This is a genomic window from Mucilaginibacter sp. P5_A4 (assembly GCF_056400605.1).
Map to the genome: position 1 here is coordinate 1 of NZ_JBFUKX010000023.1, position 57,671 is coordinate 57,671.

Annotated in this window: 50 protein-coding genes, 1 tRNA gene and 1 riboswitch (1 of these 52 running past the window's edge); of the genes, 30 read left to right on the forward strand and 21 right to left on the reverse strand. The window is 42.1% G+C overall.

Going from position 1 to position 57,671, the window contains the following annotated elements; all coding sequences use genetic code 11:
* The 3 genes from AC1DQW_RS14980 to AC1DQW_RS14990 form a co-directional block, all read left to right on the forward strand.
* Nucleotides 1-2,771: hypothetical protein (locus AC1DQW_RS14980; RefSeq protein ID WP_477454821.1), on the forward strand; the 2,771-nt coding region annotated here is incomplete at its 5' end.
* Between the two features lie 70 nt (nucleotides 2,772-2,841).
* On the forward strand, nucleotides 2,842-3,684 hold the full coding sequence (locus tag AC1DQW_RS14985; RefSeq protein ID WP_477454822.1) for a thioredoxin domain-containing protein: 843 nt from the start codon (nucleotides 2,842-2,844) through the stop codon (nucleotides 3,682-3,684).
* 60 nt (nucleotides 3,685-3,744) lie between these two features.
* Entirely contained in the window at nucleotides 3,745-4,344 is a 600-nt protein-coding gene (locus tag AC1DQW_RS14990) for a hypothetical protein (RefSeq protein ID WP_477454823.1), read from the forward strand.
* A gap of 98 nt (nucleotides 4,345-4,442) precedes the next feature.
* Here AC1DQW_RS14990 and AC1DQW_RS14995 read toward each other — a convergent pair whose 3' ends face one another.
* On the reverse strand, nucleotides 4,443-4,652 hold the full coding sequence (locus tag AC1DQW_RS14995; protein ID WP_477454824.1) for a hypothetical protein: 210 nt from the start codon (nucleotides 4,650-4,652) through the stop codon (nucleotides 4,443-4,445).
* Between the two features lie 591 nt (nucleotides 4,653-5,243).
* Between AC1DQW_RS14995 and AC1DQW_RS15000 the strand changes: the two genes are divergently transcribed.
* From AC1DQW_RS15000 to AC1DQW_RS15010, 3 genes are all read left to right on the forward strand, one after another.
* Nucleotides 5,244-6,023: an alpha/beta fold hydrolase gene (locus tag AC1DQW_RS15000; RefSeq protein ID WP_477454825.1), complete on the forward strand. Its 780-nt coding sequence runs from the start codon at nucleotides 5,244-5,246 to the stop codon at nucleotides 6,021-6,023.
* Nucleotides 6,024-6,357: 334 nt separating this feature from the next.
* A complete protein-coding gene (locus tag AC1DQW_RS15005; protein WP_477454826.1) occupies nucleotides 6,358-6,924 on the forward strand; it encodes a C40 family peptidase in 567 nt (188 codons plus the stop codon).
* A gap of 494 nt (nucleotides 6,925-7,418) precedes the next feature.
* Nucleotides 7,419-8,093 (forward strand): hypothetical protein, encoded by a 675-nt coding sequence (locus tag AC1DQW_RS15010; protein WP_477454827.1) that lies wholly within the window; start codon nucleotides 7,419-7,421, stop codon nucleotides 8,091-8,093.
* Nucleotides 8,094-8,252: 159 nt separating this feature from the next.
* Here AC1DQW_RS15010 and AC1DQW_RS15015 read toward each other — a convergent pair whose 3' ends face one another.
* From AC1DQW_RS15015 to AC1DQW_RS15030, 4 genes are all read right to left on the reverse strand, one after another.
* Nucleotides 8,253-8,897 (reverse strand): START domain-containing protein, encoded by a 645-nt coding sequence (locus AC1DQW_RS15015; protein ID WP_477454828.1) that lies wholly within the window; start codon nucleotides 8,895-8,897, stop codon nucleotides 8,253-8,255.
* 188 nt (nucleotides 8,898-9,085) lie between these two features.
* Entirely contained in the window at nucleotides 9,086-11,743 is a 2,658-nt protein-coding gene (locus tag AC1DQW_RS15020; protein WP_477454829.1) for an alpha-L-rhamnosidase, read from the reverse strand.
* 197 nt (nucleotides 11,744-11,940) lie between these two features.
* Nucleotides 11,941-12,495: an arylesterase gene (locus AC1DQW_RS15025; protein ID WP_477454830.1), complete on the reverse strand. Its 555-nt coding sequence runs from the start codon at nucleotides 12,493-12,495 to the stop codon at nucleotides 11,941-11,943.
* An 80-nt stretch (nucleotides 12,496-12,575) separates the two neighbouring features.
* Nucleotides 12,576-12,785 (reverse strand): YtxH domain-containing protein, encoded by a 210-nt coding sequence (locus AC1DQW_RS15030; protein ID WP_477401426.1) that lies wholly within the window; start codon nucleotides 12,783-12,785, stop codon nucleotides 12,576-12,578.
* Nucleotides 12,786-12,905: 120 nt separating this feature from the next.
* On the opposite strand from AC1DQW_RS15030, the gene AC1DQW_RS15035 reads away from it, so the two are divergent.
* From AC1DQW_RS15035 to AC1DQW_RS15080, 10 genes are all read left to right on the forward strand, one after another.
* Nucleotides 12,906-13,661: a YdcF family protein gene (locus tag AC1DQW_RS15035; RefSeq protein ID WP_477454831.1), complete on the forward strand. Its 756-nt coding sequence runs from the start codon at nucleotides 12,906-12,908 to the stop codon at nucleotides 13,659-13,661.
* Between the two features lie 306 nt (nucleotides 13,662-13,967).
* Nucleotides 13,968-14,666: a response regulator transcription factor gene (locus tag AC1DQW_RS15040; protein ID WP_477454832.1), complete on the forward strand. Its 699-nt coding sequence runs from the start codon at nucleotides 13,968-13,970 to the stop codon at nucleotides 14,664-14,666.
* Entirely contained in the window at nucleotides 14,650-16,005 is a 1,356-nt protein-coding gene (locus AC1DQW_RS15045) for a HAMP domain-containing sensor histidine kinase (protein ID WP_477454833.1), read from the forward strand. The genes AC1DQW_RS15040 and AC1DQW_RS15045 overlap by 17 nt, the downstream gene beginning before the upstream one ends.
* 217 nt (nucleotides 16,006-16,222) lie before the next feature.
* Nucleotides 16,223-16,702 carry a hypothetical protein gene (locus AC1DQW_RS15050; protein ID WP_477454834.1) on the forward strand — a complete coding sequence of 160 codons (480 nt, stop codon included), beginning with the start codon at nucleotides 16,223-16,225 and terminating at the stop codon, nucleotides 16,700-16,702.
* A gap of 22 nt (nucleotides 16,703-16,724) precedes the next feature.
* Entirely contained in the window at nucleotides 16,725-17,657 is a 933-nt protein-coding gene (locus tag AC1DQW_RS15055) for a bestrophin family protein (protein WP_477401418.1), read from the forward strand.
* Nucleotides 17,658-17,950: 293 nt separating this feature from the next.
* Complete coding sequence (locus tag AC1DQW_RS15060) at nucleotides 17,951-18,688, forward strand: proteasome-type protease (protein WP_477401416.1); 738 nt, start codon at nucleotides 17,951-17,953, stop codon at nucleotides 18,686-18,688.
* Nucleotides 18,689-18,692: 4 nt separating this feature from the next.
* Nucleotides 18,693-19,544 carry a transglutaminase-like domain-containing protein gene (locus AC1DQW_RS15065; protein ID WP_477454835.1) on the forward strand — a complete coding sequence of 284 codons (852 nt, stop codon included), beginning with the start codon at nucleotides 18,693-18,695 and terminating at the stop codon, nucleotides 19,542-19,544.
* A gap of 70 nt (nucleotides 19,545-19,614) precedes the next feature.
* Nucleotides 19,615-20,097 (forward strand): type II RES/Xre toxin-antitoxin system antitoxin, encoded by a 483-nt coding sequence (gene parS / locus AC1DQW_RS15070; protein WP_477454836.1) that lies wholly within the window; start codon nucleotides 19,615-19,617, stop codon nucleotides 20,095-20,097.
* On the forward strand, nucleotides 20,094-20,567 hold the full coding sequence (locus tag AC1DQW_RS15075; protein WP_477454837.1) for an RES family NAD+ phosphorylase: 474 nt from the start codon (nucleotides 20,094-20,096) through the stop codon (nucleotides 20,565-20,567). Before parS ends, AC1DQW_RS15075 begins: the two co-directional genes overlap by 4 nt.
* A 97-nt stretch (nucleotides 20,568-20,664) precedes the next feature.
* Entirely contained in the window at nucleotides 20,665-22,107 is a 1,443-nt protein-coding gene (locus tag AC1DQW_RS15080) for a DUF3943 domain-containing protein (RefSeq protein ID WP_477454838.1), read from the forward strand.
* Between the two features lie 92 nt (nucleotides 22,108-22,199).
* Here the strand turns inward: AC1DQW_RS15080 and AC1DQW_RS15085 are convergent.
* Nucleotides 22,200-22,270 (reverse strand) — tRNA-Cys (locus AC1DQW_RS15085).
* Nucleotides 22,271-22,319: 49 nt separating this feature from the next.
* Nucleotides 22,320-22,430, reverse strand: a riboswitch (SAM riboswitch).
* Nucleotides 22,431-22,993: 563 nt separating this feature from the next.
* Between AC1DQW_RS15085 and AC1DQW_RS15090 the strand changes: the two genes are divergently transcribed.
* The 14 genes from AC1DQW_RS15090 (at nucleotide 22,994) to AC1DQW_RS15155 (ending at nucleotide 33,948) form a co-directional block, all read left to right on the forward strand.
* A complete protein-coding gene (locus AC1DQW_RS15090; protein ID WP_477454839.1) occupies nucleotides 22,994-23,731 on the forward strand; it encodes a (Fe-S)-binding protein in 738 nt (245 codons plus the stop codon).
* Nucleotides 23,731-25,116, forward strand: coding sequence for a lactate utilization protein B (locus AC1DQW_RS15095; protein WP_477454840.1), 1,386 nt, complete (start codon nucleotides 23,731-23,733; stop codon nucleotides 25,114-25,116). Before AC1DQW_RS15090 ends, AC1DQW_RS15095 begins: the two co-directional genes overlap by 1 nt.
* Complete coding sequence (locus tag AC1DQW_RS15100) at nucleotides 25,113-25,706, forward strand: LutC/YkgG family protein (RefSeq protein WP_477454841.1); 594 nt, start codon at nucleotides 25,113-25,115, stop codon at nucleotides 25,704-25,706. The genes AC1DQW_RS15095 and AC1DQW_RS15100 overlap by 4 nt, the downstream gene beginning before the upstream one ends.
* A 200-nt stretch (nucleotides 25,707-25,906) precedes the next feature.
* Nucleotides 25,907-26,524, forward strand: coding sequence for a class I SAM-dependent methyltransferase (locus AC1DQW_RS15105; protein WP_477454842.1), 618 nt, complete (start codon nucleotides 25,907-25,909; stop codon nucleotides 26,522-26,524).
* Between the two features lie 115 nt (nucleotides 26,525-26,639).
* Nucleotides 26,640-27,380 (forward strand): SDR family oxidoreductase, encoded by a 741-nt coding sequence (locus AC1DQW_RS15110; RefSeq protein WP_477454843.1) that lies wholly within the window; start codon nucleotides 26,640-26,642, stop codon nucleotides 27,378-27,380.
* A 68-nt stretch (nucleotides 27,381-27,448) separates the two neighbouring features.
* The gene (locus AC1DQW_RS15115; RefSeq protein ID WP_477454844.1) at nucleotides 27,449-28,990 is read left to right on the forward strand and encodes a DHA2 family efflux MFS transporter permease subunit; all 1,542 of its coding nucleotides are present in this window, start codon (nucleotides 27,449-27,451) and stop codon (nucleotides 28,988-28,990) included.
* 90 nt (nucleotides 28,991-29,080) lie between these two features.
* Entirely contained in the window at nucleotides 29,081-29,686 is a 606-nt protein-coding gene (locus tag AC1DQW_RS15120) for a TetR/AcrR family transcriptional regulator (protein ID WP_477454845.1), read from the forward strand.
* 90 nt (nucleotides 29,687-29,776) lie between these two features.
* Nucleotides 29,777-30,160, forward strand: coding sequence for a response regulator (locus AC1DQW_RS15125; RefSeq protein WP_477454846.1), 384 nt, complete (start codon nucleotides 29,777-29,779; stop codon nucleotides 30,158-30,160).
* A gap of 433 nt (nucleotides 30,161-30,593) precedes the next feature.
* A complete protein-coding gene (locus AC1DQW_RS15130; RefSeq protein ID WP_477454847.1) occupies nucleotides 30,594-31,253 on the forward strand; it encodes a hypothetical protein in 660 nt (219 codons plus the stop codon).
* Nucleotides 31,250-31,585 (forward strand): hypothetical protein, encoded by a 336-nt coding sequence (locus AC1DQW_RS15135; protein WP_477454848.1) that lies wholly within the window; start codon nucleotides 31,250-31,252, stop codon nucleotides 31,583-31,585. Before AC1DQW_RS15130 ends, AC1DQW_RS15135 begins: the two co-directional genes overlap by 4 nt.
* Nucleotides 31,586-31,593: 8 nt before the next feature.
* The gene (locus AC1DQW_RS15140) at nucleotides 31,594-31,950 is read left to right on the forward strand and encodes a DUF1801 domain-containing protein (RefSeq protein ID WP_477454849.1); all 357 of its coding nucleotides are present in this window, start codon (nucleotides 31,594-31,596) and stop codon (nucleotides 31,948-31,950) included.
* Nucleotides 31,951-31,953: 3 nt separating this feature from the next.
* A complete protein-coding gene (locus tag AC1DQW_RS15145; RefSeq protein WP_477454850.1) occupies nucleotides 31,954-32,322 on the forward strand; it encodes a DUF1801 domain-containing protein in 369 nt (122 codons plus the stop codon).
* Nucleotides 32,323-32,559: 237 nt separating this feature from the next.
* The gene (locus tag AC1DQW_RS15150) at nucleotides 32,560-33,150 is read left to right on the forward strand and encodes an SGNH/GDSL hydrolase family protein (RefSeq protein ID WP_477407779.1); all 591 of its coding nucleotides are present in this window, start codon (nucleotides 32,560-32,562) and stop codon (nucleotides 33,148-33,150) included.
* A 69-nt stretch (nucleotides 33,151-33,219) separates the two neighbouring features.
* Entirely contained in the window at nucleotides 33,220-33,948 is a 729-nt protein-coding gene (locus tag AC1DQW_RS15155; protein ID WP_477454851.1) for an esterase family protein, read from the forward strand.
* 64 nt (nucleotides 33,949-34,012) lie between these two features.
* Here AC1DQW_RS15155 and AC1DQW_RS15160 read toward each other — a convergent pair whose 3' ends face one another.
* The 15 genes from AC1DQW_RS15160 to AC1DQW_RS15230 all read right to left on the reverse strand — a co-directional run.
* On the reverse strand, nucleotides 34,013-36,166 hold the full coding sequence (locus AC1DQW_RS15160) for a glycoside hydrolase family 31 protein (RefSeq protein ID WP_477454852.1): 2,154 nt from the start codon (nucleotides 36,164-36,166) through the stop codon (nucleotides 34,013-34,015).
* Between the two features lies 1 nt (nucleotide 36,167).
* The gene (locus tag AC1DQW_RS15165) at nucleotides 36,168-38,747 is read right to left on the reverse strand and encodes a glycoside hydrolase family 95 protein (protein WP_477454853.1); all 2,580 of its coding nucleotides are present in this window, start codon (nucleotides 38,745-38,747) and stop codon (nucleotides 36,168-36,170) included.
* A gap of 1 nt (nucleotide 38,748) precedes the next feature.
* A complete protein-coding gene (locus tag AC1DQW_RS15170) occupies nucleotides 38,749-39,594 on the reverse strand; it encodes an SMP-30/gluconolactonase/LRE family protein (protein WP_477454854.1) in 846 nt (281 codons plus the stop codon).
* 28 nt (nucleotides 39,595-39,622) lie between these two features.
* Nucleotides 39,623-41,677, reverse strand: coding sequence for a hypothetical protein (locus tag AC1DQW_RS15175; protein ID WP_477454855.1), 2,055 nt, complete (start codon nucleotides 41,675-41,677; stop codon nucleotides 39,623-39,625).
* Between the two features lie 26 nt (nucleotides 41,678-41,703).
* Nucleotides 41,704-43,305: a glycoside hydrolase family 28 protein gene (locus AC1DQW_RS15180; RefSeq protein ID WP_477454856.1), complete on the reverse strand. Its 1,602-nt coding sequence runs from the start codon at nucleotides 43,303-43,305 to the stop codon at nucleotides 41,704-41,706.
* 2 nt (nucleotides 43,306-43,307) lie between these two features.
* Nucleotides 43,308-44,525 (reverse strand): glycoside hydrolase family 88/105 protein, encoded by a 1,218-nt coding sequence (locus AC1DQW_RS15185; RefSeq protein WP_477454857.1) that lies wholly within the window; start codon nucleotides 44,523-44,525, stop codon nucleotides 43,308-43,310.
* A 29-nt stretch (nucleotides 44,526-44,554) separates the two neighbouring features.
* The gene (locus tag AC1DQW_RS15190) at nucleotides 44,555-44,998 is read right to left on the reverse strand and encodes a c-type cytochrome (protein WP_477454858.1); all 444 of its coding nucleotides are present in this window, start codon (nucleotides 44,996-44,998) and stop codon (nucleotides 44,555-44,557) included.
* Between the two features lie 8 nt (nucleotides 44,999-45,006).
* Nucleotides 45,007-46,290, reverse strand: coding sequence for a PQQ-dependent sugar dehydrogenase (locus tag AC1DQW_RS15195; protein ID WP_477454859.1), 1,284 nt, complete (start codon nucleotides 46,288-46,290; stop codon nucleotides 45,007-45,009).
* Between the two features lie 16 nt (nucleotides 46,291-46,306).
* Nucleotides 46,307-47,863, reverse strand: coding sequence for a rhamnogalacturonidase (locus tag AC1DQW_RS15200; RefSeq protein ID WP_477454860.1), 1,557 nt, complete (start codon nucleotides 47,861-47,863; stop codon nucleotides 46,307-46,309).
* Between the two features lie 63 nt (nucleotides 47,864-47,926).
* On the reverse strand, nucleotides 47,927-49,636 hold the full coding sequence (locus AC1DQW_RS15205; RefSeq protein WP_477454861.1) for a RagB/SusD family nutrient uptake outer membrane protein: 1,710 nt from the start codon (nucleotides 49,634-49,636) through the stop codon (nucleotides 47,927-47,929).
* Nucleotides 49,637-49,647: 11 nt separating this feature from the next.
* On the reverse strand, nucleotides 49,648-53,013 hold the full coding sequence (locus tag AC1DQW_RS15210; RefSeq protein ID WP_477454862.1) for a SusC/RagA family TonB-linked outer membrane protein: 3,366 nt from the start codon (nucleotides 53,011-53,013) through the stop codon (nucleotides 49,648-49,650).
* 164 nt (nucleotides 53,014-53,177) lie between these two features.
* Complete coding sequence (locus AC1DQW_RS15215) at nucleotides 53,178-54,065, reverse strand: FecR family protein (RefSeq protein WP_477454863.1); 888 nt, start codon at nucleotides 54,063-54,065, stop codon at nucleotides 53,178-53,180.
* Nucleotides 54,066-54,162: 97 nt separating this feature from the next.
* Nucleotides 54,163-54,726 carry an RNA polymerase sigma factor gene (locus AC1DQW_RS15220; RefSeq protein ID WP_477454864.1) on the reverse strand — a complete coding sequence of 188 codons (564 nt, stop codon included), beginning with the start codon at nucleotides 54,724-54,726 and terminating at the stop codon, nucleotides 54,163-54,165.
* A 419-nt stretch (nucleotides 54,727-55,145) separates the two neighbouring features.
* Nucleotides 55,146-55,946 carry a DUF4350 domain-containing protein gene (locus AC1DQW_RS15225; protein WP_477454866.1) on the reverse strand — a complete coding sequence of 267 codons (801 nt, stop codon included), beginning with the start codon at nucleotides 55,944-55,946 and terminating at the stop codon, nucleotides 55,146-55,148.
* Between the two features lie 18 nt (nucleotides 55,947-55,964).
* Nucleotides 55,965-57,671 carry the 3' portion of an alpha-galactosidase gene (locus AC1DQW_RS15230; protein WP_477454867.1) on the reverse strand. It continues 465 nt past the right edge of the window, so the window shows 1,707 of its 2,172 coding nt (coding positions 466-2,172); its start codon lies off the right edge, out of view — the gene reads right to left on this strand; its stop codon occupies nucleotides 55,965-55,967.

The window sequence follows — 57,671 nt, forward strand, 5'->3', positions numbered from 1 at the left end:
TTGGTAAGGAGCATTTAGGCGAAATGAACGATATTTTTGAAAATTATTACGATAATTTAATAGCAAAACTACCTACCGCCGAAGATCAAAGAAGGGCCAGGATCTTTATTGAAGAGAAACTGATTTACGAAGAAGATAAAACCCGGTTAAGCATTTACGAAAAGCAGATATTGCGCGATTTTAATGTTAATAAAGCACTCCTGGCCGAGTTGGTGAACAGCCATTTAATAAGGGCCGAGCCAAATACCGCCGGATTATTATCTTATGAGCTAAGCCACGATACCTTGGTGGATCCAATTCTTAAAGCGAAGGCAAAAAGAGTGGAAAAAATACGAATTGAAGAAGAGGAAAAGAAAATATTAGCAGAAAGGGAGCTTGCTGAAAAACAACAGAAAAAATTACGTAATACCCAGCTTATATTGGTCTGTATCTCAATACTTGCGCTATTTTCTATTTTAGCGGGTAGTTATGGTTACAGTATGCAAAGGAAGGCAAAAAGTACCATGGACTCTGTAATAACTATTAATAATAAATTATTAAAAAGCACCGATAGTCTAAAAAACTACACCCGCGAACTTGAGGAACAAAATAAAAAAACCGAAAAACAAAGAGTCAGGGCTGATAGCTCAAAAGTTGCGGCCGACGTAGCAAGAAATGCGGCCGATATCGCAAAAAACAATGCCAATGCCGCATTGCTGCGAAACAGCCAATTAACAGAGAAGCTTAAAAAACAAATCACTTTCCGTAATAAAGAGTATCTGGCTAATAGCAGTTTTATGAACTCTCCCAGTATAGATTCGATCAGGCGAGACGAGATGAGCAAATTATTATACTCATATATGTTTGCTGACCAGATGAACAAATACTACCATACGATTAAAAAATTAGATACTTTGGCTACCGCCCTGGATTCAGTCGACGTAAGTCCCAATCATTCGGCTTATCTGATCAAAAGAGGATACCCGATTGGCAAGAGCGCAACCGTTCAGGAGCAAAATATTTATCAGGAATATGCTTTGCCCCTTTTCAATAAATTTATTTTTGAAAAACAAGAGATAAATCCCGATTATGATGCAGCTTTTTTACATACTACTTCAATTGCCATATCCCCCAACAAAAAAAAATTTGTTTATAACGTAGAAGAAAGAATTGCCGTTGGTGATATAATAGGCGATAGTTTGGTTTTATATAAAAGAGATTCTGCCTATTCCCATAGTCCCCACCTAACATCAATAGGTATAAATAATAAATACGATGTAATTGCTAAGGAAAAACATCATTTATTATATTGGAAAAATGGTAAAAGAAATACTATTGGTTTACCTGTTGACAGTAATTCGTATTGTAAACTGTCTGCCGATGGATCATTGTTATTAACTATATCAAAAGAAGTTCCCGCGTTGTGGCCAACATCTGACTTAATTAGTAATAACCCTATTTCGTATTCATTCGATAATCTTGATAAATATAACCTTGTTTATTCTTTTGCTTTTTCTGATGACAACAGCCTTATTGCCGTTGGACTCGCAAATGGATTTAACTTATATACTACAAAGGGTCATTTAATTAAAACCTATACCTTACCCGGAACTAAAATCGATGATATTCATGGCAACGAAAAAAATACTACTCCAATAATTTATGTAACTGCTGTTAGTTTTTCGCATGATTCAAAAAAAATCATTATTGGCACATCTAATCAAGATGTAATGCTTCAGGATATAAACAAAAACACCCCAGCGGACTTAATTTACCATTTTAAAAATGAGTTGACTTCGTTAACTAAAATAGCTATCTCAGAAGACGAAAATCATATTTTAGCCGGCGCAGTAGGTAATAAATTCAAGATTTTAAACGTTCCGGGAAATTATGTCAAAACTATACCTATCGATACCAATATAATTTCTGCTGAGTTTCTAAATAATCAGGTTATAATTTCTGCAAATTATTATGGTAAGATAACAAGTTTTAAAGTTGCGCCATTATTCAAGGATTTACCAACTGCCACATCAAGTATTACCATCTTGCAACCTTTACTTGCTAAAAGAAATAAAAATTTAGATAAAGATTTACCAACCGCTACCCCAGGAGTACCTGACAAAAAGAATCCGAATAAAAATTACGACTTTGCCTATTTAATGTCATCAAACGACCCCAAACTCCTGCATGACAAAGGATATGGTTTCCAACAGGGGTATGATAACAAAGACTCACTTATTAAAGCTAAGCAGCTTTTTACAAGGCTAAAAGCAATAACAAAAGAAAACCCGAGGTACGATTATCTTGAGCATCTGGTAATTGTAAATAAAGCTTTAAATGATTTAGATTCTACCAACTACTTTGCAAAAGTTGACAGACTAAATGAAAACATCGAACTCAGGGATGAAATATTAAAATTAGACATTGCGGACAGTTTAAAAACAAAAACCAGCAAAAACTTATCGTCTGACCTTGGTTCATTATCTTATAATCAGCTATTTATCAAAGAGTTTAAAGGTGCTGTCATTTCTGCACAAAAAGGCATCGAAATTGAAAAAAACAACGATTGGATATATACCAATCTGGCTCTGGGTTACCTTTTAAGCGGCGAGTTTGATAAAGCAAAGGCTATTTACTTACAATATAAGGACAAAAATTTTTACCAGTCGAAAAGTACATTTAAAAAGGCATTCCTTGATGACCTGGTTGATTTAGAAAGCGAAGGTATTATTACAATCGACAACACAGAACTTTACGCACATGTAAAGCAAATCAGGGACTTGCTGAAGTAAAGGAACATCTAAAAGGTTGGGCTATTTAGTAAACTGTAAACGATTATCCAAAAACTAAATAAAAGAAATCATGAAAACCAAATTACTTTTTATGTTTTGTTGCGCTTTGATACCTTACTGTATCAGCGCCCAGGGAATCAAATTTATTGATAATAAGGCCTGGAAAGATGTTTTGGCAATGGCTAAAGTTCAAAAGAAGCTCATTTTTTTAGATGCATATGCATCCTGGTGCGGGCCATGTAAGTATCTGCAAAAGAATGTTTTTACTACGGCGCAGGCAGGCAGCGAGTATAACAAAAACTTTATAAATGTAAAGATGGATATGGAAAAAGGTGAAGGGATAACGCTGGCAAAGAAGTATGAGGTTAAAGCTTATCCAACCTTATTTTTTATTAACGCAAATGGACAGTTGGTTCACTCAAGTGTTGGGGCGCTGGAGGTAGGGGACTTTGTTGCATTGGCCAAAGATGCCAGGAATCCCCAAAAGCAATTTTATACCGTTCGTAACAGGGCTATGGCCGGCGTTTTGTCGCCCGCAGCTTTTGGCGAATGGTTAACGACCGCCGAAAAAATGGAGTACAGTGGCGTTGATGAGGTTATGACTGGATATATAAAAAGTAACCAACACCCCTTGATGGAAAAGGACATGCTTAACATTGTTTTGGATTACGCTAAAGTTTTAAACGATGATCAGCTTGCTTTTTTAAAAACCAATCGCTCCCGTGTGATAGAACTGACAGGCAAAACGCCCAAGGAGTTTGATAATCTGTTTACTGAAAAAGTAGTGAGCAATGCAATCAAAAAGATGCCAGCTGATGGCGAAATGGATTTTGAAAAACTTAACTCACTAATCTCCGCCTATCTCCCTGCTGATGATGCTGCCAGCACAACGAAGAAACTGAAAACACGTTAGGGATTAAGTAATCAGACACTGGCATTCGAGGACCTGATAGCTTCTGACGATGAAGATGTTTTGACAGTTGGCGCTGAGTTTTATTATCGTAACAAAAAAGAATACCTTAATAAATCAAAACAGCTTTACGTTAAGCTTCTAAAAATAGGTAAGAAACAAAAGCCATCAGTTTGCATATTTCATATTGTTCAATTAAACAATGCATTGAATGAAGCCGATCCTGATAATTATTTTGGAAAGGTTGAGCGATTAAAAGAAAGCATATCCTTGGTTGAAAAAAATAGGCAGGATAGTACTTCAGCTGATTTCTATTCTAAAAGTAAGTTGTCTACCTTATATGGGGATTTAGCTTGGAATCAGCTTTTTATTAAAGATTTTAGTTCTACAGTCACTTCCGCAAAAAAAGGTATCGAGCTGTTTAAAGAGAATGATTGGATCTATACCAACCTGGCGCTTGGCTATCTCCTTAGCGGAGATGTTAACAGCGCAAAAATGCTTTATACAGATCTTAAAGGTAAAAGTTATGCTAACGGGGAAAAATCCTTTAAGGAAGCTTTCCTGAAAGACTTTGATGACCTCGAACGAGAGGGTATTATTACTTCTGCTGATGCAGATCAATACCGCAGTGTAAAAGAAATAAAAACTATGTTAATTCAATAAATATCACTGAAATATTTCGGCTGCGAGTGTGAAAATGTTTAGCAAGTAGATGATAGGGATATTAAAACATAATCCAATCATTGTTTTTTTATAATTAATCATATAATAAAATTGTGGGCTGTATGGCCCGAGCTACCGCAAGGTTTTTGATCGCTGCCGCAGGCCTCCTGGCCTGTGGTCCGCCGGCTAAGCATTGAATTTGCAAATCCCGGATGTTTGTTTTCATCCGGGATTTTGTTGTTAATAGGGAATTTTGCGTTAAAGGATTGGCGTATATACCGGGCAACAAAAAAGTTTTTTGCTAACATGTTATTGTAGGTGCAAAGGCTCTCCCTACCGCAAGCACTTTTTTTGCGACCACATGAGTGATACCCAATTCACATTAGCTGTACAAAATTTCCCACCTATGTTACAGTTTTACAATAGTTTATTAATTATCAAGTTGTTATCCTGATATTTAGCTAAACGATTAATAGTTAGGGTTGGGGAGGGTTGATTAAATGCGGCCTTCCCCATTATTTAAAGTCCTTATCTGGTCCCGGGTTTGTGTCCCCGCATGCAAATTACAGGTATACCGCAAGCACTTTTTCGTTGTCGCCCCAGGCTTATCCGCCCGCATGCAAATCCAATGCTTTTATAAACCACTAAGCTTACACCTTACCCCACAGTCCACGTTAGTGATGGCAGTGGATACCGGCCAATGCGCGCAAGGCCTGCAGGCGTATGAACGTACAGCACGGGCCCCAACTTCTACCGGTTGGGGTAACGCCATTATTAAGATTTGCTGGCGCAATTATTGCTCATCTTCGGAGGGTTAACATCTCTGCTGCCGATACTAAGTTTATGCTGAAATTTTCCTGCAAAAAATATTTTTAATACCTGTTTATTAAGACACCATTATGAATACTTTTAATCATACTGCCGGAAATGAGCATGTTATTGACGACGCGGTTATTTACTACCAAATAACCGGCAATAAGGACGGCCCTGTTATGCTGCTGCTGCATGGCGGTTTTGGGAGTATGGAAGATTTTAATCCAATTTTGCCTTTACTGCTCAACACTTATTGTGTAATTGGTGTTGATAGCCGGGGTCATGGTCAATCTACTTTGGGTAGCAAAAAGTTGAGTTACGGGCAGCTGCAAAAAGATGTCGAAAGTTTATTGCAGCACCTGGATATAAAACAGCTCAGCATTATGGGTTTTAGCGACGGAGGTATTGTAGCCTATCGGTTAGCGGCGTTCAGCACACTAAAAATTGTTAAGTTAATTACCATAGGATCAAGGTGGCATATTAATGATGCGCTGCAAACAAAGGACCTCTTTTTAAGAATTACTCCGCAAAGCTGGGAAAATAAATTTCCCGAAACAGTAGCGCTATACAAGCGCTTAAATGCTGAAGCTGATTTTAACCGTTTGTTCACTGCTGTTGTAGCTATGTGGCTTGATGATGATAACACCGGCTACCCCAACGAGCAAATTACGCAGGCCAGTTGTGCTTTGTTTATTGTTAGAGGCGATAACGACCATTTAACCACCCGAAAAAGCGTGGCTAAACTTGCCGATTTAGTTAAAGGCGCCGCGCTGCTCAATATTGCCTTCGCCGGGCATGCTGCCTATACCGACCAGTACGAAATATTTAAAATAGCCTTAAAACAGTTTTTAGGTAAAAAAAGCTAAAAGCAGAATGCTAAAAGCTAAAAGCGGAACGCTTAAAGCTAAAAGCAGAATGCATAAAGCCAAAATCTAATTATCTAATTATCTAATTATCTAATTATCTAATTATCTAATTATCTAATTATCTAATTATCTAATTATCTAATTATCTAATTATAAATATTTTATAATCTATGTCTATTTAATAGGAATCATCCTTTGTCTGATAGTCCTTTGTCCAAAAATCCTTTGTCCGAAAATCCTTCGTCTGACAGTCCTTCGTCAAAAAATCCTTCGTCAAAAAAACCATTATCAAAACATTTAAACCCATAAGCATGTAGTACCCAGTATGCGGTACATGGCTTTATTATTTATTGTTGCTGTGGCGCTTAGTGGCTGCCATGGCTGTGGCAAAGAAGCTGTAGTGATGGATTCGGTAACAAGGCCGCGCGCCGATACCCTGCTGCCCCCACCACCCGATAGCGCCGGTTTTGTAACCAAAATAACTACCGGCAGCACAACGCCTGATAGCCTGGTTGCCTTTGCCAAAAGCCTGGAGGGCATCCCCTACCTGTACGCCTCTACCGATCCCGAACGGGGCTTTGATTGCTCGGGCTATATTACCTATGTATTTAATCATTTTAATATTGCTGTGCCCAGGCGGTCGGTTGATTTTAACTACGTAAACCGGCAGATTCCCCTCGGCCGGGCCAAAACCGGCGACCTGGTTCTTTTTACCGGCCTCGACAGCACGGTGAGGGTGCCGGGGCATATGGGTATTTTAATTGTAAGCCCAAATAAAACACTCACGTTTTTACATTCCACATCGGGCAAAGCCAACGGCGTAACCGAAACTCCTTTTACCCCCTATTACACTTGCAGGTACTTAAAAACCATCAGGGTGTTCAGGCAAAATGATGATTAGATCCGGGACTGTGGGACAAAGGACTTTTGGACGAAGGATTTTTGGACGAAGGACTATCAGACAAAGGACAAAGGACTTTCAGACAAAGGATGATGGACTATCAGATAAAAGATAAAAAACGCCGGTATTCACCGGCCATTTTTTTATTAGGCATCCTATATACTAAAGCATACAAAACATGCCGGCTTATAAACTCGATTGAACTCTCATAGAGTCCAAAACAACCCTTTTGTCCTTCATCCGAGGGTCCTTTGTCTGATAGTCCATCATCCGTCCTTCCCACGATTGTCCGCCTTAAAATACGTAAAACTACCTATGTAAATACGTATTTCAACGGACATCATAAGCAAAAACCTTATCGATATTTATTAAAAAATATTTTAATAAATATCATTCACAATCTTTTGTCGTTTTCGAGAGCCCTGACGGATGAAAGTTGGGGCAATTATCAAATCAAAAAAATCAAACACCATTAAAAAAGGGAGAACACGCATATGGCAGATCAGGTAGCATTTGGGCTGGCAACCAGCAACTCACACCCATCGGGTACAGGAAGTTTTACTTATGAAGGGTCGTTCAAAATCGTAGTTCAAAACCTTGCTTTTGATAAGCAGGTGTCGGCATGGGCGCAAATCGGCGCAGGCTGGACAAACATTTTCGCGAGTTACAGCCATTCGCTGCCCGACAATTGCGAGCTGTGGACTGCACCTGCAAGCAACAGTGAAGGCCAGTTTGTGGCTAAATATACAGTGAATGGCACAACGTACTGGGATAACAACGGCGGGGCGAACTACAAATTTCCACAGGCATTTGATGAATTCGCTGTGTTGGCAGGAAACAGCGACAAGGCAGTTTTGGGGAATGCATCCCTGGCCGCCAGCACACTCAGCGTTAATGTAGGGGTACAAAATCTCGCCTTTACTAAGGTCGTCGGCATTGTGTTTACTACCAACAACTGGGCTACATTTCAAACCGCCTTTGCTCATTACAGCTTTACCATGAAAAGCGGGCTTGAAGTGTGGGCTGTAACCGCACCCGTAGGCGCAGCGACTGAGGTACAGTTTGCCATTTTTTACCAGGTGCCCGGAAACGAATATTGGGATAACAATTTCTCGCGCAACTACAAGGTTACTGCCATCAGCTCCCCGGAGTGGGGCGGTGTATCGTAATGTGCCTCACCCCCAATCTCGCTTTAAAAAACCTAAGTCTCCCTGCCAACCAGCGGGGAGATTATTCATATATTGATGTCTCGGATTGATGGATAATATGGACAGAAAGATATGATATGGGGAGTACCATCAAAAGCGCTCCTTTCTGGGGGCTTATAGCTAATCAGCTATATAGGCCAGCTTTACATTTTTATAGGCTGGTTTTTGCAGTTGCAGCTTTAGCTTTTTGAAGCTTTCGGCCGGGCCCTGGGTTACAAACATATTGCTTAACCATGCGGGGATGCTACCTCCCGGATCGGCATGCAGGGTGTATACAATTTTTACCTGGCTCTTATTTACCCGGGTAATTACCCATTTGCCTTTTGAATCGGCAACGCGTACCGTTTTGGGTTTTACAGGCACCATATCGGCCACACAGGGTGCATCAATGGTAATCACCTTGGTTTCGGTATCCTGCGATACTTTGATGTGGGCAATAAAATCGCGGTTTTGTACCGGCCACGGCACCTCAACAACCGAATAATAATACAGTTCTGAAGGTGATACCTGCTTTACAATATAGTTTGATGAGGTATGGTACAGCCAGTCTTCGCTGTTTTTTACATCCATTAATACAGCCACCAGTTGCGAGGGGGTAGCATCAAAATAGCACTCTACCTTTATGGCCTTAATACTTGAATTGGCCACTTTGCGTGTAAAGATCTTTATACCATCGTTATTGGTTTTTAACACCCAGCTTTCATCGCCCTGCGCGAAAGCTGCATTTACAATCAGCAGAAATAATAAGGTTAATTTTTTGTACATGTTTTTCATTGAGTTTCGATTTCAATGTAACAAATCTATACACAAAACAGGCAGGTTGTTAATCTGTCCTGTCAACACAAGGTCATTTGCTTATGGGTTAATATAAATGTGAAATTGGCGTGGCAATAGCGCCACCCAATCCCTCCCCGAAAGGGAGGGATTTAAAAGTCGCCCTTACAGGGGGAGACTTAGAGAGGGCTTACCTCAAACACATAACTCCCCGCTTTTGCCTGGTAAATACCGGCAATGGGCTTGTTGCCTGCCCTAACTTTACCTGCCGGGAAAGTTATAGTAGCAGTTGAGTTAGCCGGGACCGTCACCTTATAGGTTACACTATTGCCGGTACGCTGCCATGAGGAAACTATTTTACCATACGGACCATCGTGCGTGGCGGTAAATTTATTTAAACCTTCCACAAAATGCGGCGCAAGGATCACGTTTTTAAAGCCCGGGTGGTTAATATCCGGGTGAATGCCGGCAATGCCTTTGTACAGCCATGCTCCTATCTCGCCAAACATGATGTGGTTAAGAGAGATATCCGATTTGGCATCTATCTGCCAGTTTTCGTACAGGGTGGTAGCGCCGTTCACCATCCACCAGCCCCAGGAGGGGAAGGTTTCCTGCGATGCTATTTTGTAGGCCGCATCGGGGTAACCGTTATCGCTCAGCGCACCTAAAATGGCTTTGGCACCCAGGATGCCTACATCCAAATGAAAATTATCGGCTTCAACGCGCCGGGCCAGATTGGCGGCTACTTTACTTTTCAGGTTTGCAGGCACCACATCCCAGAATAAAGGAACGCTGAGTTCTGTTTGCAATCCTTTGCCGTATAAACCGGTTTGGGTGTTTAGGTATTTGGCATTGATGGCATTCTTTATTTTGCCGGCCAGCGCCGAGTATTTTACAAAATCGGCCTGCTTGCCTAATATTTTTGCTGTGCGGGCCAGGATACTGGCATCGGCATAATAATAAACCGATGAGGTAAGCTCAACCGGCGAAACCGATTTTACCGGCACCCAATCTCCCAGGCCCCAGCTGGTGAGGCCGCTTGGGTACAGCTCATCAATATGGTTCACATATTTTTCGATGCTGGAATAGCTATCGGCCAGCAGTTTGCTATCGCCATAAAACATATAAATATTCCATGGAATGATGGCGATGGTGCTTGTCCAGTCGGGCCCGTTACCCCATTCGTAACCCCAGCCGCCGGTGGGGATGATGGATGGCAGCACACCGTTGGGTTGCTGCTCATCGCGGTGATCGGCCAGCCATTTTTCGTAAATAGTGATGGCGTCAAAATTATACAAGCCGGTTTCGCAGGCTATGTGAGCATCGCCTGTCCAACCGTTCTTTTCGCGCTGGGGGCAGTCGGTTGGGTAACCGAACAGGTTGCTCAGGTAGCTGTTATTGGTGGCACTCCAAATCTTGTCAATAGTTGGGTTTGCTGATTGTACATTGCCGGTGGGCTGCACATCGCTGTGCATAAAGTAGCCTTTCAAACTTTCTTTAGCAAGCTGAATAGGCTTACTGCTGCTCACCTCTACATACTGAAAACCTTTGTAATTAAACTTAGGCATAAAGGTTTCTTCGCCTTTGCCGCCGAGGATGAAGATATCTGTCTGGAAAGGGTCTTTATCATCTGTAGGCCGGTAATGCAGGTCGATATTGGATTGATCAACATGGCCGTTCTTATTGAGGCGTTCGGCATGTTTAAGGCGGATGATGGTTCCCGAATCGCCTTTAACCGTAATCTGGCTCACGCCGGAAATGTTGCGGCCGATATCAAAAATCCACAGGTTGTTATCAATTTTGGTAATGGTTTTGGAAGGGATCTCCTCCACGTTGCGGATAGGCTGCAGGCTTTGTGCAACAATGTTGGCAGATGGCGCCGAGCGGTTGATGACCGGTTTCCAGGCGCTGTCAATAAAACCAGGGGTATTCCATCCGGGTTGTTCTTTGCGGGCATCATAGTGCTCAGCGGTATAAATACTGTTAAACACAACCGGACTTAAAGCAGTTTTCCACTGGGTATTGGAGGATACGGTTTCTACGGTGCCATCGGTATAAGTGATGCGCAGGTCCATGCAAAAAGTTGGTCTGCCGCGCCATGGGGCCTGGTGAAAGTACCATACCGCCGTGCTCTGGTGGTTATACCAGCCGTTGCCAAGCAATACGCCAATGGCGTTTTTGCCGTTTTGCAGGTTGGCGGTAACATCATAAGCTACATAAAGGGTACGCCTGTCAAACCGGGTATACATAGGATCAAGCCGATGGTTGCCTATTTTTTTTCCGTTGATATACAGCTCATACAAACCTGCTACGGCAATATAAGCCCTTGCCGATTTGATGGTTTTGCCCGTATTAAACGTATGCCTGAAATATGGTGCAGGGTTTACGGCGATGCCTTTATTGTCGCTGATCCAAGAACCCTTCCAGTTGCTCATCTCCATCATGCCGGTTTCAAAATTGGCTACGGCGGATGAGCTAAGCTTTTTACCGGCCTGGTCCCATAACTGCACCCGCCAGTAGTATTTGGTAAACGGCTGCAAAGCCTTCCCATTATAGCTGATTAGATTTGCCGGGGATGCTACTTTAGTTGTTACCCAGCTATCCCCCCTGCCTGTGCTAACCGCAACAGAATCGGTACCCACAAAAAGCTGGTAAGCCGTTTGCGCTGCACCCTGCTTCGCATCAGCCATGAGCCAGGTTAAACGCGGGTGTTTGGCATCGATCCCAATGGGATTGCTGAGGTATTCACACTTTAGGCCGGATGCTTTGGCCGGTTCGGCGGCCTTAGCGGGTTGAATTATTAAGAAACTGTGGAATAATAAGGCGATGTAAAGCATTAGCCTACATAAAGGTTGTTTCATAATGGAGCAAAATATATCGGTTTATAAAAGTAGTAAAAGCTTTTAGCAAAATCATGGAAAAACATTATCCTGAAAAGCCTTCAAAATACATCTGGGCAATGTAAAATGATATTTTTATTTGGGCGTCCTGAACTGTCTTGTTGAGGAAGGGCGTGAATTTCAGGAATTCAATTCTACAGCAACTCTTTCAATACCGGCCAAACATTATCTGCCATTACCTTATACCCTGCAGCATTCGGATGCAGCCTATCCGGTAAATTAAGATGCGCTTTCCCGGCTACGCCTTCCAGGTAAAAAGGCACAAAGGTCATTTGGTTAACATCTGCCAGCTTACTGAAAATTGCTTTAAAATCAACCGCGAATGAGCCGGGGATAAACAATGGGATCTCCATTCCCATCATTACCAGTTTTATACCGGGATATTTGAATTTTACCTTATCAATAATTACCTGTAAGTTTTTGGCGGTAGTTTGGGGTGGCATACCCCTGATAATATCATTAATGCCCAGTTCCAGCACAAATATGGGCAAAGGGCGGTTTGTCCAATAATCAAGCCGCATAAGACCACCGGCCGATGTGTCGCCGCTGAACCCGCCGTTAATGCAATGGTATGGCAGGCCTTCGGCATCTATTTTTTGTTGTATTAGGGCAGGGAATGATTCGCTTTTAGGATTAGGCAAACCATACCCTGCCGTGATGCTATCGCCAAAAAAAAGAATATTCTGCATAAAATAATGAGTCTTAAGTCAAATCTTTGTATGCCATTTTCCAGCTTAAGACTTTCGACTTAAGGCTTAAGACTTAACACTTAATACCTGTTATTATCCCTGAAGTTTTGCGCACGTACGGCTATTTGTTCTAAAGTAAGTTCCCCATATTTTTTAGCGCGGTCCATCCACTCAGGAGCTTCGTCGACCAGGTTATCTATGATCGATTTGCCGTCTGGTCCTTTTTTGGTAACATAATTTATGCCGTAGGCAACTGCAGCGCCAATGGCAAGTATCTTGATAAAGCCCATATTTTTAATTATTTAACTATAAGTATATGACAATGATGGTGCCAGTTTGTTACGCCTCACCATGTATAAGATAGAAAGCCTTGTAAAAAGTTTAATGTTTTAACTATTTTTACTTCAACTATGTTTTTTATCCTCTCAAAAGTACTGGCATTTTTACTTCTACCCTTGCTGTACATTTTTGTTTTATTGGTTATTGCCCTGTTTTCAAAAAAGCCCAAAGTTAAGCGTAACTGCCTGTTATGGGGAGTTGTGATACTTTGGATCTTCTCGGCCCCATTATTTTTAAACTTATTTGCCAAAGCCTGGGACATAGCGCCCGTAAAGCTGGATGCAGGCAAAACCTATAGTGCTGCTATTATATTGGGCGGCTTTTCTGGCGAAAACAGTAAGCATGAAGGTGTATTTAACTGGTCTGCCGATAGGTTTATACAAGGCGTTTTGCTGCAACGAACCGGAAAAGTAAAAAAGATTGTGATATCGGGAGGGAACGGGCACCTTTTTGCCAATGACTTTAAGGAGGCCGATTGGGTAAAAGGGCGGCTAAGGGATTTACAGATCCCGGATAGTTGTATACTGGTAGAGAACCAATCGCGCAACACGCGTGAAAACGCATCGTTAACAAAAACATTGTTACTTAAAAACAAACAGAAAGGGCCTTATATACTGGTAACATCGGCCTTTCATATGCGCCGGTCATTGCAAATATTTAAAGGCAGGGGTCTTGACGTAATTGCTTACCCATGTAATTACATTGCGGGAACCGGCACATTATCCTTCGGGGACCTGCTACCTGATCCGGGTACGCTAAACAACTGGAGCTCATATATCAAAGAGGTTATTGGCGTTATGGTTAACTATGTAACCGGGAAAGCCTAATACCGGTACATTTTTAATATTAACCCCTATCTGCATAATTACCAGCCGGCGAATTGTAAACCTAAACAGAGAGCCGGATATCAACGGCTTATATTTTAAAAAATATCCTGATCAACAGATTATTTTTTACTTTGGCAAACTAAACAAGCCGTCATTGCGAGGCACGAAGCATCCCCTCTTTACAGAGCAGCTTTGCAAATCCGATCTGCATAGTTTGGGATTGCTTCATACCTCGCAATGACGATCAGTTTTTTATTTTTAGGCAGTCTCTGAGAATTAAAGAAATATTAATAAAACCGGGCTTTTATGGGTATATTATTAGTTGAGGACGAACCCAATGTGGTATCCGTTATTAAACGGGGCCTAACGGAGTATGGTTTTGAAGTAAGTGTTGCAGCTAACGGTATCACAGGCTTACAAATGGCGCTCGATAATGATTTCGACCTGGTTATCCTGGATGTTATGCTACCCGCAATGGACGGTATACAAGTATGTAAACGGATAAGGGAGCAAAAGAAATCTGTCCCCATTATTATGCTAACAGCGCTTGATTCAACCGAAAACATTGTAGGCGGCCTTGATAGCGGCGCCGACGATTATATGGTGAAGCCTTTTAAAATTGCCGAGCTTGCCGCGCGCCTGCGCACATTACTGCGCCGTAGCGGTGGCGAGATACAAACAGGCAATGTTTTCACTATAAATAACCTGCAGGTTGATACCGAATCAAAAATTGCCCGCCGCGACAAAGAAGTATTAAAACTTACCGCTACAGAATACCGACTGCTGGAGTATTTTATAAAAAATCAAAAAAAGGTATTATCGCGCATCCAGATCCTGGAAAACGTTTGGGATATTGATTTTAATATGGGCACCAACGTGGTTGACGTTTATGTAAACTACCTGCGTAAAAAGTTAGAAAAAAACGGGGAGGCTAAACTAATTCATACCGTTTTTGGTATGGGGTATATCATGAAAGAGGGCGATAACGATGAAAATACAAAGTAAGATCACCCTGCTGTTCCTGCTGTTATCGGGCGGCACACTGATACTGCTCAGTGGTTCCATTTTTTACCTCGTTTATAAATTTAGCTTTGATGATTTTTATAAACGACTGCAAGCCCGCGTAAATATTACTGCCGAAGTAAACCTTTTCCCGGGTGCACGGAGCAAGGCCTACCAGGAAGTACGCAATAAATACCTCGAAAAGCTGGATTCGGAGAAAGAATACTTTTTAAGTGCCGACAGCAACAAGGTAAGGATACCGGCAGGCAGTAATATCCATAATAAATTTGTTCAAAGCATATTAAGTAGTGGTTCGGCTAAGTTTAGGGATAATAATACCTTTTACGCGGGCTCGGTATTTACAAAAGGCAACTCAAAATATGTTGTAATTGTTTCGGCATCAAACCCGGCAGGTTTCCAGGAGCTGAAAGACCTGCAGAAGATCCTGATCTATGGCTTCCTGATAGCTATGGTATTGGTTTACTTTACAGGGAAGATCTTTTCTTTTTATACCTTTCAGCCGGTAAGGCGCATTATTAATAATGTAAAAAACATTACGGCCAATAACCTGCATTTCCGGCTGGATGAATTAAACGGCAAGGACGAAATTGCTGAGCTATCCTTCACTTTTAACGATATGCTTAACCGTCTTGAAACCGCCTTTGAAACACAAAATAATTTTGTCAGCAACGCATCGCACGAGTTAAGAACGCCGCTCACCATCATCTCATCCGAGGTTGAGCTGGCTTTAAATAAGCAGGACTTAAATCCGCGGCAGCGCGAAATTTTAAACACCGTATACACCGAATCAGAAAAACTTGGCCAGATCCTGAATAGCCTGCTCACCCTGGCACAATCCGGCTTTGATGGTAAACGGCAAAACTGGGAACGCATAAGGATGGATGAACTTTTGCTCACCGCCTCCGAATCGGTTAAAAGGATCAACCCCGATTGTAATATATTTATCAATCTTGAAAATTTGCCAGATGATGAAAACCTGCTTTATGTTAAAGGCAATAATAACCTGCTTCGGCTGGCTATCAACAATATCATCAGCAATGCCTGCAAATACTCCGATAACCGTATGGTAACTGTTGGTCTGCTAACAGAAAACAATAAGCTTATCGTATCCATTGCCGACCAGGGCATCGGCATCCCAAAAACCGAGCTTCAGCATATTTTTGAGCCCTTCTTCAGGGCATCAAACGCGCATGATTATGAAGGGCATGGCGTTGGTTTACCTTTAACTTTAAACATTATCCGCCTGCATAAAGGCAGCCTGGGCATCAGGTCGGAGGTTGGAGTTGGCACGGAGATTAAGGTATTTCTACCTGTTGGGTGAGGCTCACACCCAACCCGCTCCAGGGAGAGAGCTTTTAATTTGCATATTCTTTTTTAGGGGTAAAACAGATAGCTTTTTTACGCCCCTTTCTTTGAACAGGATCGGGGCAAGCTAATTCTAATCAAATTCTAATAACTTTCTTAAGTCATCCTAATTATTGGCCGCTACTCTTGTATCAAACAAAACAATACAGGTTTCACCAATAATCAACATGACCATGAAAACGTTATTAATCCCTACCGATTTTACCCAGCAATCAATTCAAAGTATCCCGGCATTGGTTCATCAATATTATCCTCAAAAGGTAAATATTGTACTGGTACACATGCTTAAAATTACCGACTCGTTAAGCGAACTGCTTATGCTGTCGCGCCGCAGTGTGGAGTACAGGCATATCCCCGATAATTTTTATAAACGATGCACCGAGCTGGAAACCACGCACAGCCACGTTATTAACCATATTGCCATAATTTTTTTTTACGGCAGCACTATAGCCGTATTTAATAATTTTTTAGATGCTAACGAAGTGGATGCAATAGTAAAGCCCCATGATAATTACCAACTGCTTTTTAAAAATAGCATCGCCCCCCAAATTTTAATATCAAAATGCGGCATTGAGGTAATTGCGCTGCCAAAGGTTTCCGGCATACCTGCAGACGTTATGATAGAAGAGCCGGAGTTAACAGAACATCAATAATAACATTTTAAAATTTACACCTATGCTACTAAAAGAAAACATACCGGTAAGCTATGTATTTGGCAAAATAAAAAAAGAACTGATCCTGGTTGCTGTATACTCGGCGACAATATATTTTATCCATCAGTATTATAATTTCAAAGCCGTATCCATCCCCTTAACAGTATCAACCATATTGGGTACCATTATCTCGCTGTTGCTGGCCTTCCGCTCAAACCAGGCTTACGACCGCTGGTGGGAAGCCCGTATATTATGGGGTAAAATAGTTAATGATTGCCGCACGTTTACGCGGCAGGTATTAACTTTTGTTGACAGCAGCTATGATGGCGAACAAAAACGTGCTTTAAAGGAACGCATCATCAGGCGGCAAATTGCCTGGTGCTACAGCCTAAGCTGCCATTTGCGCGGGCAAAATGCCAAAGAAAACCTTGAAGGTTATTTAAGTGATGATGATGTAAAAAACATCAAAAAGCTGGACCATATTCCCCTTGCTATAAACGAGCTGCAAGGTCATGACCTGCGCACTTTATATAAACTTGGCTGGATAAACGAATATCAGCAGGTAGCAATGGATACCTCATTAACCAACTTTATGAACTCGATGGGAGGCTGCGAACGTATCAAGAATACGGTTTTCCCATCTACCTACAGCGTGTATATTCATTGGTTGGTATTGTTTTTTGTACTGCTGTTACCATTTAGCCTCATCGAGTTTTTTGGTATATTCCAGGTGCCATTGGTGATAGCTATTTCATCAGCCTTTTTCCTGATAGAGAAAATGGCTATCCACCTGCAGGACCCGTTTGAGAACATGCCTACCGATACACCAACAACTGCTATCAGCCGTACCATTGAAAACAATCTTAAACAAATGATGAAGGATGAATTGCCAGAGGATATTAACGCGATGATAAGTAACCAACCCCAACGGCAGGCGGTGTTTTATATCTTATAAAAGAAAAGCAAGAAGCAGTCCCCCTATAAACGGCATTGCCCTCATGAACACCTAAAACAACAGGGCATACTTTCTGATCTTCAGGTTGTTTTAAAGCCCTCCCTTTCGGGGAGGGTTGGGTGGGGCTCATTGCTTCGCGTTGTATAATGACAATTAGCAGAAAACTCAAGCTTCAATATCAAAATCCCCTGCTTTAAAAGCATTGCTCCTTACTCCAAAAATCCTTTGTCTTAATAAAATTCTTTTCCCTACTTTGGTAACCGGGAAATATTTACAAATCCCGGTTTACTAAAATGACTTATTGCCTCGGAATTAAGGTTAAAGAAGGTTTACTGGCTATTGCCGATACCCGCATAACTTCGGGAACGGATACTACTGTAAAAAAGAAGATCACAATTGAACAAAAGGATCATTTTTCGCTTTTTATCATGACGAGCGGCTTACGCTCGGCAAGGGATAAAGCCATTGTATATTTTAACGAACTGCTGGAAACCAAAGAGTTTAATAAAATGTACAAAGCTGTGAACGCCTTTGGCGAACAGGTAAAACGTGTGATCTCTGAGGATAAAGCGTCATTGGAGGCAGCAGGTTTCAGGTTCGACCTGAATACCATTATAGGCGGCCAGCTAAAGGATGATGACGAGCACAAGCTTTTTTTACTGTACCCCGAAGGTAACTGGGTTGAGTTGGGGCAAGGCGCTCCTTATGTGGTAATAGGTAACTCGGGCCATGGAAAAGCGATATTAAACCGCATACTTACCGAAGACAGCAGCCTGAAACTGGCGCTAAAAACAGGTTTTCTTTCGTTCGATTCAACCAGGGTAAGTTCAAATAATGTTGATTTCCCTATTGATGTGGCTCTTTACAAAAAGGACAGCTTTGAGATCATTCAGCAACGTTACGAAAAGAAAGACCTGGAGTACATATCTGCCCAATGGGCCGAAGAACTAAAACTGGCCCTTGAGCATATCTCTGAAGACTGGATGGATGCCACATTTAACAAATTAGAGGAAATTAAAACAGGGAGCTGAGCAAATGAAATTCGATGTGTTTACCCAAATGGAATATGTAGTACGGTCGCCGGGCACATTGATATTAAACATACACGCTTTACGCACCCTTAATCAAACCGTATTAAACGAGGAGTTTACAATTGAGCCTTATGTTAAGATAGAGGAAATAATATCGGCCCAGGGCGAAAACCGGCTGATGCGTTTTGAGGTTAATGAACCGGGCAACATTAAAGTTACCTACAAAGCATTGGTTGATAATTGCTATGAGTTAACCGACCACTCGCAGCAACAGGAAACATTTGTAGCACAATTGGATTCATCGGTACTGCCATATCTAAACCCCAGCCGCTATTGCCAGTCGGATAAATTATACCGCCTATCGCACAACCTGTTTGGTCATATCACCAATCCGTTTGAAAAGGTAGTTACCCTTACCGATTGGATCCACAATAATGTGCAGTATTTAAGCGGGTACAGTAACTCGCAAACATCGGCCTTTGATACGGTTACGGAGCAGATTGGCGTTTGCCGCGATTTTGCTCACCTTGGTATTGCCCTTTGCCGTGCTTTAACCATTCCCGCCCGCTATTTTACAGGCTATGCCTATCACTTATATCCTGCCGACTTTCATGCCTGTTTTGAGGCCTACCTGGGCGGAAAATGGATCCTTTTTGATGCCACCAAACTGGTGCCGCTAAACGGCCTCATAAAAATTGCTACCGGCCGCGATGCCGCCGATACCGCCATAGCCAATATTTTTGGCGATGTAATCTTTACAACCATGCAGGTAAGCTGCGAACTGGCCCCGGATGAATATAATTTTGAGCCCGTATATTATATCCATGGCGGTTATAATGGGCTATCATATTTGTAGTGAGGCCGGCCTCCAAATATTTGCATTTTAGGACATTTGTCTTTATATTTGAAGACATAAGGCACTCATCATGCAAAAAGCAAAAACACTGGACTTAAACAAACTGGATTACGGCAATTCCGAAAGCTGTAAGGCATTCATGTTTTTTATACCTAAAAAGCTATCTGCCGGCTGGGATTGCTCAAATCAATTTGATATTATAAGTGCCATACGTAATGGTTTACCCCGCGAGGCCGTAAATCAGGTATTGGAAAAAACCTGTGTTTCGCGTAATCAGCTTTCCCAAATTCTGCATATCAGTACCAGGCAATTAAATCGTTATGAAAGTAACGAGCGCCTTTCTGCAGAGCAATCCGGTTTCCTGTATGAATTCAGCAGGATCTATGTTCGTGGCCTGGACATTTTTGGCGACCATGATACATTTGAAAAATGGCTGCAGCGCGAACAGATGGCCTTTGGCGGTGCAGTCCCGCTTGATCTGCTTGATACTGCCGAAGGATTCCGTATGGTTAATGATACCCTGTCACAAATTGAGTACGGTTTTTATTCATGATCCTATATCGTATTGCGCGTAAACGTTACATACATGATTTAAGCGGTCAGGGTGGTTTGTTGTCGGCAGCCCGATGGCACGATCATTTACCCGTTATATACGCCTCCGTAAATTCATCAACCTGTATCCTCGAGAAATTGGTTCACATGCATCCGGATGAGATTCACCATGACCTGGAAATAGCTTCTTTATTTATCCCCGATAATTTGGAAAGCGAACTATTACTTGCCGAACAATTACCCGTAGACTGGAGACGATATCCTGCTCCAGAAGTATTAAAAAGAATAGGGAATGCATGGCTTTTAGCAAAAACTACGCCTTTATTATTTATACCAAGTGTTATTGACCCGCTTGCGCAAAATGTGCTGATAAATCCTCTCCATCCTGATGCTGTAAGTATTCGCATAGAAAAAACCGAACCTTTTACTTTTGACGAACGACTAAGCGGGAAATGGCCCCGCAAAAGTTAGTATATTCCAGTATTTGTTTTTAAACTGGTATCGTCCAAAACAATTTCCCTTCTTCGGTGCTTTTGGATAATAGTTTTTTGCCTCCTATATCCAGCATATGAGATTAGTTAATCTTTACCGGTTCCAAAAATCTTCATCAGTACTTTCTATACTTGTATTTATATTTTCCTGTGCTTTTACTCCGCTGTTTGCCCAAAACAACATTTTTGATCAAAAACCTGAGGTAAAAATTCGCTACAATAGGGACATACGGGATACTACAGTTAAAAGAAGATTTGGCCGCGCCGCATTTGAATTAGGCATTGCCGAAATTACACCCTGGATTTTTGACCGTTATGTTGCCAATAAGGACTATGCCCGCATCAACTGGAAAAGCGTAAGCCACAACCTTAACCCAGGCAGCTGGGAATATGATAACGACCCTTTTCAAACCAACCAGTTTGGTCATCCTTACCATGGCAGCTTGTTTTACAGTGCTTTCCGTAGTAATGGCTTTAGTTTCTGGCAATCTGTACCTGCAACCATGGCAGGTAGCTACCTGTGGGAAACCTTTGCCGAAAACCAGGCGCCAGCGCCAAATGATTTTATAAATACCAGCTTTGGTGGCATTGTACTGGGCGAAATGACTTACCGTTTATCCAACCGGATTATCAATAACCGGCAGCGGGGGGTTAAAAGGCAGATAAGTGAAGTAGCCGGTTTAATTGTGAACCCAATGAACGGCCTTAACCGCCTGTTGGATGGCCGATGGGGCAAAGTTTATGGCAATACTACCGAGCGGGATTCATCCAAAGTAGGTGCTGAGTTTGATTTTGGAGGACGTATATTTAATTCGCAATCGGTAAGCCCCTTTGAGCATGGTCATTTTGGTTGGTTTGGCCGGGCAGCATTACTGTATGGCGTGCCCAATGAAGGCTTCAGGAAACCTTTCAGCAACATTTCCATAACAGCCGAATTTGGCAAGGATGATAGCAGCTCGGTTAATGTAATAAGTGTTTATGGCTCCCTTACCGGCTGGGATATTTCTTTAATTGACCAGGATAAAATGGAAAACCTCGTGATATTATCTGCAAACTATGATTACATCCGCAACCAGGCCTTTTTTTACGGGGCGCAAAGCGTAAAATTCAACTTATTCTCCGAACTTAAACTCACACATGGCATAAAGATCAACGGCAGCCTGGGCGCCGGTCCCATCCTTTTAGCCGCCGTACCCGACCCATACATATACAATAGCCGTAACTATGATTACGGACCAGGCTTCTCCATAAACGGGGGCGGAACAATTAAGCTATTAGATAGATTTTCGTACAGTGCAAATTACCGGGGCGGCTGGATGGTAACCGTAAACGGCAATAAATCACATTATTTTTTGCATACCTTTAGTAACGAGGTAAGCTATATGTTTATCAAAGGCCTATCCATAGCTGCCGAATCCGGCTATTTCAGGTTAGAGGGAAATTATCACGATTATCCTGATGTGAATAAAAAATACCCATATCTGAGGATTTCTACAAGGTATACAATAGGGAATTTGTAAAAGAGCGGAAAGCCGAAAGCTTAAGGCATAAAGCCTGAAATAACACGATAAAAAGCTTTGTGCTTTACGCCTTTAGCTTTAAGCTAAAATTGATGTCGCGGGCAGATTCGAACTGCCGTTTAGGGTTTTGCAGACCCCCACCTATCCTCTCGGTCACGCGACTTAAAAAAACTATAAAATCACTTATTAGATTGGCAGGGGGCGAAGATGGTATATTATCTTTCTCCGTTGAATGGAGCAGGAATTAGCACCTTTTACATTATGCGGATGTATAGGTTGCTAAGACGTCTTTGGGCCTTTCCCTCAGTCTTTCTTGATAAGTTAAATAAAGAACGATTGTCTGTGATGACGATGCAAACATAAAACATTATTTATATAAATCCTATAGGAATAGTAGAATATTTTATAATAAACCTTTATCTCTTTCAAAATCAGCTTAATAAATTAAATAAAGAGTTTAATAATCGCAACAATAGCCATGGTAATCAATCCGGTCATCATAACAGCTAATTGATAATACCGGGTTCTTATTCCAAAAGTTTTCCACATTGATACGGATGCCTTTTCAGATTTCACCGCGTGATATTTATATCGATTGTGGCTAAATCGCACAATTAAAATGAAGGACAATGCGAAAACTACACAGGCTACCGCCATTAAGGATTCCATATTAGTATATTTTTAAATAAAGGTACACAAATATTAACAACCCAATTAACCCCTTACGCTAATTCCCCTCAACCTTTTGCAAAAAAAGCTGAATAACTGTTGCCCTGTATATCTGTATTTTCGATACCTTGATATACAACTATACCTTTGCAGATACACAGGGATAGTTGTTTAAACCATAAGCGTTAATATTGCCTTAACCAATTAAGCACACAAAATGAAGGTAGCTTTATTTGTACCCTGTTATGTTGATCAGTTTTACCCTAAAGCGGCAATTGCCACTTTGGAGTTGCTGGAGAAACTGGGTTGCGAAGTTCATTATCCAAAAAACCAAACCTGCTGTGGGCAGCCTATGGCCAACTCGGGCTATGAGCACCTTACCGGCGGCTGCAATAATTTGTTTATCGATAATTTTTCGGGGTACGATTATATCGTGTGCCCGTCGGGCAGTTGCACCCTGCATATTAAGGAGCACCTGCACTCCCATGAAAACGAAGATATGGCGGCCGGCATCCGTAAACGCGTTTTTGAGCTGACCGAGTTTTTGGTTGATATATTAAGGGTAGAGAGCCTGGAAGCCAGTTTCCCGTATAAAGTAGGTATGCACCAAAGCTGCCACGGCCTGCGCGGTTTGCGCATCTCGCAAATGACCGAGCTGGTTGCCCCCCCCTTTAGTAAACCCGCGCAATTGCTCAACATGGTAAAAGGCCTGGAGCTTGTGCCCCTAAACCGGGCGGACGATTGCTGCGGCTTTGGCGGTACCTTTTGCGTGGTTGAAGAAGCTGTATCATCAAAAATGGGGAAAGATAGGGTTGACGATCATATTGAGCATGGCGCACAGTACATCACCTCGGCCGATTTAAGCTGCCTGATGCATATGGAAGGCATTTTGCGCCGCCAAAACAGCGATGTTAAAGTAATTCATGTTGCCGAAATTTTAAACCACAGCATCTAATGAGCAGCACCGCAACAAAAGATCACCCTCAATTAGCCGCCATATTTAACCGCGATGAACCCCGTGTTGACTGGCACGACGAAACCCTGTGGTGGGTACGCGCAAAAAGGGACATAGCTGCGCATAAACTGCCCGAATGGGAATTGCTGCGCGAAACCGCCTCGCAGATCAAAAACAATGTACTATCAAACTTAAGTACCTACCTGGAACAGTTTGAAGCTAATGCCATCAAAAACGGTGTTGTTGTACATTGGGCGGCCAATGCCGAAGAACATAACCAAATCATTCATAAGTTACTAAACGACAGGGGTATCAACCGCATGGTTAAGAGCAAATCCATGCTCACCGAAGAATGCCACCTGAACGAATACCTTTTACAACAGGGCATTGATGTGATAGACTCGGACCTGGGCGAGCGCATTGTTCAGCTGGCTGGTGAACCGCCGAGCCACATTGTACTACCCTGCATCCACAAAAAGAAAGAAGAAATAGGCGATATATTCCACGAGCATTTAGGCTCGGCCAAAGGCGAATCGGATCCTAAAATCCTGACCGAAACTGCCCGCCAGCATTTGCGCGAAGTGTTTTTAACCCGCCGTGCAGCCCTTACCGGCGTAAATTTCGCCATTGCCGAAACCGGCGAGATTGTGATTTGCACCAATGAGGGCAATGCCGATATGGGTGCCCACCTCGCCGAAATCCATATCGCTTCTATGGGGATGGAGAAGATCATCCCCGAAAGGAAACATTTGGGTGTGTTTTTAAGGCTGCTCACCCGTAGCGCTACCGGCCAGCCTATTACCACCTACTCCAGCCATTTTAGTAAACCGCAGGATGGTAAGGAGATCCATATTGTGATAGTAGATAACGGGCGCAGCATTCAGTTAGGCAGGGAGGATTTTCGTAATTCGTTAAAATGTATCCGTTGTGGGGCTTGTATGAACACCTGCCCGGTATATCGCAAAAGCGGCGGCCATAGTTACCATACCGCTGTTGCCGGCCCAATAGGCAGCATCCTGGCTCCAAACCTCGACATGGAAAAATATGCCGACCTACCCTTTGCCTCCACCCTATGCGGATCGTGCAGTAACGTGTGCCCGGTTAAAATTGATATTCATGATCAGCTATATAAATGGCGGCAGGTGATTGTAAAAGCGGGCTACACCCCAAAAGCCAAGACCATAGCCATGAAGGGTATGGCTTTCACGCTGGCCTCCCCTGCCTTGTACCGGGCAGCCGGCAAAATGGGCAGATGGACATTTAAACACGCACCATTCGCAGTTAATAACAGTGCAAACCCATGGTATAAACACCGCGAAATGCCCAAAGCGCCCGAGCAATCATTTGGTGAATGGTATGCCAAAAGAAAGGATCAAAAGAAATGAGCAGGGAAAAAATATTAGCGGCCGTAAAAGCCAACCAGTTTAGTCATGCCGAACTGCCCGACCTTGAAATACTAAGTTCGTTGACAACCACCGATGATGATTTAGTTGAGCGATATACCGCCGTAGGAAGCGCCGGCGGCAGCTTTGTTTATGAAGTAGCCAATTTTGATGCCATCAAAGCTATTCTGCAAAAAGAGTTCAAACCTGGTGTGAAGATCATATCGGGCATCCGCGAATTGGACAGCTATACTTTTGTGGATGATGTTAAACACGAACTATCCCACAGCTTTGTCGATGTGGAGCTTTGCATCCTGGCATCAAACCTCGGTGTTGCCGAAAATGGCGCACTCTGGTTAACCGAAGCACAAATGACGGTAAGGGTATTACCGTTCATTGCGCAGCACCTGGCCATAGTGATCAGCAAAACCAATCTTGTACCCACCATGGCCCAGGCTTATGCAACAATTGGCAATGCCGGTTACGGTTACGGAGCGTTCATCGCCGGTCCGTCAAAAACTGCCGATATTGAGCAATCCCTGGTCATCGGCGCGCATGGACCACGGAGTTTGTCGGTATTTATAATTCCATAGCCCCTTTATTATCTGGTTATATATTTTGATTGAGCCTGCTGTTTGATTGACAGCAGGCTTTTTTTGTGGCATAATTAACCTTCCTTTCAAGTCGGAGTAGAAATAACGATCAAAAAAACATAACAACTTTATCAAATAGCTTTTCATCTTGTGAGTATTTATCTGCAATTTTAATTTTTAGAAGATGAGCATAATTACCAATGGAAGAAAATCAAAAACAGCATTGGGAGCAGGTATATGAAACTAAAAACCCCAACCAGTTAAGCTGGACACAATCTGTTCCGCAAACCTCACTTAATTTTATTCACAGCTTTGATTTAGCAAAAACTGATAAGATCATTGATATTGGAGGTGGTGACAGTTTGTTGGTTGACTACCTACTGCAGGAGGGATTTACAAATGTTACCGTTTTAGATATATCTGAAACAGCATTAGCAAAAGCAAAAACCAGGCTTGGCGATAAAAGCAAACAGGTAACCTGGATAGTTTGCAATATTACCGATTTTAAGCCTCAAGAAACCTATGCGCTTTGGCATGACAGGGCAGCCTTTCACTTCTTAACTCTGGAAAACCAGGTTGCCGATTATTTAAATATAGTATCTAATGCTGTTAGCGATTACCTAGTGATGAGTACGTTTTCAAAAAACGGCCCTCAAAAATGCAGCGGCTTGCCTATCAAACAATACTCGGAACTGCAATTGCAAAACCAATTCAATAAACATTTTAAAAAGATAAAGTGCCTTACTGAGGACCATATCACTCCCTTTGGAACTACGCAAAACTTTTTGTTTTGTAGCTTTAAAAAGCTCAAAGCATAACCTAACTTAAAACCTCCGGCAATCATGACACAAAGATGAATTTCACCTATTGCAAAAATATACCGATTGGTATATTTTTGTATCGTTGAATTTAACCACTCAACATAAACTAAAAATGAAAACTTCAAAAAACACCGTACTCATTACCGGCGGCAGTGCAGGTATAGGTTTCGAGATAGCCAAACAACTATCAGCCAAAAACAATCATGTAATTATTATAGGTCGCAATGAAGCCCGCCTGCAAAAAGCAGCCAACCAGTTAACCAATGTAACTACTATTAATGCCGATATCTCTAACGCCGAAGACGTAGAAAAACTGGTTACCAGGCTAACTGCTGAGTTCCCTGAATTGAATATAGTGATTAACAATGCCGGTGCAGCCAACCTGAATAACCTGCTTACCGATACCAATACTTTTGAAAAAGCAGGCGAAGAAATGCTGACCAATTATTTATCTGTCATCCGCCTTAACGAAAAATTATTACCATCGCTCAAAAAACAAAACGAAGCTGCCATAGTGAATGTATCATCGGTGGTTGCCTTTGCACCAAGTACCAGCCTGGCTACTTACGGCGCTACCAAAGCTGCTTTGCATGCCTACACCCGCGCATTAAGATTAGTATTGGCTGATACCAGCGTTAAGGTTTTTGAGCTGATGCCCCCATTGGTTGATACCGAATTTTCTGCAGAAATAGGCGGAAAAAACGGAATCCCTCCATCACAGGTTGCGGATGAACTTTTAGCCGGCCTGGAAACTAACACCTACGAAATCAGGGTGGCCAATACCGAGGATTTTTACAGGCTGTACCTATCAAACCCCGACGAGGCCTTAAGGGTGATCAATCTGCCAAGATAATCCAAATAAAAAATTTGTTATAAAATATACCAATCGGTATATTTTATAACAATAAACAGTAACCTCCGATGAAAAAAAGCATCCTCATCATAACCGTTATCGCAGCCGCGATTATGGAACTGATTGATACCTCTATAGTAAACGTAGCGCTATCGCACATGAGCGGTAACCTTGGTTCAACCCTGGAAGATACTTCCTGGGTAATTACAGCATACGCTATTGCCAACATTATTGTAATACCCATGACCAGTTTTTTAACCACCAAACTGGGTCGCCGTAATTACTATATAGGTTCAATCATAGCTTTCACCTTCTTTTCGGCCATGTGCGGGCTGGCATCCAACATCTGGATGCTGGTGCTGTTCCGCTTTTTGCAGGGAATGGGCGGCGGAGCCTTGTTGTCGGTATCGCAGGCTATAGTGTTCGAGGTTTATGGCAAAGCCCGTACGGGGGTAGCCAGCGCACTGTTTGGTGTGGGTGTGTTTTTAGGCCCCACTATTGGGCCAACCCTTGGTGGTTTTATTACAGAAAATCACTCATGGCCATGGATCTTTTACATTAATATCCCTATCGGCATAGCCGTATCCATATCAAGCATATTGCTTGTTACCGAACCTGAAATAAAGGTTGAACCCAAAGCGGTAGACTGGTGGGGCATCCTGCTGCTGGTTGTTGGCATAGGTTCGCTCCAAACGGTATTGGAGCGCGGCGAAACCGACGATTGGTTTGCAGCCAACTACATTATCGCTTTGTCGGTCATCGCCGTATTTAGTATCCTTATATTCATCTGGTGGGAGCTCACGGTACCCAACCCGGTTATCGATTTAAGGGTATTAAAAAGCAAATCGCTGGCAGTTGCAGCTATCCTTACCGCAGTTACCGGGGTAGGTATGTTTACCTCCGTTTTTTTAACGCCAGTACTGGCCCAGCGTGTGCTGCTTTTCCCGCCTACTATTACAGGGCTTACTTTATTACCCGGCGCTATACTGGCTATTTTTGGATTATTATTTTCGGCTACACTGCTTAAAAAGGGTGTATCACCATTAATAATCATTACCACGGGATTTATCATGTTTATGATCTTCAGCTATAAAATGGCCGGGCTCAATCTTGAAGCTACGCCAGGCAATCTTGCCGCAATCCTGATCTTCAGAGCTATGGGGCTTGCATTTTTAACCGTTCCGTTAACGGCGCTGGCGGTTTCGGGGCTCGATGCAAAGGATGTTCCACAGGGATCGGCATTAAATAATATGATGAGGCAGTTGGGAGGCTCGTTCGGGATAGCAATGATCAACACCTATGTGGCCAAAAGATTTGGATCGCACAGGAATGATCTTATCTCGGATATCAGCGTTTACAACCCGCAGGCCACCGCCCGTATTCATAACCTAACACAATATTTTTCGGCCAGGGGATCATCCGGTTTTGATGCGCACAATAAGGCCATGGCTGTTGTTAACAACGGTATCGACAGGCAATCGTTCCTGTTAAGTTACATGGATGCGTACATATTTGTTGGCTTGCTTTTTTTGCTGGCTATGCCGCTGTTGTTCCTGGTGATCAACCGTAAAAAACAGGTTGGACCGGTGGTGCTGGTTAGTGATCATTAACGCAAATCTCATTAAAAACGGGGGAAATCAAGCGATTTCCCATCTATCCAAAAACTATAACATTCAAATACCAGTTGGTATATTTGTACTATGGAAAAGGAATTATCAAAGGCAGAAAGAACCCGCCAGTTTATTATAGAGACTACTGCCCCTATCTTTAATAAAAAAGGATATGCAGGCACTTCCATGTCTGACCTAACCGGGGCTACCGGCCTTACAAAAGGCAGTATTTATGGTAACTTTACCAATAAAGAGGAAGTTGCAGCAGCAGCTTTTGACTATAATTCGGGCAAAATAAGAAAACAGTTACAGGAGCGGATTCAAAAAGCCAGTACCTACTATGAAAAACTGCTTGTTTATGCGCAGGTTTATCACAGCTTTACCAGGGCAAGCTTCCCGGCCGGCGGCTGCCCCATTTTAAATACCGCTGTTGATGCCGATGATACAAACCCTTTGTTGAAAAACAAAGCCGCCAACGCTGTTCTGCGCTGGAAAAAATCAATTGAAAACCTGGTACAGGCCGGTATTGAAGCCGGTGAGTTTAAAGGTGATGCAGACGTAAGCGGCACCGCCCTATCCATGATAGCCCTGATTGAGGGCGGTATAATGATAGCCAAGGTAACCAACACCCCCGCCAGCCTTGATGAGGTTTTAAAAACCGTAAATGCAATGGTTACCGCACTTAAACTTGTATAGCTGTAACTCAAAAATTACAAGAAAAATTAAAGGAAAAGAAACAAATGGCACAGGCAAAACGTTATAATGTGTACCAATTATATAAATGTTATGTCTAAAAAGATCTTGATACTTGATGATAGCGAAGATATCCTTGAGCTGATGAGAGACGTGCTGGAAATGGAAGGCTACGAAATTGAAACGCTTAACTACACCAACGATATCTGTAAAGCTGCCATGGAGTTTAATGCCGACCTGGTGATACTTGATTATATCCTTTTCGGTATAAACGGAGGCGAACTTTGCCACATGCTTAAAACCAACCCGGTAACAGCCCATATTCCCGTGGTGATGGTTTCGGCTTATCCACGTGTATTGGAGTCATTGGGAAGCTACGGCTCCGATGCATTTGTTGCCAAACCATTTAATCTTATTGATATTGTAGGTACGGTGCAGGGATGTTTGTTAAAAGCTGGTGATATTGAGCATGTGTAGTTTGTAAATTTCTTTTTTACTTTACCCTCCCGGGTAAACTGTATCTGCCTGTAAATAACCGTATTGAAAATTACACTTTTTAAGTATTGACAATCAAAAAGTTACATACTTGTCAATGACAGCGCAGCGAAGGATCTATGCTTGAACTATACATATTGGATATGCATGCCGGGTAATAGATGCTTCACTATGCCCGGCATGAGAATTTTATTTAATTCTTAAGCTCAGCCCAAAGCAAATCTGAGCTTCTTATCAAACCTCCCTCTGGTACTATGCCTGGTTGAATCAGTTCGGGATCGGAATCTCCGATTGGGAGTTACTTTAAATTAGCATTTCGTTTCGGTTATAAAAACTAAAAAAATCTGAAATCTCAAATCCGAATTTCGAAATAAAAAATTAGCTTTATGCTATACGCTTATCATAGAGTTAACAGATGAACCTAAACGAATTTAAACTAACCGGTGGAGCAAGGTATGGTATAATGAATGCATCATGGCCTTTTGCTACCTTAAAAGTTACTAAAGATAAACTTGACCTTAATATTTCTTTATTTGGCAATTTACACTTCCGACCGGCAGATGTTATATCAATAGTACCTTATAGTTACGGCCCCTTTTCTAATGGCATTCGTATCAATCATACGGTCGATGCCTATAAAACAACGGTTGTTTTCAAATCCTTTACAGATACAAACGAGGTGCTAAGGATGATAGCTCAAACCGGTTTTTTGAATAATAAGACCCCTTTAGCACAATATGAGGATATGGAGATTATAGCTTCGCAATCAAAAGGGGGATTCGCCATAAAAACTTCCGCAGCTATTATCATCGTTGCTATCTGGAACGTGTTGCTGTTGCCCGGCTTTTTCGCCATCCTCAAGAATGGAGAACATGGATTTGGCATTGGCCCGCAATTGGCCTCCGGATTTATGTTATTACTGTGTGTTACCCTTATAGTGTCAGATCCTTTTAGAAACCTGGTATTGAAAGAAGGGCGTACATTTGATGATATAAAATCATTTGCATACTTTATGATATTTATTTCGGGGTTAATGTTGATTTTTTCATCAATAGTTTCAAGAGCCATTTTATGACCGAAGCAGAAAAATACTTTCATGAACTTACCGGGCAAATACCCGATGTGGAACCTGGCAAGATGTTTGGCGCCTTATGTTTTAAAACGCCCAATGGAAAAGCGACGGCCATGTTTTGGCATGATTTCCTGGTTGTAAAACTTAGTGGCGAAGTACGCGATGAAGCCTTAAGTTTGGACGGATCCCAATTTTTCGACCCGATGGACGGCAGGCCAATGAAAGAGTGGATCCAGATCCCTTTTGCCTACCAGGATCGATGGAAGGAATTTGCCCTCAGTGCTGCGGCATATGTGCGCGAGATTCCCGTAAAAGCAGCATCAAAAAAGAAATAAGTATTTTTATGCCAACAGGGCTTGATAATTTTTACCTGCAACAGGATGAACCACTGAAAAGTTGTTTCCTGGCGTTACGTGACCTTATATTAAAGCACAATAAAAACGTCACCCATGCCTGGAAATACAACATGCCATTCTTTTTATATAAAGGCAAAATGTTTTGTTATATCTGGACACATGAAAAACTGCAGCAACCATTTATAGGTTTTAATGAAGGTAAAAGATTAAATCCCCCCGCTCTTACTTTCGAAAACCGTTCGCGGATAAAGATCATGATATTGGATGCAGGAAAAGAGCTGCCGGCTGACGCTATTGAAGAAGTTTTGGACATGGCTATTGAGTTGGTAAAACGGGATCTGTAAAACATGACAACACCAATTGATAACTTTTACCTGCAAAAACATGAACCTGTAAAGGGCTGCCTGCTGGCTCTACGCGAAATCATCCTTAAACAGGACGCAGATATTACTGCTGCCTGGAAATATGGGATGCCATTTTTTTGTTATAAGGGTAAAATATTTTGCTACCTGTGGGTGCATAAAAAGCTTTTACAGCCTTATATTGGTATTGTTGAAGGCCGGCGTTTTGATCATCCCGGCCTCATCGTCGAAAAACGCTCGCGCATGAAAATCATGCTTTTTGACGCAGATCATGATCTGCCGGTTGAAACCATAGAGGCTATTTTGAAGCAGGCAATTGACTTGTATAAAACGGGGGTGATAAAAATAAGCTGATTTAATACGATAGATAAATGATTGTATTATATTGGCGGCGAATAAAATTACTGTCATTGTTACGTGTTTAGTGATTGAATAAAAAGTTAAAAATCATGTCGGCGAGCAAGCGACAAATGCCAACGCAGGAACTCATAAAAATGAGATGGTTTTACTAAAACAGGAGTGATAATTTTTCAATCGCTGACACGTTCATTCATTTACTTTAATTTAATCAATAACCCCTATAATAGTTTCATGTACTGGTACGAGGATGACATCAAACACCTTGAAAAGGATAGTTTGAATTTTATATATGAAGCCGAAACGATTTTTTATGGAAGCTCGTCTGTAAGGTTATGGACAAGCCTTTATGATGATTTTAAGTACCTGAAACCCGTTAATCTTGGTTTTGGCGGATCCACATTAGCCGCCTGCGTTTGGTTCTTTGAAAGGGTAATGACAGGTTATAAACCAAAAAGATTGGTAATCTATGCCGGCGACAATGACCTGGGCGATGGGCGCCACCCCGAAGAAGTATTTATATTTTTTCAGCAACTGGTTACCAAAACGCAGCAGCGCTTTGGTGATTTGCCTTGCTATTTTGTTTCTTTAAAACCAAGCATCAGCCGTTGGCACATGATTGATAAGTTTAAATACACTAACAACTTAATAGAAACAGAAATTGTTAAAAAAACTAACAATTGGCAATTTATAAATGTTTATAAAGAAATGATTGATGCCAAAGGTTATCCTAAAAAAGAGTATTTTGTAGGTGATGGTCTGCATTTGAGCCCTGCCGGTTACCAGTTATGGAAACATGTGATTAATGATCATATTAACCGCTAAGCATTACTATTTATTTAATTTGAAGTAATATTTGTTTTGGAAATTTCGCACCAAAAGACCGAACCTAAAATGAAAAGAGCTTACCATAATTGGTTTAGTGCCAGCCTGCATCGTAATATGGAGCTTTTAGTATTTGGACATAGCGGCAAAGCAGTATTATTTTTTCCAACCCGGATGGCCCGGTTTTATGATTACGAAAACTGGGGAATAGTAGAAGCGCTCCAGACCCATTTAGAAAATGGCGAACTTCAGCTTTTTTGCGTTGATAGTATCGATTCCGAAAGTTTTTATAACCACTGGATACACCCTATTGATCGTATAAACCGCCATTTACAATACGAACAATACATATTGAACGAGGTAATTCCCTTTATGCAAATTGAAAATGGCGAAAACTTTTTTGAAGTAGCCGGTTGCAGCATGGGGGCCTATCATGCAATAAACCTGGCCTTAAAACATCCGACCATATTTAAAAAAGTAATATGCATGAGCGGCCGGCATGATCTTACACGCCAGATAGATGACTTTAGAGACCTGTTTGATGGCTTCAGAAATGAAGATATATACTTCAACATGCCGCTGCAGTATATGGCCAACCTTGGAGAAGGATATGATTTAGACGCTATACGTAAAATTGAAATTATAATGGCCGTTGGCGAAACCGACCCCTTTGTATTCAGTAACCAGGAATTTAGCGATATACTTTCGTCAAAGGGGATTGATCACCGGTTATACATATGGAGTAACTACGCCCATCGGCCACGATACTGGAAACAAATGGTACAACTATATTTATAGGGGATATATACCTTCCTATAAACGGTTGTGGCACACGCAAAAATGTTCCGTTTTTACACTAAAATTAAAAGTCGGTCATTGTTTTGAAACTCACCCTCCCTACATTATCTGGTTTCCCCTTTAATGCAGGGGTAATCGTACCTTTTAATTTCCCGTTTGCTTTACTCACCATGATCTTGCGGAAGGTATAATTACCTTTTTCATAATCAAACGTCTCTCCATCATCATCATATAAAGAATAAGTACCCGGTTTGCTGCCATAATACCTCACCTCCAGGTCAACCTTCTGCCCTGCTTTAGGCGCGTGCAGCATTACCGGCATCATGGGTATAATGCCACCGTCCTTTACATAAACCGGTATTTTATCAAGGCCCGGTGTAACGTTGATGACTTCTCCATCACCCGCATACTTCCCGGTATAAAAATCATACCATTTACCTTTAGGCAAGATTACCTTTCTGCTGGTTTGCCCGGCAAATATTGGTGCTACCAGTAAATATTCGCCGGCCATATACTGGTCTTTAACCTCTTTGGTGATGGCCTCTTCATACGGGTTTTCCTCTAGATTTACTTTTTTGTTCTCATTTTTGACTTCCCCTCCAACAAAGCCATCTTCCAGGTACATAGCCCTGAAAGGTGGGATACCTTCAAAATGATATTTGGCAAATTCGCTGTACCAGTAAGGCATCATCTGCATGCGAAGGTTGGCCATTGTTTTTACCTGTTCGGCAACTTCCGGGAATGACCACGGTTTGGTACCGCTGGCCCAGGCATTGATCATAGCCATAGGCGAAAAAACATTCGACTGAAACCGGCGTAACCATTCCTCGCCGGTTTTGGATGAACGCACCTCTGGCGTCCATAACACACCGGCAAAACCACTGTTTACCAATGCGGTTATAAAATCCCGGTGATCGTAATAGTCGTTATAGATCACATAAGGGAAAGAAGCACCACCACCATTTGAAGCACGAACCAGGCCAAATGTACGTTGATTACGTTCATGGTAAATTTGGCCGGTGTAACGCTGCATCATTAGGCCATAGGTCTGGCGCATTTGTTCGGCATCGTGGCCCGAGGGGAAAGTTGCAACATCGGGCCATAAATAATTATCCCCGCCATCAACCTCATCCATTTTATAGCCGCTGATGCCGACATCTATTTTGCCTTTTTCCAGTTCGCCAAAAAATATCTTACGTGCTTCGGACATACTGATATCGGGTACTATACCGTTCCAAACCGTATGTGAGCCACTATAAGGTAAAATACTTTTATAAACCGGCGCCTCGGGAGATACATAAGGATTAGTCCATAAATTGAGCCTGATATTCTTTTTCAGCATGTCCTGCACAAAACCTTTAGGATCAGGAAACCGGCTTGCGTCCCACTCAAAAGTACAGGGGTATGATTTACTTTGCCAGCCTGGTTCAAGCCCGATAAAATCAAGCGGATAACCTTTGTCCTCAAATGCCTTTGCTTCGGCCGCAACACCCTGCGCATCGGTTAAACGCAGCATACGCTGTGTAAAGCCCAGGCCCCAGCGTGGTGGTAAACAACCGCCGCCGTTTAGCAAATTGTAGCGCCGTACGGCATCTAAAGTAGTTGGACCAGCAAATACATAGATCTCTACCCCGGAAGCGGGTACCAGCATTTCCACACCATCTGAATATGGGTGCGAGCTCCATGTTTTATCAAGATTCCTGTCTTTTATTTCGGGCGGTACCTTACTGTCGCGCCTTACTGCTGTGCCGGCATATACATCAATATACCTGGCCGAGTTGATAAACACACCATAACCATTTGATGATACATAAAAAGGTGTTGGTGCATGGGTGCGCCCATTATCCTTACCTGCATAATTGTCAACATGCAGCGTAAGCACTTTGCCGCGCTGAAATACAGTTTGGAAATTTAAACCGAAACCAAACAACTGCTCTTTTTTTTCTAACGGAAAGCGCAGGTAAGTTTTACCGCCCTGCACACTACCTGTGATTTCCTGCTGTGGCAAGGGGAAGGCAGCCTTTGGCATTTGCGCTAAACCAGCATGATAGGGTTGTACTCCCACCACTTTCAGTAAGTCATATTCTTCGGGCTTACCTATAACGCCTTTCCATATTCCGGGTTCTACTTCCGTCCAGGTGATAGATTGCGCGTGAAGCCCTGCTGTGAAACTCCCAAACAAACAAACCAGCAAAAAGCCTTTTATATTTTTTATCATGTTAGTTAGGTATAATGGTGTAGGTTTTACCTTTTTCTGTAGCAAAGTCAATTACATAACCTTTATTAAAAGATAGATCCGGTAGTTTGGCATCATCTGCCTTCTGGTAAACCGGTGTTACCGGTGGTGTATCTAAAATATTTTTGTTGATACCGGTAGCCGCTTTACTGCTTATCTCAACCACTTTTACAGGTATCGGGGTTCGTAAGCGACAATTGCCGCCCATGTTTGATTTGATCAGCGCTTTACTCAATTTTCCTTTTTTCCAGTCGATGGCTACTTCAAAGTTTCCGCGGGCTTTGATACCTTTAATGCTGCCATCGGCCCAGGCATCTGGCAGGGCGGGTAACAATTCTATTTCACCATCCTGACTTTGCAACAGCATCTCGGTCATACCAGCCGTTCCTCCAAAATTTCCGTCGATCTGGAAGGGCGGGTGGGCATCAAACAAGTTTGGGTAGGTACCGCCGCCGCTCATTTGTCCTTTTTTTTGTAAAGGGTCCATATAGTTAAATGCTGCACCTAATATTTTATAGGCATGGTTACCATCGTGCATCCGCGACCACCAGTTCACTTTCCAGGCCATTGACCAGCCTGTGCTTACATCCCCCCGATAGATCATTGATTGTTTTGCTGCTGCAGCCAACTGGGGCGTATTAAACACAGAGATCTGCCTGCCCGGAAACAAACTAAATAAATGCGATATATGCCGGTGGGTATCTGCGGTATCATCCCAATCCTGGAACCACTCCTGTACCTGGCCATGTTTACCTATATGAAATGGATAAAGTTTATCATAAGCAGCTTTTACCCGGGCTGCAAACACTTTATCGGTACCCAATATCTCCGCGCTGCTTATACAATCCTGGAATAACTCACGGATGATAGACATATCCATAGTAGAAGCCATACTTACCTGGTATTCCTTCCCACTGATCTTAATAGTATTTTCGGGCGAGGTTGAAGGATTTGTTACAAGGTAACCTGTTTTAGGATCGGTTACCAGCCAGTGCAACATAAACTGTGCAGCGCCTTTAATAATAGGGTACGCGGTTTTGCTCAAAAAAAGCTTATTACCTGTAAAAAGGTAATGATCATATAAATGAAGACTCATCCAGGCTCCGCCCATTGGCCAGGCTGTCCATCGTACCGCGCTTCTGGGGTCATGGTCAAAATTACCAACGGTTGATGTTTTAGCCCAGATATCGCTGTTATGATGCTGTACCCAGCCTTCATTAATGTTATAATTTACTTTGGCTGTAATTGCTCCGTTCACGGCAAGCTCTTTCAGAAAATCAAATAAGGGTTGGTGGCACTCCGAAAGGTTGGTGTTTTCGGCCAGCCAGTAATTCATTTCGGTATTAATGTTGGTGGTATAATTACTGCCCCAGGGCGGTATCACCTGGTCGTTCCAGATGCCTTGCAGGTTGGCAGGCGCACTGCCCGGTCTTGAGCTTGCAATCAGCAAATACCGGCCAAACTGGTAATACAGGGTTTGTAATTGCTTATCGGGATTGGCTACACTAAAACTCCGGAGCCGTTCATCCGTAGGTTGTTTTACCATACCGGCATCTGTACCCAAATTAAAATCGACCCGTTTAAACAGGCGCTGATAGTCGGCGATGTGCCTTTGCTTGAGTTGTTCGTATGTTTTTTGCAATGCGGCAAGCAGGCTGGCATTGGCCTCAATGGCCGGATCTTTACCCTGCAGCCCCGGCGATTTATTAAAACCGTTAAAGCTGGTTGCCTCGGTTAAATAAAGTATAACCTGGTTGGCGCCCGTAACCTGTAATGCTTTGTTATCGGCTATCACCCGCCCGCCATCATTTTTTACTTTGAGGTTAATCTGAAAACTCATGCCCTCGCCTTTAGGCTCATCGTAAATTACTTGCCGTGGTTCGGATTCCCGGTTGGCCACGTAACTTGGGGCTTTACCCTTTAAGATCAGCTTATTGTTGCCATCCTTTTCGATGCTAAAACGAAGCTTGCTTTGCAAATTAGCGGTGAAACTAATGGCGCCTTTTTTATCCGCGGTAATACGTACCATCATTACTTTATCCAGGTAGCTTATAAAGGTTTCCCGTTGATAATGCACGCCATCAGCCTCAAATCTCACCGTCGAAACCGCGTTGTTTAAGTTCAGGTCGCGATAGTAATGTGTACTGTCTTTCAGGTTAAAGTTAAGCAGCAAATCGCCTAAGGGCAGATACCTGGCCGTGTATGGCCCTTGCAAATACTTTTTCCATATCTCTGCTGCTTTTTCAAAATCGTTATCAAACACGGCCTTTCGTACTTCGGGCAAATGCGCCGATGCCTGTGGATTATTCCCGGCTTCGGGATAGCCCGACCATAGGTTATGGTCATTAAGCTGGTAATGCTCGTGGTTAATACCGCCAAACACCATAGCGCCGATGGTAGCATTACCAAGTGGTAACGCCTCTTCCCAGGCAACAGCCGGTTTGGTATACCATAGTTTTAAATATGCATCGGTGTTGTGTGTTTGCGCGCTTGCAAATTCAGTACCTGCCAAACCCGCGACAACCAAATATTTTTTCAGAAAACGTATTTTACAAACCCTCATATTATTTAACTGTTGTTAACTTAAAGGCCATTACCTTTTTAGCCCAAAAGGTAGGCACATACAAAATGTGTTTCACGGTATCATAAGCCAGGTCGGCAGTATTTATCTTTTGCTCCTGTGTATCAAGCAGGGTTTCTATTTTACCATCGGCAGTTACATAAAATATATGTCCCGCCCAACAGGTAATCAGGAAATCGCCGTTACCAACAGGTTCAAGGCCATCGCCTCCACAGCTTAGCATGGTTATTTGTGTTAAATTACCCTGACTATCTGCTTTCATGAATTTTTGGCCACCCAGTATGTAAAGATCGGTACCGATAGCTTTGAGCCCGTTTACGCCGCTTACGTTTGTTAAAAACGTGGTTGCACGACCATTTTCAATACGGTGTATTTTTTTTGTTTTACTATCTGATACATAAACAACACCTTTATCATTAACAGTAATGTCATTTAACGCTTTGGCACTATCAATTGCAATCTTGTTTTTAACCTTACCCGTATTGATATCAATAACCACCACCTCGGACAGATCTGCGGCGTATAGCTCATTACCAAACCGCCCCAACCCTTTAGGTGAATTTAAACCGGTTGTAAAATCAAGGTTAATAATTTTTCCATCAACAGTAAGTTTGGCTACACCGCCTTTACCATCAACGGCATTGGGGTTTCCATCAATCTCTGATACATATAATATACCTTTTTTAAAATCCGGAAAAACTGATTCCGGAACCCTTATAACCGTATCCGTTTCCCAAAGCTTTTCCAGTTGATGTGTTTGGGCATTACTGTCATAAACAGCAATTATCATTAAAACAGACAGGATGTATTTAAAAAGTTTGCTCATCATAGTTATATTATTTATTGGTTATTGCTACTTATAAAGTGACCGCTTGTGTACCTCCATCATTTATTTTGTATTTGATGGTTTTGCTACCCTCGGTTACGGTAATATTTAATTTCCCCTTATTCAGCCTCGATATTATAAGGTTGAACACGTGCCCGAATGAATGGATATTATCAAGTGCCATTTCATTCCAGCCATTTGGCAACCGTGGCGTGCAATTAAAGCTGTTAAAGCCTGTTGGCCGCATACCAAATAAGCCTTCTGTGAATATTCTGCAGTAAAGTCCGCTCTCGGCAGATAGATGCCTTTGGTTACCCTCGGGATAGGCTTCTACGGGGTAAGGTACATGCTCTCCTAACAACCTCCTGCGTGAATAATAACGCAGGTAGTCCATTGCTTTTTCTGTTTTGCCGGCCTGCAGTACCCCACGAAGCGCATATAGGGTTGAGCGGTCCCAAAAGGTTTCTTTGCCTGCCTCGGTAGCTAATCCATCGGCCGTCCATAAGCGGGGCGAAAACAGGGCATTGATGGTTCCTTCGCTCCTGTCTAAAATATCCATGGTAAGGGGCAGGCAGATCCACGCACGCAGTACATCATTGGTTTCGTAGTATTTATAGGTTTTAAAGCCTTCTATGGTTGTCCCGAAGTATTTTTCGATATTACTTTTAAGCGTTGCGGCTTGTTTTAAATACTCCTCTGTTTGTGCTTTTGGCTGATGCAGTTGTTTGCCAAGGTAAGCCGCCGATATCAACGCGTCATAATAAAGGCTATTGGTTGACAGGTTGGCTTTACCCGATGGAAAGCGACCTTCCAGCTCATCATGATCTGAAGTAACTACGCCCTGGTCGTTTAGCTTCCGGTGACTATATTCCAGGCACCAGGTGATAAGCGGCCACAATACTTTAGCAGAATCGGGGTGACCATAAGTTAAAGCATACCGCGATGCGCCGTAGGCAATCATGGCCTGGTCGCCACGGTCACCCGCGCCTTTCCATACGGCGTCACCTTCGGCAACGATGGAACTGGGTATGGGTTTGTACTCCGGATTCATATACCTGGCAAACAAGCGGTAACAGGTCATGGCCGACAGGTTACCGATACTATCTCCCGAAAACGCAAAGAAGGGACTAATATATTCGGCCTGATCATTTGCCCAGATGGCGGCATAATAAGCCAGCCCTCCCGGCCCATGCAGGTAGCCTGCTTTGGTTTTGTAAATACTTTCTGTTCCCCTGATCTTGGCAAAGGAGAACGCGGTATTCAATAACGTATCGGGTGTTTTTAATTGTAACGGCGATAAAATTGTATTTACACGTTTTTCACGGGCTTTTTCTTCCGCATCTGCATTAACCGTAATGGGCTGACCGGGAAAATCTGTTGCCAGATAATAAACCGCGAAAGATGTATGCTCCCCGGGTTGCACTACACGGCTGCCGCTATTTGCAGATCCCATGATGATAGAATGGGGCCTTACTTTACTTTTAAGGCTATCCGTCCTGACTTCATGCCGCAGGTATTCCATGAAAATGGTGACCGGTTTATCGGTAATATTAGTAAACACAAACTTTTCAATAACCATAGGTTTATCCACCGAAGGGAAAATACTCCGTTCAATTTTTACCAACGCCGGGTTGCTTGTTGTCGCCTCAATCCGCATAATGCCTTTGTGGCTAATGCTTTTGATGTTGTACGACAGATCGCCCGACTTTTTCCCGCTGGCCAGGTCAGTTTTTAACTGCCGGTTATTAATGTAAAACCGAGGCAACCCGCTATCCTGAAAAGTATAATCAATATGGGTACGGGTACCATCGGGCAGCATCCTGAATGTGGGGAATACCACTGTTCGCAAAATAGATGATCTGCCAGCGCTATCTAAGCCATACTGAACCCAAACCGATACTTTTTCGCCCGACATTTCTATATGATCCGTATGTGGTAACCTGCCATTAATAGTCCATTTGATACTTCCATCGGGTTGGATGGCCCAGCGATCCATTTGTTTTGGTAAAGCACTTTGCTGGGCATAAAGCCTGCAGGGCAGTAGAAAAACCAAGCCTAAAAATATTTTGCAAATATTTGCCTTCATTTTATATTGATCATCAATGTGTTATTCTAATCCAAAACAGCTGTTCCCGCTTTCAAATCAGCAGATAGCTCAACCTTTTTTTGTATGCCTGGGATTTTATTTTCCAGGATACGTACATCACGGCTTGCATTGCCTTCAACTCGCACAAATGCATCAGCAGATCCCGCTACCGTGGTATTATTTATGCGGGCCCCGGCGACATTCTCTAACCTTATTACGGCCTGGGCTCCGGTAGTTTCGGGAATGATGCAGGAATTAAGTTCTATGTTTTCCCCATCTTCACAGATAATGGCTGGCCGAAGATCATTATGGCTTAAGGTAAATTTTACATTGCTGACCTTTAGTCCATCCACGTGCCTTGCCCAAACACCATACGCCGGTACCAGCGGACCAAATGTTTTTACTTCCGGATATTTATCAATGGCCTCAGGCACAACCTGCCTGGCATTTTCATTGCTTCCGCCCCCTGCAAGGTTTATCTCTATGTTTTCTAATGCCAGGTTTTTAATGTAATGCCCGGGGATACCCGTTATCAGGATACCCGATGGCGGCATCAGTTGCGCGTTATCTGCCGCTTTTGCCTTAACATTCTTGATGGTTACGTTTTCAAGCGTTCCTATAGATTGCTGGCTATCCTGGTCTTTGCGGAATACACTTAACCTGGCGCCTAAACGAATGAGTATAGGCGTTTTTACCTCAACCATGGTAATATCGCTGATTAGGACATTCCTGATATTTGCACCATCAACCGAAAGTAGCTTGATACCGCCATTGGCAGTATCGTAAATATAACATTGCGATATGTTGATGTTCTCAAATGCCGCCATGGATTCAGTTCCTATCTTGATAGCTCCCTGACCGCTTTTTAACCGCAACCCCGAAACAACGATGTTTTTACAGGCCATTTTACTTGATGTTGTTTTAAAACACAAAGCATCATCGCCGCTTTCCACATCACAATCCTTAATAGTAACATCCTGGCAGCCATCTATATCCATGCCATCATTGTGTGCTACGCCCCTGCTTACAATTTTCACATTTTTAATGCTCACTTGTTTGCATTGAAAGTAATGCGATGTCCAGGCTGCGGCATAATTTAAGGTAATACCATTTAAAGCAACATTTTGGCAGCGTACAATACGCAATAAAAACGGACGCCTGCCCCAGCGCTGCGACTCGACACGTGTATCGGTTAGTATTTGCTGCGCTTTGAGTTTTGATCCCTGGCCATCAATGGTACCCTCGCCCGCTATGCCTATATTTTTTTTATCAACGGCTACAACCAGCGCCCAGCCAACACTTATGCCAAGCCCATCCACAAACGGATCAAGATTTTTATAATCGTTAACATCGGTACTGCCTAATAAAACAGCGCCTTTGTTTAGCTGCAGTGTAATATTATCATTCAGTGCAATTGTCCCTGTTAAAAACACTCCCGAAGGAACAACAACTTTACCACCACCGCTTTTATAACAAGCGTCAATTGCTTTTTGAATAGCCGCGGTATTTAATGTTGTACCATTACCTGAGGCCCCGTAATCGGTGATATTTACATTGGCAGCAAACAAACTTAAATTACATGCTGCTGTAAGGATAATACCCAACAATAGCCTGGTTAGCTTGTACATGGTTATTTTTTTCTTTCTGCTTTAAGCATTTCGGTTCCGGCCAATAATAAGGCTCCTAAACCATGTGTATCGTTCAGCTCGGTTGGCCTGGTGTAATAAAACTTAATATCGGTATCCATGTTTGTACCAATGCAAACATCCTGCAATTCTCCGCCGGCTGTAATTTTGGTTTTTAAACCATCCCATCCTTCGCGGGCTATAGCTAAATATTTTTCATTGATCCAGCCCTGGTTTACTGCACGGGCTACAGCATAGGTGTACATTGCAGTAACTGATGTTTCCAGGTATGAATCGGGTTTATCCAATAACTGGTGCCATAAACCGGTTTGGTCCTGGTAGCGGGAGTAACCCACAATTTGCCTCAACAGCAATTTTATCAGTTCGGGACGTTTGGGATGGTTTGCCGGCAAATTATTTAACAGCTCAACCTGTGCCATGGCTATCCAGCCATTGCTGCGACCCCAATGACCTACACCATTGGTTTGATCGTCAGAATAATAATTATGAAAGAAAAGGCCTGTAGCAGGATCGTAAAGATATTTGTTAAAATTCTCTACCTGCTTTATCGCATCATCAAAGTATTTGGTGTTGCCCGTAAGCTTGCCCATACGCGCTAAAAACGGGATGCTCATAAACATATCGTCGGCCCAAAGGGTACCAAAACGTGGTTGCGGGCGTGCAAATGTACCATCAGACAAACGCATCTGTTTAGTTGAAATATAAGCTGCTGATCTTTCTAAATAGGCCTGGTAATCTTTTCTTTGTGCCAGGGTGTTTACATCAAACAACCCGGCAGACATTGCCCCGCAAGCATCAAGGTTGGTGATGTTGAATACAGATCCATACTCTACCCTGGGTGCTTTAGTCTTATGAAGCGTTTCAAAATAATTAAGGTTATCAAAAATGAATGCAAAATTGCGCTGGGAATACTCCGAGTACTTTTTATCATTAAGCACATCAGCGGTTTGCACCATGCCAATGGCTAAAACACCGTTTACATAGGCCCACTTATTGTATTTGCTATCCGCTTTAATATCAGCTGAGGATGCCAATCCTTTGGTGGAGTCGTATTTTTCTTTGGTACTGGAATTGATAAATTTAAATGAGGTGTTTTGAACAATATTGTCGGCAACTTTGCGAACAACTGCTTCAGTGTTGGTATCCTGCCCAAATGCTATCGCCGGGCAAACCATTAATAATAAGTATAAAAATGATTTCATAATATTTAAGGTATCTGTTTTAAAAGGATTTATTTTTTATTTGCGGCTCTTACAGCCTTTACCTGTACTGTACTTATTGCCCCCGCTTTATTGGTAAAGTTTTTCCTGACATAGGTTAACACAGCTGCAATTTCCTGGTCTTTCAAAAAATCATGTGCCGGCATCACATTGGAGTATGATTCACCATCAATATCAACGTTTTCTGAAAACCCGTTAAGCACAACCTTAATCAGGCGGGTTTTATCGCCCAGCACATAAGATGTTTTAGTTAATGGCGGATTCATATTGGGCACCCCGCCCCCATCAGCCTGGTGGCAGGTTAAACAATATTTTACATATACACTTTTGCCATCAACCGCTGAGGCAGCTAAACTTTGCCGGGATTTAGTCCTGCTTTTTGTTGGAGCTTTAACCTGGGCCATTAACTGAGAACAACTAAAAGTGAAGATGATAATCATTAAATATTTTCTCATTGTGGCAATTATTTTTTTGTGTAGATAATGCGGTATATGGTACCTTTTGAATCATCTGTAACATACAAGGAACCATCGGTGCCCTGGGCAAGCCCGCAGGGACGATGATCTGCGCGACCAGCCGCGGTTTTTTCTGGTGAGCCTGAAAAACCATCTGCAAACACCTCCCAATCACCGTCGGGCTTTCCATTTTTAAATGGCTGAAAAACTACGAAGTATCCGGCCTGTGGTTCGGGAGCCCTGTTCCATGAACCATGAAATGCTATAAAAGCCCCGTTTTTATACTTCGCCGGAAATTGATTGCCGGTATAAAACAGCAAACCATTGGGCGCCATATGGCCAGGATAGGCGGCAGCCGGATCGAGAAATTTAGCATCTGATTCTTTTTTTCCATCGCCGCCATACTCAGGGGCTTGTATCTTCTTATGCTGAATCTGGTCATAGTACATATACGGCCAGCCTGCATTGTCTCCCTTTTTAAGGGCATATAAGCATTCGGCTGGTAACTCGGCAGATTGTTTGGTAGTATATAGTTCGGGCCATGAGCTGTTGAGGTTATCCCTGCCATGCTGCATTACAAAAAGCTGGTTATCCTGCTGGTTCCAGTCCATACCTACCATATTCCTTAACCCAGTTGCATACCGCACACCATCGCCATAGGTTTGGTTTAATTTGTCGGCTTTAAACTGCCACACTCCACCCATCGAATCCAATATCGGGCAGCCCGGTATACCTGGTGAATGCAGCCCGCGGTCTTTTTCCTGGCACGAATTAAACCAGGCACCTATGTTTACATAAATATTGCCATCGTTATCCAATACAAACGATTTGGTTTCATGCTGGCGGCCCGCCTTTAAACCGGTAACTATTTTTTCGGGCTGATCCGGGTTAATAACTTCATTTTTATCATTCACCTTATACCTGAATACCTCGGTATTGGATGAAGCATACAGGTACCCGTTTTTTAAATAAACCTCGGTACCACCGTAAGTGCCAAAGCCAGATTTGAGTTCGGCTTTGCCATTTTCAGCTTCATGAAACACTAAAATGCCTTTACCTTCTTTATTAACCTTTGCAAGCTTTACATAAATATCGCCTTGTGGCGTAACCACCAAATGTCTTGCCTTGGCGCCGGTTTCGGCAACTTTTAAGGCGCCAAAGCCGGCGGGCAATTTTAAACCGGCATTATCGGCGTCGGGCACTACATCGGCTGCCGGTGTTAGGGCATAAAGTGTTACGCTTACGGCAAGCGCTGTAAGAATTATTATTGACCTGGATAGTTTACTTTTCATGCAATTATTTATTTTATTAAAGTTCCTTCTTATTCACATCCGCCATCCTGGTGTTTGCAACCGGCAAGCTGTTATATATGTTAAAATCTTTTACTTCATTTAAAACAAATGCCGGTGCATTGGCCGCTTTCTGCACTTTAATATGCTGAAAATCGGCACCGGTTACATGGTCAAGTATAAATGCCGGGCGAAGATCTTCATCAATATAACTTACCTCCACATCGTTCATTTTAAGATCTTTAACATTGCGAATAAAGAAACCATAGGACGGCATTGTACCAAAACGGTATGGTTCGGGATATTCTTTTTCTAAACCAGGCACCTCACGTGTTGATTGCTCTTTAGTACCGCCACCTTTGTAATAGATCCTGATGTTGCTTAATCGCAGGTCTTCAATATCATGGCCCGGTATGCCACTTATGATTGCGCCATGCTTATTATCGGCATTATAACATACCACATTGCTGATGATAACTCTTCTGAGCACACCTACCGGTGTACCTTCGGGCCCACGCATGCGTGCCCCAAGGCGAACAAAAATGGGTGCATTTACAATATCGCGCATGGTAATATTGGTAATGGTAACATCTTCTAAAAGCGCGCCATCAACAGTTTCAAGAGCCAAACCACGGCAATAATCAAATACACAATTTGAAATGGTGACATTCTTAAATCCACCATTTGATTCGGTGCCCATTTTTATACGGCCTGTAGGATTGCCATCGGAGTATTTTTTTTCGTTCCGTTTAAAAGTGCCGTCTAAAAACGAACCTTCATCATAACCGCTTACCTGGCAGTTGGTGATAGTAACATTTTCTGTAGCGCGGGCGAATCCAAGCCCAAAGGTGCTTTTCAAACATATACCATCATCATAGGGCGAATTAACACTGCAATTGGAAATACGCACATTACGGCAGCAGTCAATATCCATCCCGTCGCGGTTGGTATCCATCTTCACATTATCAATAGTAAAGTTATCTATCCCGGTAGCCAGGATGCCAAACCAGCCGCCGTGCAATATAGATATGTCTTTAATGATCACATTTCGGCATAAATAAAGGCTGATGGTTTTGTTCGGGCGTTTGTCATCTTCTCCTTTATTACTCCGTACCAGGTCTTTTCCCCAAAGGGTACCCGGACCTAATATGGAAATATCGTGCAGGTTTTCGCCCCATATCAAACTGTTATGCCAATGCCTGTGGCCAAAATCCTGGTATTTGTTGTCGATCTTGTCTTCGGGTAAATCATAACCCGAATCATCAGCAATTGGAGCTGCAATTATTGTAGCTCCCTGGTCTATATACAAAGAGATATTACTTTTGAGATGAATGGAACCACACAAATAATTGCCGGCGGGAAAATAAACAGTGCCCCCGCCAGCTGTTGCCGCCGCATCTATTGCTTTATTAATCCCTTTGGTATCAATGGTTTTGCCATCTCCTTTTACACCATAAAGTTTTACGTTATAAGGTGATGTTTCCGGAGATGACTTAACATCAGCCTGGGCCTCAAGGCAATAAAAAAACAAAAGAAAAATAATAAGGATACCCGGTATTGGGTTGTATTTTTTCATAGGGTTTTATTGTTACTTAATGTTTTTATAGGTTGACACTTAAATTATTCTCAAAACCCTGGTTTACCAGCCAGGGTTTTGAGGGTACGGAGTACCGGTAATTGTAGCATCAATCTGTGTTTGCGGAATTGGCCGCAGTACATGAAATGGTTGAATATTATTCTTACCATCTGTATTATGCAGCTTTACGCGTTCCAATAATTTACCTGTCCTGGCCAGGTCCATCCAGCGTACAAGTTCGCCGCATAGTTCTCTTGAACGCTCATCCAAAATAAAATCCAACGTAACTTTATCAGCAGCGATATCCATTGCAGCTGCGTTGCCCGATGGATAAGCAGCCCTTTCGCGCACCGCGTTTATATACGGCACGGCATCGGCTGCACGGCCATCCATCAATAATGCTTCGGCAGCAATTAAATAGGTTTCGGCTAATCTGTATATTATGATTGGCCTGCTGGATGGCGAATTTTGATCTGGCCGTTTGGTATCAAAATACTTGATCATGGCAGGTGACAAAGCAATGCTATATTTATTTGGCGGGATAACCTGGTAACGGTATCCGGCAATTTGGCTTGAAGTCATCGCATAACCCGGCATCCATATAGCTGTATCCCCAACAGTAAATTTAGGGGCGCCCGGCTGTGCACTTGCCGGGGCGCCTGCCGGCAAAGGATTAGGCCAGGTGGGTATAGAAGCCGCATTGTTACATAACCACATGGTTTGAAATGTTTTTTTATAACGCTGGTCATTCACCCTTTCTTTAAATACGGTATCTGTAAGCCAATGGGTAGGCACTGCACGAATATAAGGGCGCCCGTAAAGCGTACTGCGCTGCATACCTGGCTGCACCTCATATTTCGGCGCAAATAAATGGCACAAGAGATTATCGGGGCCGCTATTATTTTGAGTAGGCGAACCATTGTAGGCCAGCGTTGTCGTGTGTTGCACTGTCCATAATATTTCGCTGTTACTTTCATTGCCTTCGGCAAATACACTTCCAAAATCCTGCTGTAACCTTAGGCCTGCTGCGGGGGCAACATTAGTGATCAAATTAATTGCATTTGTATACGCATTTTTATAATCATCTGCTTGTTTGGCTGATGAACCGGCTCTTGTTAAATAAACTTTTGCCAGCATGTGTATGGCAGCAGCTTTTGTAGCCTTACCCGGCAGAACACCGCTGGATAGCGGGCCCGCAGGAAGAACGGCGATAGCGTCTTTCAGGTCCTGAATTATAAAATCATAAGCATCGGCCATTTTGCTGCGCGCTGCAGAGGTTGTAGGGGTAGCCTGAAATGTTTTATTAAGCGTTACATCTCCCCAAAACTGTACTAAGATAAAATAGTAGTTTGCACGCAAAAATTTCGCCTCGGCAATACCTCTTGATTTTGTAGCTGTATCAAGCCCTGCGGGGGCATTATTGATTAACCCGTTACAGGTATTGATGTAGGTGTAGCAATTTTTCCAGACCCCTGCAACTATACCATCGGCGGTGTTAAAGTTACTGTTATATTTTACCAGTCCATTATTACCATCATTACCAGCAATAAACTCATCGGTACCGGGTACCGTCATTTCAAAATAGGTGTCCGGTCCCCATATGGTACGGAACCCGGCATAAGCCGCAGTGAGGCCGGCCTGGAAGCCCTGGTTTGTTGCAAAAAAAGCGGGTGTAAGGGTTGATTTTGGGCCTTCTACCAATGTTTTTTTACATGCTGTAGTTATAAGACCTAAAAATAAACAGGTGTATAAATATATATATATCCTTTTCATCGTATTTTAATTTAAAGTGTCATGTTAATACCGAATGTAAACGACTTGGTAGGAGGAGTATCAATGGCCAAACTTCCTGCTGTTTCGGGGTCAAGACCATGATACGTATTGCGGTATGGAGAAAAAAGTATAAATGGATTTTGCGCCGTAGCGTATATCCTTAATGACTTTGCTTTAATACGTTTCGTTATTGATTCGGGCATATAATAACCCAGGGTAGCGCTCCTTATTTTGAGAAAAGTACCATCAAAATAGCTTAGCAATGATGAGTAAGGCGTATTGGTTGCTGCAGAATTTGGCTTAGGGTAATAATTTTGATGATTGGTTGGTGTCCAGTAATCCTCATTTATATTATTATAATTACCCTGGAAGGTGTTGACAAAACCACCGCTCTGAAATAACCTTGACGTTATTGTGCCGCCAACCCGATAAACTCCTACTACGGTAAAATCAAATCCTTTAAAACCAATCCTGTTGGTAAATCCACCTGTATATTTGGGCTGATCGGATCCGAGTATTATCCTGTCGCTGGCATTAATCTTTCCATCTTTATTTACATCTTCTACTTTTATGGTACCTATAACAGAACCGGTTCCGGTAGTGGTAAGTCCCAGGCTTTTAGCCTGAGCAGTATCGGCAGCCGTATTTTGCCAGATGCCGGTTTTTTTATAATCAAATATAGCGCCGAGGGGCTGGCCAACGAACAGGTTGTTGGTGATATCCTGGGTAACACCATTTGATAATTTGGTTACCTTACCCCTGTTAAAGGTGATATTAAAACCGGTAGACCAGCTAAAGCTATTTCTTCCATTACCAGGTATATTAATAGTATTTAAGCTTATTTCGATACCTTTATTTTGTGTTTGGCCCACATTGGTTAAAATACTGTTGGGGATACCCGATGTTGGCGGTAAGGACAACGGTAACAACAATGACCGTGTACGCTGCTGATAGGCATCAACCGCACCGGTGATGCGCCCCTGGAAAAAGCCAAAATCAACCCCTGCATTTAATGTAGATGTATATTCCCATGTAAGGTTAGGATTAGGGACGCTTGTTGGATAAGCGCCGGTTAGGTTTGTAGAGCCAAAATTGTAAGTAACTGATGATAAAGCACCCAGCGTTTGGTAAGGATCAATTGCTGTATTACCAACCGTACCGTAGCTTACACGTAATTTAAGGTTTGATAATACGCGCGAATCACTTAAAAAACGTTCCTGGGTAACATTCCAGGCAGCGGCGGCTGAAGGGAACACATGATATTTGTTGCCCGGAGCCAAACGGGATGACCCATCTGAACGCATGGTTAATGTAAGCAGGTATTTATTGGCATAACCATAGTTTACCCTTGCCATATAGGAGATTATATCCCATTTGGAATATGTACCTGTGCCGCTTAAATTGGATCCGTATTGCGGATTAAAATACTGAATACCATCTGATAAAATATTATTGTAACTAAACGAGTTATATTGCGACTGGCTTTCCTGCAAACTGTATAAACCCGTAAAGTTTATATGGTGCTTTTGTGCAATTACTTTATCGTAAGTTAATATATTTTCAAGCGTGTAATTATAGCTGTAAGTACTTTGGTTAGTTGCTGTTGATGCTCCGCCAAGGTTGTTGGTTGTGGCGCCGGCATAAAAGTTTCCGTATACATCTGGCCGTATTTCGGCACCGCCATTAAACCTGTATTTTAAGCCCGGTGCAAGATTGGCTTCTGCATATAGTGTAGTAAAAGTTCCAAATCTTTTCCGGGTTTCAACAACAGCATTCGGAACAAAATTAGCAAGCGGATTCCACACCTGGTTAGCGCTTCCGGCTGTAAAACCTACCAGTTTGCCGGTAGCATCATCATATGGAGTTGAAAGCGGGCTTGCCCTTAAGGCCTGGCCAAGCGGGTTGGCATTTTCGCCGTTCGTATAACTCAATGTGTTCAGGCTGCTTAAACCAACTTTAACATATTTACCCAATTGCTGATCGATACTAAGCTTAATGGAGTAACGTGCAAAAGACTGGCCGAAATAAATGCCTGTTTCATTATAATACCCTCCCGATATGGCATACTGGGTTAGTTCGCTCCCACCTGTAACACCTAATTGATGATCTGTTACAAAACCGTTTCTATAGATAAGATTCTGCCAGTCGGTACTGCGCCCTGTATTTATTGAGGTTACCTCCTGGGGGGCAAAAGAGCCATCTGTTAAAAATTTCGGATCATCGAGCCCTGTATATTTACCGGGGTTTCCATTAATAAGACCCCATTTTTTCAGATCTGTAAATTGCGGGCCATTCATAATATTATAATGCCCCAATGGTTGGTTATAACCGGCATAACCACTGTAGGATATAACCGGGCCGCCTTTTTTCCCCCGGCGGGTAGAAACCAACAAAACACCGTTAGCACCCCTCGAACCATAAATAGCAGTTGAAGAAGCATCCTTTAACACTTCTAAAGAAGTGATATCATCCGGGTTTATATCATTAAGGCTCCCATTAAAAGGAAGACCATCAACTACAATCAAAGGAGCATTTGAAGCATTTTTTGACCGGGTTCCTCTGATTAAAATAGAGGGTGATGCACCGGGATGATTATTACCTCCACTTTTTTGAATATCAACACCGGCAGCCTGCCCCTGTAACGCCTGGCCTATATTTGCGGCCGGAATGTCGCGAAGTGCCTGTTCATTAACAGAAACTATTGAACCTGTTATATCTGATTTTTTCTGAACACCATAACCAACTACTATTACATCACTTAGTGATTTCAGGTCGCTTGTCATGGTTACATTAATAACCGTTTGATTGTTTACGGCTACCTTTTGTGTTTTATACCCGATAGAAGAAAATACAAGTGTGGCATCCGGGGCCGCTTTAAGCGCATAATCGCCATTTGTATTAGTAATAACGCCCTTAGTGCTACCTTCAATCACTACAGAAACACCAGGTAACGAGCCATTTGCATCCGACACCTTACCCGTAATGGTAATATCGGCAGATACATTATTTATATTCGGCCCATTGGTTTCATTGGTTGTTAAACTTGTTTTTAATGATGCTGTTTTCTCATAAATTACAATACCATCGTTAATTTCTTTAAAAGTAAGTTGGGTTTTAGAAAATAAATAATTAAGCACACTGCTCAATCTTTCTTCTTTAAATTTATTGGGTTTAACGGAATACCCCTTTAAATCTTCGGGGTTATAGGAAAATTTAATGCCCGTTTGCTTCTCGAGCTTACTGATAGAGCTTTGCAGGCTTTCTTTGCCAAATGAAATTTTGACAAGGGTGGCTGAAATTTGGCTCTCTGCTGTTTTAGCCAGCAATAACTGGCAAAACACCAGCGAACAAACTATTACAGTTATTGATACTTTCATGAAAAAAGTAAAAGATTTAGTCAATTTTTTTATCATCTTTACAGAGTTTTTGTTTAAAAACTGTGTAAATCATTGGTTTAGCTTCGAACCTGCCAATAACTTACATTAACTACAGTGTCAGTGTCCGTTAAGCTTTGCTCATGGACATTGACATTTTTTGTTTATTATCTGTTAACTTTTTTCTCCAATAAAACCTCCTTCCCGCTTATTGTATAGTTAACATGGTGTATCGTTTTAATAATTTCAAGCACCTGCTGTAAATTATCCTTATCTGAAAAATGAATAGTTGTTGGTAATGCATTCATTTTATTATGATCATAGCTAACATGAATGTTATAGATGTTTTCCAGCCTGAGCGTTAATTCGGCAAAAGAAACATTGTATAAATTAACCTCATTTGTTCGCCAGGCAGCTATCTTTCGCGAATCTACTTTGCGGATAGTATGCTGATTATTTAGCTGATCGTAAGAAACTTCATTATCACGTGCAAGTACACCAAAGCTGTTAATACCTTTTCCAACCTCAACACGCCCCCTTGTTACAGTTACTCTTACATCGCTTACATTTTTAAAGTACTTTATATTGAAGGCCGTTCCTAAAACCCGCGCATGTAAACCGCCATAGTGAACTATAAAAGGAGAATGTTCATTATGCTTTATATCAAAATAAGCTTCGCCGTTAATCAGCTGTATCTCCCGCGTTTCGCCAAACCTATCCGGATATCTTATAGATGATCCTGAATTTAACCATACCGTTGATCCATCGGGCAGAGAAATAATATTTATATGCCCCTTTGCGGCGGCTACCGTAACAAAATTGATTTTATTTTTAAAAGAAAGTTTAAGACCCAATGCTATAGAGCAACACAGCAGCACAAATGAAGCTGCGACAGCATATTTGCCAGGTGTTGTTTTTATAAAATACCATTTGCCATAAATCTCTTTATGGATGTTGGTTAACATCTGCTTCTCTACCGCCTTCATTGCCTCCTCATCTTGCAGATGTGCTTCACCAGCTACAGGCTTATGACCAGGCTTCAGCCATTTTATCATTATTATAAAAGTGTATTTGGTTTTAAAATATCCTGCTTACAAGGCAGTTCATGCATTGGTACGTATAATACAAGCCCAACTGGTTTTGGTACCAGATTTATTTAAAAAAAAGGAAAATTATTACCAGGAATACGTCCAATCCTGTACGTAATATTTTGAGGGCATTGGAGATCTGATTTTTTACGGTTCTGGGGGCTATGTTGAGCATCTCAGATATTTCGCTGATAGATAAGTTTTGTTGACGGGATAATACAAATACCTGCTGCATTTTACCGGGAAGTTCTTTAATACGGCCTTCAATTGTAAGTGCGAGCTCTTTGGCAATTAAATCGTCTTCATTAGTAAATTCGTTACCGCCGCTTAACTGCAAAAGTTCATCCACACCTTTTTTCCTGACTGCATCCTTTTTATAAAAGTTAATAATGTTATTCTTCAGTGCTCTTAACAGGTAAGATGAATTATATTGATCGGGGCAAAGATTAAACCGGCATTTCCATAAACTGATAAAAACCGTTTGAACAAGGTCCTTCGCATCGTCGGGAGAACCTGTTGAACGATAAGCCACCTGATATAAGACCCTCCAGTTTCTTTTATAAAACTCATCAAAGGCCCGGATATCTCCTTGCTTAATTAACGTTATTAACTCTACTTCAGACAGCATTTTTCATCTAATAAATAATACAGTCTCCCTTTAAGTAAGCCTATATTACTAATAATTGGTTTTTTGATAATTGGTATTGCAATTAAATTATAATTACGACTTGTTTATGCAATTAATTTAGCAATTTATTCATCTATATTGCTATCTGGTTAATTACACTAAAGTTAATTTATCAGCTATTAAACAGCCCCATTTTATTTATAAGTATAAATTATTTATACGATGTTAACTGGCTTATAATTTTGACAGAATTCATTCTGCCACCATTTAAAAGTATATTAAAAATTGGATAAGTACAAAATAGCAACATAAATGTTACTTAAAAACCTGCACCTATATTTTAACGCAAGACACTTATTCACTGCATTTTATATTTCCAAATAATCAAAACCAGCATTTTTCATCCTTTGTTTATTAAACTATTTCTTTTTGGGCATCTGCGCCAGGAGCCATTTGGTTATATCTATTGCCACTTTATCGTTTTCGAAACCAAATGTTGCCGGAAGCCGCCCGTTCGTGTATTCATTATATATCCACGGGTCGCCAACTGCAAACACTATCCCCCTTCCATAACGGGCAACGGCTACAATCACTTTGTTACTATCTGTAAGTACCGGTTTTGCATTTAACGATAATTTAAGCGTTGCTATATCCTTCAAATAAATCTTTCTGGCCGTTTTAAATACAGAATTATCCGGGGGCACATTTATCGCTCCCATTTCAAATTGTTTGTCAATAACGTGCTTATATAAATCATCATTAAAATGAATTCCAAATTTTTCAGCAAGATTATTTAAATGAGGCAGCTCGGCATTAGCGCTGTCATTTGCAAGCATTACCAACACGCCACCATTTTTTACCCAACCGGTTATGGCTTCAATATGCCGGGGCTCAATATAATTAGGACTGGCCGTTTCTTTCCTCGTATCAGGGTCAACAATAATATAAATATCGGTACCTTTTAAACTTTCTGCACTGGGTTGCTCTGTAAGGCTTTTCAGGCTTGCTCCATTCTGTTTAAAAATATCCCCCCATATTGAATATCCGGAACTTTTGGTATCCTCCCAGGTATAATGAAAACGCTCCATTGTACCCGATGCATTTTTACGATATTCATTATTAAAGAAATAATCCAAAGTAACGGTTTTAGTCTGAGCCCTTGCTGCAGGTATAATTATTCCGGCAAGCAATGCTATTATGGTGTATTGTTTAAATTGCATCAGTAGCTTATATTAATTTTAATTCTCTGCATTTATCTCTATTACCATGCTGGTTAACGGGATTAACTTTCCCGGGGTTAAATTAAGCCCCATAGTCATCAAATAATCACCGCTAAAAACACGACCATTTTCTGCAAGGTTTGACCTGGCACCCAGCATAAGGTTTGTTTCTTCCACCTTATATAATTTTTGATTGTCCAGTCCCTGTAGCCGCACCCTGTTAAATACTTCTTTATACCTTGTGTTAAGGTTGTAATTAAACAAAACAGCCTTTGACTTTTCGGCATTTACATACATAGCCACCATGCGGTTTTCGTCGTAGGGAGAAATAATACGGTACAGATCGCCAAGCCAGATTGTATTGTTTAGCCGGCTATAATTTTTAACAGCCTGCTTGCTAAACTGCAATTCCTCATCGGTCATTTTGCTTACCTTAATATCATACCCCAGCTTACCCATCATGGCAACATCTGTACGGAATTTGATAGATTGTTTTCCCCAGGATGTAACGTGGCTTGAGATAGTTGAGGCCGGGAAAAAATTACTATACCCCCATTGTATATACACGCGCTCCAGGGGATCGGTATCATCACTTGGCCAAAACTCAGTGAAGTATTTTAAAGCCCCATAGTCGGTACGGCCCCCGCCTCCTGAACACAGCATAATAGGTAAATGCGGATATTTTTGCCTTATACGATCTAAGATTTTATAAAGGCTTAAAGTATAGTCAACAAACAACGCCGACTGCCTATCCTTTAAATATGGCGACCAGGTATTACTCATACTCCGGTTACAATCCCATTTAATATAAGCCAGGCCAGGATTCTTAGTTAGCATATCAACCACCGTATGGTATACATAGTCGGCTACTTTAGGATTTGTAAGATCTAACACTAACTGGTTACGCTGATAATTTTCATCCCGGTTAGGTAATTTTAAAATCCAATCCGGATGCTGCTCATATAGTTCACTTTTAGGATTGACCATTTCCGGCTCAAGCCAGATGCCAAATTTTAATCCTTTAGCCTCAGCTTGTTTAACCAAATAGCCTATCCCGTTTGGTAGTTTTGACTTGTTCTCCTGCCAATCTCCTAATCCCGCTTTGTCGTTATCACGGGGGTATTTGTTTCCGAACCATCCGTCATCAAGCAAAAACAGATCGACACCCAGTTTTGTAGCATCATCAAATAAGCCCACCAGTTCTTTTTCATCAAAATTAACATGTGTAGCCTCCCAGTTATTTAATAAGGTGAGGCGTGGTTTATTGCCATCCAGTACACCATAATTGCGCGCCCATTGATGCAAATTCCGGCTCGCCTGCCCCTTCCCTGTAGTTGAATAAGTAAAAATAAACGCCGGAGTTACAAAGGTTTCGCCTTTTTTTAATTTATAGGCTGATGCATAGGGGTTAATGCCCGATATTACTCTTAACGCGTTGCGTTCATCTATTTCAAAATGGAATTGAAAATTGCCCGTCCACGCTAATGTGCCTGCAATTAACTCCCCGGTTGTTTCATCTGCCGGTTTATTTAGTGCGAGGAAAAATACCGGGGTTTGATACATATCGGCGCGGGTGCCCAATTTACTGTCTATTTCTTTTACGCCGCTTGTAAGCTTGCTTTCCTGCATTTTCATTTCAGAGGCCCAATCACCATGAAACTGCGTAAGCCAATAATCTTTAGCCTCAAAATGCAGCATAGATGAAGCGTAATTTTCTAAGGTTAT

Bases quoted from the DNA above. Each gene is read 5' to 3' on its own strand.
- AC1DQW_RS14985 (WP_477454822.1), top strand. From the start codon at position 2,842: ATGAAAACCAAATTACTTTTTATGTTTTGTTGCGCTTTGATACCTTAC.
- AC1DQW_RS14995 (WP_477454824.1), bottom strand. From the start codon at position 4,652: ATGTTAGCAAAAAACTTTTTTGTTGCCCGGTATATACGCCAATCCTTT.
- AC1DQW_RS15000 (WP_477454825.1), top strand. From the start codon at position 5,244: ATGAATACTTTTAATCATACTGCCGGAAATGAGCATGTTATTGACGAC.
- AC1DQW_RS15005 (WP_477454826.1), top strand. From the start codon at position 6,358: ATGGCTTTATTATTTATTGTTGCTGTGGCGCTTAGTGGCTGCCATGGC.
- AC1DQW_RS15010 (WP_477454827.1), top strand. From the start codon at position 7,419: ATGGCAGATCAGGTAGCATTTGGGCTGGCAACCAGCAACTCACACCCA.
- AC1DQW_RS15015 (WP_477454828.1), bottom strand. From the start codon at position 8,897: ATGTACAAAAAATTAACCTTATTATTTCTGCTGATTGTAAATGCAGCT.
- AC1DQW_RS15020 (WP_477454829.1), bottom strand. From the start codon at position 11,743: ATGCTTTACATCGCCTTATTATTCCACAGTTTCTTAATAATTCAACCC.
- AC1DQW_RS15025 (WP_477454830.1), bottom strand. From the start codon at position 12,495: ATGCAGAATATTCTTTTTTTTGGCGATAGCATCACGGCAGGGTATGGT.
- AC1DQW_RS15030 (WP_477401426.1), bottom strand. From the start codon at position 12,785: ATGGGCTTTATCAAGATACTTGCCATTGGCGCTGCAGTTGCCTACGGC.
- AC1DQW_RS15035 (WP_477454831.1), top strand. From the start codon at position 12,906: ATGTTTTTTATCCTCTCAAAAGTACTGGCATTTTTACTTCTACCCTTG.
- AC1DQW_RS15040 (WP_477454832.1), top strand. From the start codon at position 13,968: ATGGGTATATTATTAGTTGAGGACGAACCCAATGTGGTATCCGTTATT.
- AC1DQW_RS15045 (WP_477454833.1), top strand. From the start codon at position 14,650: ATGAAAATACAAAGTAAGATCACCCTGCTGTTCCTGCTGTTATCGGGC.
- AC1DQW_RS15050 (WP_477454834.1), top strand. From the start codon at position 16,223: ATGAAAACGTTATTAATCCCTACCGATTTTACCCAGCAATCAATTCAA.
- AC1DQW_RS15055 (WP_477401418.1), top strand. From the start codon at position 16,725: ATGCTACTAAAAGAAAACATACCGGTAAGCTATGTATTTGGCAAAATA.
- AC1DQW_RS15060 (WP_477401416.1), top strand. From the start codon at position 17,951: ATGACTTATTGCCTCGGAATTAAGGTTAAAGAAGGTTTACTGGCTATT.
- AC1DQW_RS15065 (WP_477454835.1), top strand. From the start codon at position 18,693: ATGAAATTCGATGTGTTTACCCAAATGGAATATGTAGTACGGTCGCCG.
- parS (WP_477454836.1), top strand. From the start codon at position 19,615: ATGCAAAAAGCAAAAACACTGGACTTAAACAAACTGGATTACGGCAAT.
- AC1DQW_RS15075 (WP_477454837.1), top strand. From the start codon at position 20,094: ATGATCCTATATCGTATTGCGCGTAAACGTTACATACATGATTTAAGC.
- AC1DQW_RS15080 (WP_477454838.1), top strand. From the start codon at position 20,665: ATGAGATTAGTTAATCTTTACCGGTTCCAAAAATCTTCATCAGTACTT.
- AC1DQW_RS15090 (WP_477454839.1), top strand. From the start codon at position 22,994: ATGAAGGTAGCTTTATTTGTACCCTGTTATGTTGATCAGTTTTACCCT.
- AC1DQW_RS15095 (WP_477454840.1), top strand. From the start codon at position 23,731: ATGAGCAGCACCGCAACAAAAGATCACCCTCAATTAGCCGCCATATTT.
- AC1DQW_RS15100 (WP_477454841.1), top strand. From the start codon at position 25,113: ATGAGCAGGGAAAAAATATTAGCGGCCGTAAAAGCCAACCAGTTTAGT.
- AC1DQW_RS15105 (WP_477454842.1), top strand. From the start codon at position 25,907: ATGGAAGAAAATCAAAAACAGCATTGGGAGCAGGTATATGAAACTAAA.
- AC1DQW_RS15110 (WP_477454843.1), top strand. From the start codon at position 26,640: ATGAAAACTTCAAAAAACACCGTACTCATTACCGGCGGCAGTGCAGGT.
- AC1DQW_RS15115 (WP_477454844.1), top strand. From the start codon at position 27,449: ATGAAAAAAAGCATCCTCATCATAACCGTTATCGCAGCCGCGATTATG.
- AC1DQW_RS15120 (WP_477454845.1), top strand. From the start codon at position 29,081: ATGGAAAAGGAATTATCAAAGGCAGAAAGAACCCGCCAGTTTATTATA.
- AC1DQW_RS15125 (WP_477454846.1), top strand. From the start codon at position 29,777: ATGTCTAAAAAGATCTTGATACTTGATGATAGCGAAGATATCCTTGAG.
- AC1DQW_RS15130 (WP_477454847.1), top strand. From the start codon at position 30,594: ATGAACCTAAACGAATTTAAACTAACCGGTGGAGCAAGGTATGGTATA.
- AC1DQW_RS15135 (WP_477454848.1), top strand. From the start codon at position 31,250: ATGACCGAAGCAGAAAAATACTTTCATGAACTTACCGGGCAAATACCC.
- AC1DQW_RS15140 (WP_477454849.1), top strand. From the start codon at position 31,594: ATGCCAACAGGGCTTGATAATTTTTACCTGCAACAGGATGAACCACTG.
- AC1DQW_RS15145 (WP_477454850.1), top strand. From the start codon at position 31,954: ATGACAACACCAATTGATAACTTTTACCTGCAAAAACATGAACCTGTA.
- AC1DQW_RS15150 (WP_477407779.1), top strand. From the start codon at position 32,560: ATGTACTGGTACGAGGATGACATCAAACACCTTGAAAAGGATAGTTTG.
- AC1DQW_RS15155 (WP_477454851.1), top strand. From the start codon at position 33,220: ATGAAAAGAGCTTACCATAATTGGTTTAGTGCCAGCCTGCATCGTAAT.
- AC1DQW_RS15160 (WP_477454852.1), bottom strand. From the start codon at position 36,166: ATGATAAAAAATATAAAAGGCTTTTTGCTGGTTTGTTTGTTTGGGAGT.
- AC1DQW_RS15165 (WP_477454853.1), bottom strand. From the start codon at position 38,747: ATGAGGGTTTGTAAAATACGTTTTCTGAAAAAATATTTGGTTGTCGCG.
- AC1DQW_RS15170 (WP_477454854.1), bottom strand. From the start codon at position 39,594: ATGATGAGCAAACTTTTTAAATACATCCTGTCTGTTTTAATGATAATT.
- AC1DQW_RS15175 (WP_477454855.1), bottom strand. From the start codon at position 41,677: ATGAAGGCAAATATTTGCAAAATATTTTTAGGCTTGGTTTTTCTACTG.
- AC1DQW_RS15180 (WP_477454856.1), bottom strand. From the start codon at position 43,305: ATGTACAAGCTAACCAGGCTATTGTTGGGTATTATCCTTACAGCAGCA.
- AC1DQW_RS15185 (WP_477454857.1), bottom strand. From the start codon at position 44,525: ATGAAATCATTTTTATACTTATTATTAATGGTTTGCCCGGCGATAGCA.
- AC1DQW_RS15190 (WP_477454858.1), bottom strand. From the start codon at position 44,998: ATGAGAAAATATTTAATGATTATCATCTTCACTTTTAGTTGTTCTCAG.
- AC1DQW_RS15195 (WP_477454859.1), bottom strand. From the start codon at position 46,290: ATGAAAAGTAAACTATCCAGGTCAATAATAATTCTTACAGCGCTTGCC.
- AC1DQW_RS15200 (WP_477454860.1), bottom strand. From the start codon at position 47,863: ATGAAAAAATACAACCCAATACCGGGTATCCTTATTATTTTTCTTTTG.
- AC1DQW_RS15205 (WP_477454861.1), bottom strand. From the start codon at position 49,636: ATGAAAAGGATATATATATATTTATACACCTGTTTATTTTTAGGTCTT.
- AC1DQW_RS15210 (WP_477454862.1), bottom strand. From the start codon at position 53,013: ATGAAAGTATCAATAACTGTAATAGTTTGTTCGCTGGTGTTTTGCCAG.
- AC1DQW_RS15215 (WP_477454863.1), bottom strand. From the start codon at position 54,065: ATGATAAAATGGCTGAAGCCTGGTCATAAGCCTGTAGCTGGTGAAGCA.
- AC1DQW_RS15220 (WP_477454864.1), bottom strand. From the start codon at position 54,726: ATGCTGTCTGAAGTAGAGTTAATAACGTTAATTAAGCAAGGAGATATC.
- AC1DQW_RS15225 (WP_477454866.1), bottom strand. From the start codon at position 55,946: ATGCAATTTAAACAATACACCATAATAGCATTGCTTGCCGGAATAATT.